The sequence below is a fragment of the Weizmannia acidilactici genome, assembly GCF_008974185.1.
Classification (GTDB): Bacteria; Bacillota; Bacilli; order Bacillales; family Bacillaceae_C; genus Weizmannia; species Weizmannia acidilactici.
The window spans coordinates 1-45,770 of record NZ_BKZP01000028.1 but is presented as its reverse complement, the minus strand read 5'-3'; the positions used below and the strand labels follow the sequence as shown (position 1 = coordinate 45,770).

The following is a 45,770-nucleotide window of genomic DNA, read 5'->3' as shown; positions in this document are numbered from 1 at the left end:
TCCTGCCATTTATGAAATCGGCGGAACGGATTAAACTTTCAGCGGAGCGAATTAAAAAGATGGCGAATGGAATCATACCCATGATGAAACAGGGGCCTACTTTCCGGGTAATCAGCGGGAAATGTATAAAAATCAGCAATACACTCATTCAACTCAAGTATCATTTCTTGTCGGTTAAATTGTGAATTGCATCCAGAAAATTGGTATGATGTTTTATATCAAACTTTCAAGGGGGCAGAACCAATTGGAATACCGTAAAGCAAATCTGAATGATATCGAGAAACTAATCGAATTAAGAAAGCAGCAGCTGGTTGATGAAGGAATCGAGCCGAATATAGATATCGATGCTGAGCTGCGCGTTTTCTTTCAAAATAAATTGGGCGAAGGATCACTCATTCAGTGGCTCGCAGAAGATCAAGGGGAAATTGTGGCAAGCGGTGCTGTCATTTTCTATGAATTCCCCCCAAGTTATACAAATAAAAGCGGCAAAAAGGCTTATATAACCAATATGTTTACGAATGAAAACCACCGCGGGCAAGGTATCGAAACGAAATTGCTCGGAAAATTAGTGGAGGAGGCAAAATCTGCTGGTATTTCAATAATATGGCTTGGAGCTTCTAAAATGGGCAGGCCTGTATATGAAAAATTCGGATTCAAAGAAGTAGATGAATGGATGGAACTGCATTTGTAATCCCCTATGTTTAAATTTTTGAAGTTTCACAGGAATCGGTCTATACTTGAAAAGGTAAGGGAGGAATACAATATGTACGAAATAGCGATTATCGGAGCCGGACCGGCCGGTGCAAGTGCAGCGATTTTTACGGCAAAAGCGGGGAAAAGCACGGTTTTATTTGACGCCGGCACAAGTGCCACAAAGCGGGCGCTGCTGAAAAACCATTACGGCGTCAAGGAAATCACCGGCCCTGAACTGGTGGAAACCGGAAAAAAACAAGCGGAACAATTCGGAGCAAAACTTGTTGATGAAAAAGTTACCTCGGTCGAAAAAACGGAAAACGGTTTTACGATCCAAACAGAACAAGGTTCATACGAAAGCAAATATGTAATCTTTGCAACCGGTTTAATTGCTGATCTGGGGGAAAAACTCGGCGTTGAAACGAAACCGGCGACAGAACCGCGGGTGAAAACGGTATTTGCTGTCGACGAGCAGGGAAAAACGAACGTTCCGAACGTATGGGCATGTGGCACTGTTGCAGGCGTCTCCATGCATACGATTATCACGGCAGGGGACGGCGCAAAAGTGGCCATCAACCTGATCAGCGAAATAAACGGCAAACGCTTGGTTGACCATGATGTTTTAGGAAATTAATTGATAAAGACCGGGCTGAAACATTTCGCCCGGTTTAAATTTGCCTTCATTTATAACCGGTTATGTGCTGGCAATTTAAGGCCCGTGCTGCAGCTATTGCCATTATAAAAAGCCTTGCTCTTGCCCATCTTAATTTTTAATTTTGGCCTTTCATTGGGATACACGATCACGATGACAAGGAGGTTTTTTCATGCAAACCAATTTTAATGCAGCCATCAGTTGAACCAATGCCGCCAAATTGCGCAAACGCTCATTCGACAAACGAAACAGGGCAATGCACAATACGAGCAAATGATGCAGAAGGAGCAGCAGAATGCCGGAATGTTGCAGCATTCCTTATTTGGCAGGCAATACCTATTTATTTTCTATAAAATTTATTGTAAAATAATCTGTTAGCAATTGAAAGGAGGAGAATGCGTTGGCGAAGAAATCAATGATTGCCAAACAAAGACGCACACCGAAATATAAAGTTCGGGCTTATACACGCTGTGAACGCTGCGGACGGCCGCATTCGGTTATTCGCAAATTCAAACTTTGCCGTATTTGCTTCCGGGAACTTGCTTATAAAGGCCAAATTCCTGGCGTGAAAAAATCCAGCTGGTAAGCCCTCCTGCCCTCATTATGGGGGTATATATATCTTTCATTCTTCATTATTACTCCGGAAATTCCTCACTTATTCGCAAATTCTTTAAGCCGTTTTAATAGAAATTTAACAAACCGGTTGTACCATAAAATCAGTGGGGATGGCATAAGTGGCCATCATCGGTATTCCGCGTAGGCGGAGCGGATACCATTGATTTCCAGTACAGCCGGCATGTTTACTTGGAAATTCTACAATTTCGAAACATCCAGCACAATTTTTCCTGTGCTCTTTCTGCTTTCCATCCATTCATGGGTTTTCGCGGCTTCTTCGAGCGGATAGTGCCTGCTGATCTTCATATGAAGGCGCCTTTCAGCTAAATATTATAGCACATGCGCTGCGGTGTCCGGCAGCAGTTCCGGCCGGTTTTTGGCTGTTGTCCCGATGCTGAAACCGGGGACGGACCGGTATGAACCGTGTAAATCGGATGACTGGAAGCGGCCCGGTCTTCCGCCGGCATACCCGAATACAACAAGGCGGCCCGTAAATGTAAGGCATTCGCGGCTTTTTCCGACATTTCTGCAGCGATGAAATCCAAAATGACATCTGCGCCTTTGCCGTTTGTCCGTTCATTGACAATTTTTGCAATGTCTTACATACGGTAATTGACGGCAGAATCTGTCCCTGCTTCCAATGCAGCCTCTTTCTTTTCGTCGCTTCAGACCGTTCCGATCACCTGTCCCACGCCTAAAATTTTTGCAAATTGGATTGTGGTAGTTCTGATTCCTCCGGCAGTAGCATGGTATTATGGGTATCATGATTCACACCCCGGTTTTTACCCCCAACTAATTGTAATCGGATACAATAACTTTTTGGCGGCAAACGTTTTTTCCGGACAGGGGATATTGTCAAAATGGATGAAGAAGGCTGCTTTTTCATCGTAGACCGCCTAAAGCAGATGATCAATGAAAGTATGGCCGGCAGAAGTGGAGTCGATATTGTACAAACATCCTGCTATCAAGCAGGCGTATGTCGTCGGTGTCCCGGATCCGAAACGGGGTGAAACGGTCAAGGCTTTTGTCATCCTGAAAGCAGGGTACAAAGGCAAAGTGGCTGAAAAAGAAATCATCAAATGGTCCAAAGGGGAAATGGCTGCTTATAAATACCCGAGAATTGTAGAATTCATCGGCCAGTTCCTGATGACGAGCAGCGGAAAAATTATGGCAGGTGCTGCAGGAGCAAGCAAAAGCGGGGGTAAAAATACAGGGGGACAGGGGAAACGGCGTTCTGTTCCCTTTTTTACGTTCTTTCAGCTATGGTAAGATAGAAGCAAAGCATGTTGGAACGGGGCCATTGCAATGAATACGAAACAAGATTTTTTTACCCGCAAAAAAGAAGAGCTCGCTGTTGTGTTGAATGATGTGCAGCTTGCGGCTGTACGCCATACGGAGGGCCCGCTGCTGTTGCTTGCCTCTCCGGGTTCGGGAAAAACGACGACAGTCATTATGCGGATCGCTTATTTAATAGAAGAAAAAGGCGTGGCGCCTTCACGGATCAAAGCAATCACGTTCAGCCGTGCCGCTGCCAATGATATGAAGGACCGGTTCCGGAAATTTTTTCCTTATCTTCAGCCGGTTGATTTCTCCACGATCCACAGCCTTGCCTTCGAACTTGTCCGCGCATATTTCAGGAAGGTGAATATGCCTTTTCGGCTCATTGAAGGCGATGCGGACATGCAGTTCCATAAGAAAACGATTTTGCGGAATTTGTACAAATCCACAAGCGGCGTGAATATCACCGAAGACCAGCTGGAAGAATTGATGACGTACATCAGCTACATTAAAAATAAAATGGTTCCCTCGGAAAAATGGGCGTCTGTTGCAACTGAAGTACCTGGAGCCGAACGGATTTTAATGCAGTACGAAGCGTTTAAGCGGACCGGCACCGGGCAGCTGCTTCTTGATTTTGACGATATGCTCACGAAGGCAAACGAGATTTTGCAAAAAGATGCGGATCTCCGCCGCATGTACCAAGAACGCTATGATTATGTGCTGACGGACGAAAGCCAGGATACTTCAATGGTGCAGCACGTAATCGTTGAAAAGCTTGTCCAGGTGCACCAAAACTTGTGCGTCGTGGCCGATGACGACCAGTCGATCTACAGCTGGCGTGGCGCCGAGTCGGCTTATTTGCTGAACTTTAAAAAGGTGTATCCGGATGCCAAGATATTATATATGGAGCAAAACTACCGCTCGTCACAGGAGATCGTCACGGCAGCCAACCAGTTTATCAAGCGCAACAAACATCGCTATGATAAAAACATGTTTACCGAAAACCCTGCCGCCGGGCCGATCCGGTTTGTCCGGCTGCCGGATTACAAATACCAGGCAAAGTATTTGGCGCAAAACATCGGGCTGCTGGAGAACTTTTTCGAAACGGCGGTTTTATACCGGAACAACACATCATCGATTGCCTTGATTAACGAGTTTGACCGGGCCGGAATCCCTTTTTACATGAAAGATGCCGATAACCGGTTTTTCTCCCACTGGGTTGTGCAGGATATTTTAAATATGATGCGCCTCACGTTCACGGACAAACGGGCAGACATTCTCGAACAGGTCCATTCGAAACTGAACGGCTACATCACAAAGCAGCAGTTGGAAGCGGTGAAAAGAATCCGCAACAACAAATCTGTTTTTGATAATTTAATTCAATATGCGCCGCTCAAAGCGTATCAGAAGAAACAAATTTTGGAAGTCAAAGAGACGCTCCGGCAGATGAACGGCATGCCGCCGCTTGATGCGATCAAAGTGATCCGGGGCAGGCTCGGATATGAAAAGGCGTTGGGAAATTTATGTAAGAAGTTTGGTTTCAGGAAAGATTACTTGATCGGCATTTTAAACACGCTCGAAGAAATCGCCGATACGCTTTCGACGATGGAGGAATTTGCCGCCCGCCTCAAGCATTTGGAACAGGTTTTAAAAATGGCTAAATTGAAAAAGGGGAAAAATGCCGTCACGCTCTCGACATTTCACAACTCAAAAGGCCTTGAATTTGAAAACGTGTATATGATTGATCTTGTAGAGGGGATCATCCCGGGTTCTGATGAGAAAGAGGACGAGCTTTTAATGGAAGAATCCGTCCGTCTTTTTTATGTTGCCATGACGCGCGCGAAAAAATCACTGGAAATGGTCAGTTATGAAAAGCGAAACGGGAATCAGATGATGGATTCGCGCTTCGTGTCGGCGATAAAAAAGATTGTGAGCGGCCGGAAAAAAACGACGAGAACCGGCAGCGTGGAGCGCAAGGTAAAAATGGTCGGGCTCGGCAAAGACACGGCCGAAATTCCTTACAATCCGAATGCGATCAAAGATGTATCGGCGTTTACGGTTGGCAAAAAAGTTAAGCACCGCGTCTTCGGCCACGGCGAAATACTCAGCGTGGATGGCGATACTTTGGAAATCCGGTTTGAAAAAAGAGTCGTAAAGCTATCCGCGGTGACATGTTTGAAGATGGGGCTGTTGGAGGAGGTTGATAAACTTTAACTAGGCGCCGGGACGCGAAAAAGTGGGAAAGGGAATTACGCTGAATACGGCGGAACTGAAGGTACTGCGGGATTTGCTGAATAAGATGAATTTGTAATTAATTTAAAGGTTGTTCCTAAAAGGGACGGCCTTTTTTCTATTCATGATGGGGTATTGGTATTTGCTTCATTTTGGAATAGAAATCAGCGGAAATCGGCGATATATCAGCGAAAAAGAGAAATATACCCGTGGACGGGGTTTTACATCCATATGGGAGTATGATCGATCGGTACCGCGAAATCAGCCCCTCTATTGCGTCAATTTCTACAGGCCGGCATGATATAATAAAAATCAGTTAACAGTGCAAGAGGTGAAACCCGTGTCCAAATCAAAAATTGTGATTGCTGCGGACTCCTTTAAAGGCAGCGCATCCTCTATGGAAGTGGAAAATTTTATCGAAAAAGGGATTAGAAGAGTGGCCGTGAATGTTGAGATTGTCAAAATTCCCATTGCCGATGGCGGGGAGGGGACCGTTGACAGCCTGGTGTCCGCCTGCAAAGGGAAATACGTATACGAAAAAGTAACCGGGCCGCTTGGAAACAAGGTAAAAGCAAAATATGGGATGCTCTATGGCAATACCGCGATTATCGAAATGGCGGAAGCTTCCGGATTACAGTATGTCGACAAAACAACGATGAATCCATTTAAAACGACCACTTACGGAACAGGAGAATTGATCCGGTCGGCGCTCGGCCGTGGCGCAAAGACAATTTATGTGGGGCTCGGCGGCAGTGCGACCAATGACGGCGGGGCCGGTATGGCGGAGGCGCTCGGCGTATCATTCAAAGACAAGAAAGGCCGCGAAATCCGGCTCGGAGCTGAAGGAGTTAACGAAATCGAGACAATTGATGTTTCTCATTTGGATCCGCGTTTTGCGGATGTTGAAATCATCGGGCTCACGGATGTCACCAATCCGCTTTGCGGCAAAAATGGCGCTTCTTTTATTTACGGGCCGCAAAAAGGTGCGAAGGCAGAAGATTTGCCAATGTTGGACGGTATTCTTTTCCGCTATGCCGAAAAAATAAAAGAACAGCTGGGCATGGACGTTGCCGATGCAAAGGGGGCCGGCGCGGCGGGCGGTCTCGGTGCCGGCTTGCTCGCTTTTTGCGGGGCGAAACTGGAACGCGGCATTGCAAAAGTGCTTGAATTGGTGAATCTGGAACAGCATGTAAAAGATGCTGATCTTGTCATAACGGGAGAGGGAAAAATAGATAACCAGTCGGTGAACGGAAAAGCGCCAATCGGAGTCGCGCAGCTTGCCAAAAAATACGGTATACCGGTCATTGCTGTTGCAGGCAGCGCCGACGATGATCTGCAGGCGGTTTACGAACACGGTATAGATCTGGTCATTGATGCTGTGCCAAAACCGATAGCATTGAACGAAGCAATTGCAAATGCTGAAAAACTGATTACGAACGCCGGAGAAACGGCGTACCGGGCGTTTTGTTTGGCAAAACGTGCAGAAAAATAGTCCATGCCTGCTTCGACTTGCAGCCGTTCCGAAAAGAAGCAATGCCGTTTTTGAACTAAAAAAGCCATCAGGATATTACGCTGATGATGGCAAAGGATCAAAATGGGGACCGTAAAGCACATTTTACTTTTTGTGGGATATCTTTCGGGCAGGATCGTATCCCATCGATTTTTTAAATGCGGCAACGGCTTCCTCCATCTCCGGTGGTTTATTTTTAGTGGAAATCAAGCGTGCGGCCTGTCCCCCGCTTCCTCAAGTCATGGTTTGCCATTTTTTCAAGTGCTTTAATCGGTACCTTTTCGATCGTACAATCCTCTCCATCAAATTAAGTTTCTTTATTGTGGGGAATTCTTTTTGAATTGAAAATAAGAAAAATCGGACAAATTTTTGCAACCTGTCCGATTCTATCCGCTCTATTCTGCAACTTCTACACCAGGCACGGCCCGTTTATGTTTTCTTGCTGTATAGAAAATCAGGATTCCCCAAATCACAACAATTGCCGTATAGATGATGGTGTACCAGCTGCTGTCCGCATTGGCCAGTTTCAACAAAGTTTGGACATTACTGAACACAATCATGCCGCTTACAATCACGGCAAGCAAATGAGCCGGCATGATTTTGACAAGATAAGCTGCGATCGGCGCTGCGATCAGCCCACCCAACATCAGGGCAATCGTCCAGAGCCAGTTGATCTGCATGGCACCGAGGGATAAAAGAAAGCCGATGCTGGAAGCAAGAGAAACGGCAAATTCACTTGTATCCACCGAACCGATAACTTTCCGGGGTTCAATGTCATTCCTTGACAGCAATGCCGGCGTTGCAATCGGCCCCCATCCGCCGCCTCCGGTTGCATCGAAAAACCCTGCAACAAAACCAAGCGGAATAAAAAATGCATTGGATCGCGATTTCTTTCTGATTTTCAGAGTTCCGTGCGCATTGATTAAAAACCGGACGAGAATATAGATGCCCAGTGCAATAAGGAAAATGGAGATATAAGGTTTTAACGTACTTGCCGGAAGATGGCTGAGTACAGTCGCCCCAAGAAAAGCACCAACAGCCCCCGGAACAACCAATTTCCATATAATACCTTTATCGACATTTCCAAACTTCATATGGGAGACGCCGGATGCCGCCGTTGTAAAAACCTCCGCCAAATGTACGGAAGCCGACGCAACAGCCGGCGCAATCCCGAATGCCAGCAGCAGTGATGTCGAAGTGACCCCATAACCCATCCCGAGGGATCCGTCCACCAGCTGTGCGGCAAGACCTACAAGTGCTAAAACAATTAACTTTTGCATTGTCAATTTCCCCGCTTTCTTGACCGTATAATATTTGGTAATTCTGCCTGTTTAATAATTTCCAGCGTCAGCCTTTCGATAAAATCAGCCCCTTTCGATCAAGTGAAGTATTGCGCATAGGAGGGGCGGAAATTGGAAGAAAGAAAATTTGTACGCCAATTTACAAAAAAATCTTTCCGCCATTACGGAAAGACAGCGTTTTATGTATTTCGCTTATCTTCCAAAATGGTCCCCATTTTGCTGGACTTGGCACCTTACCGTGTGCTGGCAGGTTGTCGGACTTCATTGGGCCAGGTCCCTCCGTCACTCTTGATAAGTCTGTTGTTATGTCAATTTTATCAGAAAGTTGGTAAAAGTCAATGGAATTATTGTAAGTTTTTTTATCGGATTTATATGAAAGGTGAAGTTTGCTTACTTTTCCCCTATATAAGAACAGAAAAAAGCCCCATAAGATTGCAATCTATCTTATGGGGAAAGTTTATTTTGTATACCGGTTCGCATAGCACGAGGCCACAAATGCATCCGGCTTGATTTTCGGCTCCACGCCCATGGATTCCATGCGCGCGACCATTTCATTTACGAAATTGCTCGTTTTGTTCCGCCTGCCTGCGCCGATATCGATATGGCCTTCCATTGTAAAAGAGGCGCCTTCGTACAAATAAGGCAGAATAATATCGATCAGTTCGTTCTTTTTTTCTTCCGTAAACAGAGCGACAATTTCCTCGGTTAAAGATAATTCCAGCGAAATCCGTTCGTGCAAATGGTCCATTATTCTCGGTACAACCGTTTTCCGGATGCAGGCCCATACACCGTGCCGTTCCTGCTGAATGACAATGCCGGTAATGAATAATGTGTACGTTCTGTGCACTTGTGAATCCGTCCCGACCATTAGGCGGTAATTGCCTTTCGGGTCGAGTTTCATAAAAGCGGCAATATGGAAAAATACTTCTTCGAATGACATATTTTTTTCCTGGAGGTTTTGAAACGACAACTTCATCTCTGCACCACCCATGGCCTTTTCCTTTATTATATGAAAGGCTTTTGTGATGTTGCAGCAAAAAGCTTTATTCAGCCGTTTCTTTTACCCGGAGAGACAAGGCAATCAGCACGGCTAAAATGATCAGGCATACGGTTGTTCCGATTTTACTGCTTCCGCCCAATAAAAATGCCAGAAAAATCCCCGCCAATGCCAAAAACGCAATCCAAGTTACAAACGGATATCCTTTTACGTGGAATGCCGGCCGCTTTTTATATGATTTCCGGAGTTTTAGCTGCGCCCCGCAAATAGCCATCCAGACAAGCAGCACGGTAAAGCCCGGGATCGCCATCAGATAGCTGATTACTTGGTCTGGTGTGAGATATGCCAAAACAATGCCGGCCAGGATAAACAGGGCGGTCAACAAAATACCGCTGTGCGGGATGCCTTTTTTGGAAATTTTTAGAAAAGCCCGCGGCGCTTCGCCGGACTGCGCCATGTTAAACAATGTCCTTGATGTGGCATAGATGCCGGAATTGGCTGCAGAAAGAACGGCAGTCAGCAGCACAAAATTCATAACATGTGCGGCAGCCGGAATGCCGGTGCTGCTAAAAACCTGTACAAATGGGCTTTCTGCGGATGAAACCTGATTCCACGGGATAATGCCGCAAATGATCAAAATCGGCAAAATGTAAAACAGCATCACACGCACCACGGTTTGCTTAATCACCTGCGGCAGCACTTTTTCACTGTTTTTTGTTTCCGAAACGGTCACGCCGATCAGTTCAGCCCCGCCGTAGGAAAACATGACGACAAGAAAGGCGCTGAACGTCCCGCCAAAGCCGTGCGGGAAAAAACCGCCGTGCGCGGTATAGTTGGACAAAGTGGAAGATGTCCCGGGGAATAAACCGAATAAAATAAGCCCGCCGAGCAAAATAAACGCGATCAGCGTAATGATTTTAATGCCGGCAATCCAAAATTCAAACTCGCCGTAATATTTGACTTCGATTAGATTGATCCCGATAATGAACGCGGCGCAAATAAAACTGAGCTGCCAAAGCGGCACGCCCGGGAACCAGTATTTCAAAAAACTGCCGGCCGCAATCAGTTCAACCACCGTGACAATAACCCAGTTAATCCAGTAAAGCCAGCCGATAATAAAGGAAATCCGGCTGCCGAACGCTTTATGGATCAGGTTTTGAACGTTCAGGCCCGGGTACACAAGCGCCATTTCCCCCAGCGCCAACATCACGATAAACAGAAGCACACCCCCGATGAAGTAGGCGAGGGCGACACTCGGACCTGCCAGGCTGACTGTATCCGAACTTCCTTTAAAAATGCCTGTCCCAATCATTCCGGCCAATGCGATAAATTGGACATGCCTTGGTGACAGGCCTTTTTGCAAATGCTGTTGATTTTTTTCCATATCTATCAATCTCACTTTTCACTTTTTTCATTGAACGCTTTTAAGTGTTAAAGCATCGTATTCTATTTTAACAGAAAAAAAGTAATTTTAATATACTCTTCATATGGTAAAAAAACCTGCGCATTCCCCTTTGCGCAGGTGCGATGCTTATTTTTTGTCAAACCCCTGGCTTTGTACATAATTTTTCATATAAGCGCGGGCCGGTTCTTTGAAGAACTGCGCCATTTGGCCTGTCCAAGTGTCGCTCCGTTTGCCGTTTGTACGCTCGGTGTAATATTGCGAGATTGTTTCGTTATATTGCTGCAGCTGTTTTTTCAGCAAATTTTCGTCGTTTGGGTATTCTTCTTCAAAATAAATGTTTTCAACCGGCATGCGCGGTTTTTTCCCGGATGGGTTGGCCGGATAGCCGATTGTCATCGCAAATAACGGAAGAACATATTTTGGGATACGGAGCAGCTCCGAAACTTCCGGCAAGCGGTTGCGTAACCCCCCGACATAGCAGATGCCAAGCCCCATTGATTCTGCAGCGAGCGCGGCATTTTGCGCGGCCAATGCGGTGTCGATGAGCCCGACCATAAACTTCTCCGTTGTTTGTAGCGCCTCCGATACATCTACACCTTCCATTTCGGCAGATAGCTCGTGTTTATGGAAATCAGCACAGAAAATGAGAAGATGCCCGCATGTTTCCACATGCCGGTTCCCGGTCAATTCAGCAAGTTTTTTCTTCCGCTCCGGATCTTTTATGCCGAGGATCGTATAGGCTTGGACAAAATGCGATGTCGCCGCCGCCTGCGCGCTCTGGACGATCAGGCGGATTTGATCATCCGAAAGCGGCCGGTCTTCATATTGGCGGATTGAACGGTGGTTGAGGATCGTTTCAATGACTGAATTCATATTCGAACACTCCTGTCTAGAATGGGCTTAAATTTTACTATAGCACAGGAAAAAACTTCCCGCATGAAAGGTGCTTATGTCCATTTATAGGATGGTCATGCTGCGCCAAAAATAAAATAATTTTCTTTCGGTTTGAAAGCGTTATAATAAAAGAAAAGGTTTCAAGAAATGCAGCTTCGGGCAAAGTAGAAATGGAGCCTGCCCGCAGTGCATAGCGATATGGAGGGACGCGCCATGAAAAAAATCTTGAATGATCCGAAAAATGTGGTGGACGAAATGCTCAACGGCTTTGTGTATGCCAATGAAGGGAAAGTGGAACGGATTGAAGGGACGGGTGTGATTTACCGCACTTTCCAGGATGAAGGAAAAGTAGGGCTGGTCAGCGGCGGCGGAAGCGGGCATGAACCGAGCCATGCCGGTTTTGTCGGGGAAGGGATGTTGTCTGCGGCCGTCTGCGGTGAAGTGTTTACCTCGCCGACGCCGGATCAGATTTTAGAGGCGATCAAAAAAGCCGACCAGGGCGCCGGTGTGTTTTTGATTGTGAAAAATTATACTGGGGATGTGATGAATTTTGACATGGCGCAGGAATTGGCCGACATGGAGGACATCAAAGTAGAGAAAGTCATTGTCGACGATGACATCGCCGTTGAAGACAGCACGTACACGGCAGGGAGGCGCGGCGTTGCCGGCACTGTCCTTGTCCATAAAATTTTGGGTGCGGCCGCGGCGGAAGGCAAAACGCTTGAAGAAATCAAAGCATTGGCTGACCGGTTAGTGCCGAATATCAAAACGATCGGTGTTGCGGTTTCGCCGGCAACCGTTCCGGAAGTCGGAAAACCTGGCTTCCAGCTGGAAGAAGGTGAAATGGAGTACGGCATCGGGATTCACGGGGAACCGGGTTACCGGCGCGAAAAAATCAAAACGTCGAAAGAAATTGCGGAGGAGCTTGTTGCCCAGCTGAAAAAAGCGTTCAACTGGAAGCGAGGGGACCGGTATGCGGTGCTCGTCAACGGGCTCGGCGCCACCCCGCTGATGGAGCAATATATTTTTACGAATGATGTCCATGCGCTTCTCGACCGGGAAGGACTTGCCGTTGATTTTAAAAAGGTCGACAATTTGATGACATCAATTGATATGGCCGGAATTTCCCTCACACTTTTAAAGTTGGAAGATGAGGGTTGGCTTGCATTTTTAAAACAGCCGGTTTCAGTCCCAGCATGGGCATAAAGGAGGCGGCAGCATGTTAACAGCGGAAACAGCAGCAGCCTGGCTGCATGCATTTGCGGAAAAAATTAATGAAAATAAAGCTTATTTGAGCGAATTGGACAGCGCGATCGGGGACGGCGACCACGGCTCAAACTTGGCGCGCGGCGTGCAGGCGATGGAGGAGAAACTGCAGGCCGGCGGATTGGAAACCGTGCAGGATGTGTTGAAAACGGCCGCGATGGCGCTCATCGGCAAGGTCGGAGGCGCATCCGGCCCGCTGTACGGCTCCGCGCTGATTGCCATGGCAAAACAGGCCGGGGAGGATGAAAAAGATGTGGCCTCCATCGTGAAAGCCGGCCTTGATGGGATCCAAAAGCGCGGGAAAGCGGAAAAAGGCGAAAAAACAATGGTCGATGTCTGGGTTCCAGTATGTGAAGCGCTCAAATCCGGTGCCTTAACAAAAGAGGTGATCCAAAACGCAGTGGACGGGACGAAAGAAATGAAAGCGACAAAAGGGCGTGCGTCGTATCTCGGGGAACGTTCAGTCGGGCACCTTGACCCGGGTGCGGTGTCAAGCGGGTACTTGTTTGAAGCACTTTTGGAAGGCGGGATTTTGGATGAGTAAAAAAGCGGTCGGCATTTTGATTGTTTCCCATATTCCTGAAATAGCGGAAGGCGTGGCAGAACTGCTAAAGGAAGCCGCCAAAGACGTTTCCATTACATACGCGGGCGGAACGGACGACGGCGGCGTTGGCACAAGCTTTGAAAAAATCAATACGGCTATTGCCAAAAACGAAGCCGATGATGTTTTTGCCTTCTACGATCTCGGGAGTGCAAAAATGAATTTGGAAATGGCGATGGAAATGTCTGATAAATATATCCGACTGATGGACACTGCCCTCGTCGAAAGCGCATATACCGCCGCAGCCCTCATCCAGGCCGATGCGGAACTCGACAACATCCTCAAGCAGCTTGAACAGTTAAAGGTGAAATAATAACACCCCCGGTCCGGTGCGTGCCGGGGGATTAACGTTTCAAGCTGATCCCGTATAGGCGCAGCTTTTTATAAACAGTGGTTCTTGATATGCCTAAGATTCTAGATACTTTGCTTACGTTAAATCCGTTATTTTCCAACAATACTAAAAGCTGTTTTTTTCCGGATATTCTTCCGTTTTTTCACTTTCAATGTTCCCAACCTGCTGTATGATTTCATTTCTGCTTCGTAAATATGGGTCTAAAAATTCAGGCCCAATAAGATGGTTAAATCCTGATAAATAATAGCACCGCTCGATGATGTTTTCCATTTCTCTAATATTGCCGGGCCATTCATATTGTTTAAAAATATGAATGGTATCGGTTGTGAATGCTTTATGGGTATGATTTTTCCGATTAAGCTGCATTAAAAAATACTGCGCTAATTCAGGAATATCGTTCGGTCTTTTTCTTAAAGGCGGGAGTTCAATCTGAAACACATTAAGGCGGTAATACAAGTCGCTCCTGAAAGATCCGTTATAGGCAATTTCGTCCCGGAGGTTTTTATTTGTCGCGGCGATAATTCTTACATCGACCGGGATAGGCTTGTGGTCACCGATTCTTGTAATCTCTCTTTCCTGGAGGACTCTCAGCAGCGTAACCTGCAAATCAAGCGGCATTTCTCCAATTTCATCGAGAAAAACTGTTCCTCCATTTGCCTCTTCAAATAATCCTTTTTTTCCTCCTTTTTTTGAACCGGTAAAAGCCCCTTCTGTATAACCGAAAAGTTCGGAGTGAATCAATTCTTTTGGAATGGCGCCGCAATTGATGGCAATGAATGGCTGATTTTTCCGCAAACTTTCATTATGGATAGCATTGGCAAATAACTCTTTCCCTGTTCCGCTTTCTCCGATAATCAAAACGTTTGCGTCTGTTTTAGCGGCAGTTTCCGCAATATGTACGGCTTCGAGAAAAGAGGGGTCTGCCCCAATAATGTGCTGGAAGGAGGATTTGGTGGCCGGCTGGCTATTTTCAGTTTCTTTATGTCCTTCTTTTACAAAAATAAAGTAAAAATCTTCCCAGCGTTTCATGCGGATTTCATATGCTTCATCGCCAATTCGCTTGCGCAAATGCTTCTCTGCTGCAGAACGATTGCTTAATTCTGCCAAATCCGAAGATAGGGCATCAATTAATAGAGGCTGGCTGTTGACGAAGTGTTCCGCCAGATTGTTGGCAAATACAATACTATTCCGGTATAAAATAATCAATCCTTCAAGCTGGTTGAGGTTCGTTCCATTTACGATATGTTCAAGCAGCATGGCTTTTTTTCTTTCGGTTATCAGCTTGGAAAAAATATCTGCATACAATCCGATATGTTTGATGGCTTGCCCCAGTTCTTCCTCCCCGCCGTCATTTGTGATTATACCGAGGACACCGGCTGTTTCATGAAATATTTTTATTGGAATGCCTATCGTCGTTAGGTTTTTTAACAAGGGATGCTGATGGTGGCAGCCCGTTACAATGCTGCATGCTTCCCGTTTTATGGCTCTGCCGAATCCGTTTTCTCCGATATCTTCAAGTTTCCATTTTGAACCTATTGGGAAATCAATGTTTGTATAGTTAGAAAACTTTTCAATTAAATAACCATCCTGATTGATGAGAAGAAAATCATAAGGAAATTTTTGCGCAAAGTCTTCAAAAAAATAAAAGTGCTCCGACCATTTCTCTTGCTCGAGATGTAACTGTCCCTGTTTTAAAAACATCATATCAGGCTGGATCGTGTTTGGATTTTTAAATAATGGATTTGGGTGGGTATTTAATAAAAAAGGTGCCGGTTCAATTGGTATATCAGATTGCCATACAATATCAAAACCGCCGCTTTTATTCACTTTTCCGATTCTGGAAAACTGCCATAAATGGTGGTTGTTTTCATCAAATCGTATATCTCCTTGGGGTGCTTCAAAAGAAGACCGTGCCAATGCCTTTCTTAATGAATCGGTTGAAAGTGAATCTGTATGATGTAGAGCATCATCAAGAAGGTAAATGCTGTTATAGGCATTTTCCATCACTGAACTGATGACATTTGAATGATAAACCGCTTGAAAATGCTTAACGAATGCTTCATTCTTTTTCGTTTGGACGGAGCTGAAATAAGGAAAAGATGAGTACAGATTAAGATGATAATTTGGACCCAGTGCATGTATTTCAGTTTCAGCCGTAATCGGGCTGCAAATTGGATGTGTAAACCCGGAATCATAATATTGCTTATAAAAGGCAACGACACTATCACCAACCAATGTGGAAAATATAATATCAGGCTCGATACGTTCAATTTCATGCAATGCCGCTTCAAAATATTGGTTGCCAAGCGGATGGTAAGATTCCCCTATGATTTCCCCATGATATTCACTTACTAGCCTTTTAATATGTTTATTTGTTTCCCTCGGAAAAATATAGTCAGAACTGATTAGATAAAATGTTCTCCCAAGTTGTGTAATGATCCATGGCACAAAGAACTGGAGCTGCTGATTTGGCAGCGCACCAGTGTAAAATACCCACCGGTTTTCTTCGCTTCCTTCATATAAAGTGGGATAAATTAAAAGAATATCTTCGTCCTCCAGCACCGGAAGCAGGGCTTTTCTGCATGCTGAAGTATACGTTCCGACTAATATATCGACTTTATCTTCTTTTATGAGCTTTCTCGCCCTTTCAACTGTTATTAAAGGATCAGAAACAATATCCCCAAAAAAAGAGATAACGGGACGTCCATTTATTCCCCCTTTTTCATTTATTTCGTTTATCGCAAGAGACGCAGCCTGATACTGCTCGGTTTCCGTAACTGCTGTAGGTCCGGTCAATGAAAATAAAAGCCCGATGCGTATACTTTCATTTCCCATATTATGACACCTTTCATTACAAATTAAGGAGTATATATTCATTATAGACAAAAAATACATATTATCAAGAATTTTTACAAAAAAATGAACAAGATGTTCATCAACATTAACAATTATTTGTACATATTGTTAACACGTTATGTTAGAAAAAATAACAAAATATTAAAAAACTGTTTCTCATACTGTTTAAAAAATTGGCACACTTCTTGCATTTATATAAAGTGTAAAAAATGATAGGAGGTATTCACATGCCAGTAGGAACGATTTCTTCTTCTCAAGATACTGTAGGAATTGCTGTTGTCAATTATCAGGTGCCGGTTTTGGAAAGTCAAGAAGAGGTGTTGGAAAATTGCCGGAACATTGCATCCTTTGTAGAAGGAACAAAAATGGGTTATCCCGGATTAGACATCATTGTGTTCCCTGAATATTCCACCCAAGGGTTCCATCCGACGAAATGGAATGAACTGTGTACGACGATACCTGGGCCGGAAACGGATATTTTTGCGGAAGCATGCAGGAAAAATAAAGTATGGGGCGTGTTTTCAATCACGGGAGAAATCAACCCGAAAGGCAATCCATATAACTGTTTTGTATTGATTGATGATCAAGGAGAAATTAGGATGAATTACCATAAAATTAACCCTTGGGTGCCGAAAGAACCTTGGTATCCGGGTTCGGAAACGATGGTCGTGGAAGGTCCGAAGGGATTGAAAATCGGAGCTAATATTTGCTATGACTCCAATATGCCTGAGATTGTCCGGGATACAGTCATGAAAGGCGCAGAACTGGTGATCCGCATACAAGGTTATATGTATCCGTCAAAAGAACAACAAATTAAACTGGCAAGCATCCGTGCCTGGGAAAATTTAACTTATTTTGCGGTTGCCAATATGGCCGGTCGGGATAAAGTATATTCTTACTTTGGACACTCCAATATTGTAAATTTTGATGGCGCAATATTGGCTGAATGCGGGAGTTCTCCGGATGAGGTTACATATGCGGAACTATCTATTTCCGCAATCCGGAATGCACGAAAAAATTGGACGGCTGAAAATCATCTGTTCAATTTGACGCATCGTGGATATTCAGCCGTTGAGAATGGCGTTGCAGATTGCCCTTATTCTTTTTACAAAACATGGACAGAGGATCCGAAAAAGGCAAAGGAAATTTGTGAAAATCTGACTAGAACGACGCCGGAACAAGTGGAGGAACGTGAAAAAGAAACGGTATAAAGTGATTCATCTGCTTTACGCACCAAAAATTACAAGGGGGAATTGAAATGGAACATGACAGCACATATTCCATTCCAACAACAGCTCCAAAATCGAAAGCAAAGCCAAAAAGGAAATTCAATTCCTGGGTCAATAACCCTGTCTTGGAAGATTATGCATTGCGGTATGCACCAAAATCTTTCCGAAAATGGTCTGAATTTTCAGTATCAAGTTCGGCTCTCGGAGGCATCGCGTTTTTAGCTGACTTTGCAATCGGCGCTTCAATCTCCGTCTCTTATGGCTTTACGAATGCGTTCTGGGGAATTGTTGCTGCGGCAGTTATCATTTTTTTAACAGGCATTCCAATTGGCTATTATTCAGCGAAATATAATGTTGACATGGATTTGTTGACAAGGGGTGCCGGATTCGGGTATCTGGGGTCAACATTAACCTCATTAGTTTACGCAACTTTTACGTTTATTTACTTTTCCACAGAAGGGGCCATTATGGCGCAGGCTTTGGAGGTGTATTTCCATCTCCCGTTAGCGATTGGATATTTAATCAGCACCATAATTGTCATTCCGCTCGTTTTATTCGGTATGACGGCCTTATCAAAATTGCAAGTATGGACGCAGCCGATATGGCTTGTTTTGATGATAGCGCCAATCTTTGCGATTCTAGCAAAAGATCCGCAGACGTTTAGCGCATGGTTGCATTTTGGAGGTAACTCACCGAGCGGAACAGCGTTTAATCCGCTGTTTTTTGCAATGGCATCAGGTGTTGTATTATCATTGATCACTCAAATCGGGGAACAAGCAGACTATTTGCGCTTTATGCCGGATCAAACGGCCAAAAATCGCAAAAAATGGCTGTGGGCCGTCATCTTATCGGGTCCTGGTTGGATCATTCTTGGAGCGTTCAAGCAATTGAGCGGTTCATTTCTTGCTTCCTATATTGCCCCCAGTGTCGGGCTTGAGAAAGCAAATGAACCAATTCAAATGTTCGTAAAAGCATTTGGCGAATTTATTCCGAGCACATTTGTTGTTCTGACCATAGCTACCTTTTTTGTATTGCTGTCCCAAATCAAAATTAACGTTACAAATGCTTATTCCGGTTCTTTATCATGGTCAAACTTCTTTTCGCGGATTTTGCACTTCCATCCGGGCCGCGTCGTATGGCTAATGTTGCAGGTTGCCATTGCGATTACTTTGATGGAAGCCGGGCTGTTCAATTTCCTCAATACTGTATTAGGCTTTTATTCGAATGTGGCTGTTGCCTGGATTGGTGCCATTGTCGCCGATTTGGTCATAAACAAGAAATTGTTGAAAATCAGCCCGCCTTATATTGAGTTTAAAAGGGCCCATTTATATAACTTTAATCCCGTTGGCTTCGGTTCTATGATCATTGCTTCGGTTGTTTCGATATTGGCTTACTTTGGCGTATTCGGTGCAGTGCTGCAGGCATTTTCGCCTTTCCTATCTCTTGTACTTGCGTTTATCCTCGCTCCAATCATTGCGATTGCGACAAAAGGAAAATACTATATTGCGCGGAAAAACCCGTTGATGCAAACCGAACTGGAGATGGCTGCCAGCTTAATGTTGGAAGATAAAATAGAAGCACTTACTGAAAGCCGCCATGAACATCACCATTACCATGTTAACGGCAATAGTGAAGTGACCTGTTTGGTGTGCGGATTTGACTATGAACCAATGGACAGCACATACTGCCCGTTCCATCAGGGAATGATTTGTTCTCTTTGCTGCAGCTTGGAAAAAGACTGCCATGATATGTGCAAAAAAACAAAATTGTGATTCTGTTTATCTATCAAAAATATTTTTCATGTAAGAGGAGGAATTGTACATGGGAAGCATTGGCAGTATGACAAAACCGACAGAAGGGTTTTTGGCGGCATTGATTCAGTATCCTGTGCCGGTAGTAGATTCACGAAGCAATATTGATAAGCAAATCCAGCAAATTGTAAAAATGATCCATTCTACAAAAGCTGGCTATCCTGGAGTGGAGTTAATTGTATTCCCTGAATACAGTACGCAAGGGTTAAATACGAAGAAATGGACAACGGATGAATTTCTTTGCTCAGTACCCGGTCCGGAAACGGATATTTTCGGGGAAGCTTGCAGGGAAGCGGGTGTCTATGGTGTGTTTTCGCTTATGGAAAAAGATCCGGGTGGGGATGCGCCTTTTAATACGGCGGTGATTATTGACCCGAAAGGTGAAATTATTTTGAAATACAGAAAGCTGAACCCGTGGGTACCGATTGAACCGTGGCAGGCAGGTAATCTTGGAATGCCAGTATGTGACGGACCGGGTGGAAGCAAACTTGCAGTGTGCATTTGCCATGACGGCATGTTTCCGGAAATCGCAAGGGAAGCTGCTTACAAAGGTGCAAATGTGCTCATCCGGATTTCGGGTTACAGCACGCAAGTAAACGACCAGTGGATTTTAACGAACCGGTCTAATGCTTGGCATAATTTGATGTACACTTTGTCTGTCAATCTTGCAGGTTATGACGGCATTTTCTATTATTTTGGCGAGGGCCAGGTATGTAATTTTGATGGAACAACATTGGTACAGGGCCACCGTAATCCATATGAAATTGTTACTGCTGAAATTTATCCAAAATTAGCAGATCAGGCAAGATTGGATTGGGGGCTTGAAAATAATATTTATAACCTTGGAACGAGAGGTTATGTGGCTACGCCGGGCGGGGTGAAAGAAAATCCGTATACTTATATAAGGGATCTGGCCGAGAACCGGTATAAACTTCCTTGGGAAGATGACATCAAAATCAAAGACGGTTCTATATATGGCTATCCGGCTAAAAATCCTGTAAAAAGTTAATGACAAAGTACGCAAGGGAAAACCTTGCGTACTTTTGTCTGTAATTCTGAAAATTTAATGTTGAAGAAAATATATTAATATTGTATGATTATGTTAATAAATATAACATAAGTTGAAAGAAAACCTTACATATTCAATTTTGCTTGTTCATAGGAGGAGATATTTTGAAACTAACCCCCAGAGAAACTGAAAAGCTCCTGATTGTGGTGGCGGCGGACCTTGCCAGAAGGCGGCAGAAACGCGGCTTGAAGTTGAACTATCCGGAAGCTGTCGCGATTATTACATATGAAGTGCTGGAAGGGGCAAGGGACGGCAAAACAGTGGCGGAGCTGATGCAGTACGGTGCCACGATTTTAAAAAGAGAAGATGTTATGGAAGGTGTGCCGGAAATGATTCCCGATATTCAAGTGGAAGCGACATTTCCGGACGGCACAAAACTGGTGACAGTCCACAATCCGATCCGGTAAAGGAGGCAGGGGGATTTGATTCCTGGCGAGTACATATTAAAAAATGAACCGATTGTGTGCAATGCAGGCAGGAAAACGGTAAGGCTTTCGGTTATGAACCGCGGCGACAGGCCGGTGCAGGTCGGTTCGCATTTTCATTTTTTTGAAGTTAATCAAGCCCTTGAAATGGACCGCTCCAAGGCGTATGGGATGCACCTGAATATTCCGGCGGGAACGGCTGTCCGGTTTGAACCGGGGGATGAAAAAGAGGTTGAACTGGTGGCGTTTGCCGGGAAAAGGGAAGTTTATGGCTTAAACAATAAAACAAACGGTCCGCTTAAAAAGGAGGGGAAAACATGAGTTTTTACATGCCGCGCAGGCAATATGTGGATATCTTTGGCCCGACAACCGGTGATGCGGTCAGGCTGGCAGATACAGAGCTTTTTATCGAGATCGAAAAAGATTATACCGTTTACGGTGATGAAGTGAAATTCGGCGGTGGCAAGGTGATCCGCGACGGGATGGGACAGCATCCGCATGCCGCAAGCGATGAATGCCCGGATCTTGTCCTGACGAATGCGATTATCCTCGATTATACAGGCGTTTATAAAGCGGATATCGGCATTAAAGACGGGATCATATCCGCAATCGGCAAAGCTGGCAACCCGCTTTTAATGGACGGGGTGGATATCACAATCGGCGCATCGACGGAGGTCATTGCGGCGGAAGGGATGATTGTGACAGCCGGTGGAATTGATGCGCATATTCATTTTATCAGTCCACAACAAATTGAAACGGCGCTTGCTTCTGGGATTACGACCATGATCGGGGGCGGGACGGGGCCGGCAACCGGGACGAATGCCACAACTTGTACGCCGGGGTCCTGGAATATCCACCGCATGCTCGAGTCTGCCGAAGCTTTTCCGATGAATCTCGGCTTTCTCGGCAAAGGCAACTGTTCTGCCGAAGCGCCTTTAAATGAACAAATTGAAGCAGGGGCGATCGGTTTGAAACTGCATGAAGACTGGGGGTCAACGGCTTCTGCGATTGATACTTGCCTGAAAGTTGCCGACTCTTATGATGTTCAGGTTGCCATTCATACGGATACGCTGAATGAAGGTGGTTTTGTTGAGGATACGTTAGCGGCGATCGGGGGTCGTGTCATCCATACATACCATACGGAAGGCGCGGGCGGCGGGCATGCGCCGGATATCATCAGGGCGGCAAGTTACCCGAATATTTTGCCGTCCTCGACCAACCCGACCCGACCTTTTACCGTCAATACGCTGGAAGAACATTTGGATATGCTGATGGTCTGCCACCATCTGGATGCCAATATTCCGGAAGATATCGCTTTTGCCGACTCCCGGATCCGCAAAGAAACGATTGCGGCGGAAGATATTCTTCATGATATGGGCGTTTTCAGCATGATTTCTTCCGATTCACAGGCAATGGGCCGGGTCGGAGAAGTGATCATGCGCACATGGCAGACAGCCGACAAAATGAAAAAACAGCGCGGCAAGCTTCCGGAAGATAAAGGTGTCGGGGATAATTTCCGGGTGAAACGTTATGTCGCCAAATACACGATCAACCCGGCAATTGTCCACGGAATTTCCGAATATGTCGGTTCCATTGAAGTCGGTAAGTTTGCCGATCTGGTTGTGTGGCATCCTGCGTTTTTCGGCGTCAAGCCGGAACTCATTTTAAAAGGCGGTATGATTACCTATAGTACAATGGGTGATCCGAATGCCAGCATCCCGACGCCGCAGCCGGTCTTGTACCGGAATATGTTCGGCGCTTTTGGAAAAGCGAAGCATGAAACATGCCTTACGTTTGTATCAAAGGCTGCTTATGAAAAAGGCATCCACCGTGAACTTGGGCTGAAGAAGCTGGTAAAACCGGTCCAAAACATCCGCAAACTGTCGAAAAAAGATCTGCCATTTAATGACAAGACGCCGAAAATTGAAGTGGACTCACAAACGTATGAAGTCAAAGTGGACGGGGAACTGGTGACGTGCGAGCCGACTGAATCAGTCCCGATGGCGCAGCGCTATTTTTTATTTTGAGGTGAGAGGAAATGATCGTTGAAAAAGTGGTTGGCAATATAGAGGGAATAGAAAATACGGATCTGCACATTGAACGTGTTTATATGGCTAGCGATGACCTGCTGAAAAGAGTAAAGCGCGTCGTGACGGACCGTGGCAGGGAAATAGGCATCCGCTTAAAAGAAAACTGGGAATTGCGGGACGGCGATATTTTGTATATGGACAGCCGAAATATGATCGTGATCTCGGTATTGGAAGACGATGTGCTGACGATCATGCCGGAATCGATGCGGCAGATGGGGAAAATTGCCCACCAACTCGGGAACCGGCACTTGCCGGCCCAGTTCGAAGGAAATGACATGATTGTCCAATACGATTATCTGGTGGAAGAACTGCTTCAGCAGCTTGGTATCCCGTACCGGCGCGAGAATCGGAAAATGAAGCAGGCATTCCGCCATATTGGGCACCGCCATGATGCATAACTGGTATCCGCTTTTCCAGCTCTGCGATTCGAATTTTCCGTCAGGGGCTTTTTCACACTCGCTTGGTTTTGAAACTTATTTCCAAAAGCACCAGCTGCAGGACAGGGAAAGTTTGGAAAAAGCCATTTCCCTCTACATCCGCAGACAGCTTATTTTTACTGATGGTCTGGCCTGCAAGCTGGCGTATGAAGCTGCGGAAAAAGAGGACAATCATGCCTTGGCTGAAATTGACCGGCTTTTAATTGCTTCTTGCTTGGCGAGGGAATCGCGGGAAGCCGGCTGCAGAATGGGGAAGCGGATGGCAAAAGTGTGCGCAGAGCTGTATCCTTCACCGCTGCTTAGTGGTTATTTAAAAGGGGTGCAAGAAAAAAAGCTGCACGGCCATCCGGCAATTGTATTTGCGCTTGTCGGATGCCAAATGCGTGTGCCGAAAGAAACGGTTATCGGCGTTTACTTGTTTTCGGCGGTTTCCGCACTTGTGCAAAATGCGGTGCGCGGCATTCCGATCGGGCAGACGGACGGACAGCGCATTTTAACGAACATTCAGCCTGAAATGAACGAAGCGGTTGCCGTGATTTCACAATTTTCGACTGAAGATTTGGGAGTTTCCTGCCCTGGGCTTGAGATTGCCCAGATGCAACATGAAAGGCTGCATGTACGTTTGTTTATGTCTTAATTTTCAAGAAAAGGGGTTGGTACGATGGAACCGGTTCGGATTGGAATCGGTGGTCCGGTTGGTGCTGGCAAAACGATGCTTGTTGAAAAATTAACGCGGGCAATGTATGAAGAGTTCAGTATGGCCGTTGTTACGAATGATATATATACAAAAGAAGACGCTTTGTTTTTGGAAAAACACAGCGTGCTGCCGAAAGATCGGATTATTGGTGTTGAAACGGGAGGCTGCCCGCACACGGCGATCCGGGAAGATGCCAGCATGAATTTCACAGCCATTGATGAGTTGAAAGAAAGGCACCCGGATTTGGATTTGATTTTTATTGAAAGCGGCGGGGATAATCTTGCGGCGACTTTCAGCCCTGAACTGGCCGATTTTTCCATTTATATCATCGACGTTGCCCAAGGGGAAAAAATTCCGAGAAAAAACGGGCAGGGGATGATTAAATCGGATTTGTTTATCATTAATAAGATCGATCTCGCCCCGTATGTCGGAGCAGATCTTGAAGTCATGAAACGGGATACAATTGCGGCAAGAGGGGATAAGCCGAATATTTTTACCAATTTAAAAGAAGAAATCGGGCTTGCGGAAGTAGTGGACTGGATTAAGCAAAACGCGCTGCTGCATGGTTTGGAATCATGAGCTATACCGGAAAAATTGAACTTGAGGTTGTGAAAAAACAGCAGAAAACGGTTCTTTCCTCGTGCTACCAGGAAGGGGCTTTTAGAGCGAGCCGCCCGATTTATACGGATGAAGAGATGCCGCTAGTGTATTTGGTCCATGTCGGCGGCGGTTATGTCGACGGAGACAGTTATTATACGGTGTTAAAGCTGGAGGAAAGCGCGGCACTAACAGTGGCAACGCAGTCTTCCACGAAGGTTTATAAAACCCCTGTGCGGCCGGTTTCACAAAAAACGGCCATCCATTTAAAAAGCGGGAGTGTCCTCGAATATGTGCAGGATCCTTTAATTGCTTATGAAGCCGCTCGGTTTGTACAGGAAACATCTGTATACATGGAAGGCGGGGCAAGCCTTTTTTACAGTGATATCATTACCCCCGGATGGGCACATGACGGCAGCCTTTTTGCTTACGGGTGGATCCGTTCAAAGCTGAAGGTATGGATAGATGGGGAACTCATTTTATTTGATCATTTGCGTCTGGAGCCGGATCACGATATTGGCGGTATACTGCAGATGGATGGGTTTACGCACTTAGGCACATTTACGGCTGTTCATCCTTTGGCCGGACGAGAATTTCTGGATGCGCTTTATGAAAGGCTGGAGGGAATGGATGCCGGTCTGCGGTTCGGACTTTCCATCCTGCCGCCGGGATACGGAATGGTGCTGAGAGTGCTGGGGAATCGCACCGGGTCCGTTGAACGGTTGATCGAAGCGGCCCGCACGTTTGCAAGAGAAACTTTGTTGCATAAAGACAGTCTGTTTCTACGGAAATATTAAAATAGAGGAGAAGAAGATGGATGCAATCGATTTGTTTTCAGTGTTGGCATTGGGATTTTTGCTTGGGATGAAGCATGCTTTGGAGCCTGACCATCTGATTGCCGTTTCAACGATTGTCTGCCGCAGCAAAAAATGGTGGAAATCATCGCTGGCCGGTGTCTTTTGGGGGATCGGGCATACATCGATGCTGCTTCTTGTTGGCCTCGCGCTTATGCTGTTAAAAACGGAAATGGCCGAAAAATGGTCGTTGTCATTCGAGTGTCTCGTCGGCCTGGTGATTATTTATTTCGGTGCATCTGCCTTCTTGTCGGCAAAACGATTGCACGAAGCCGGCCATGTCCATCCGCATGCATCCGAAAAACTTTCTTATTTTAAAACATTATTGATCGGTTTAATTCATGGCCTTGCCGGAAGCGGGGCAATGGTGCTGCTGACGATGAGCACCGTGGACGGGCTGTGGCAGGGGATGCTTTATATCCTGTTTTTTGGAGCGGGGACAGTACTCGGGATGCTTTGCTTTACAACACTGATCGGCATTCCGTTTACCTTCAGTTCAGGCCGGCTCTCCTTAAATAAACGGCTCGTGCAGGCAACCGGGGTGATCAGCGTCCTTTTTGGCCTGCATTATATTTACAAGCTTATGGTTACAGACGGATTATTAGAGCTGTGGAGTCGATGACGAGAAACTCCTAACCTATTGGAAAAATAGGCGGGAGTTTTTTATTTTTGGTTATGTTGGTGATCCGGACAGCCTCAGGATTATGCCCTCGACCATCAACAGTAAAGCAGATTATGATTTTTTGACAAATGGCACCACGGCATTTAAGATGGGGGTATCGGAGTTGCTTGGCAGGCATCCGGACGTTTTGAAGGAGAGACAAAAATGGAAATCACCATCCCGATAGATTTTGAACAGATGAAAGAAGTTAAAGTGGAACTGACGCGGTTTATAATGTCATATAAGTTCGCGCTCCATGAAGTGATGACGAAGATTAATATTTTAAAAGAGGAGTTCCAATACATTCACGACTATAATCCGATTGAACATGTAAAATCGCGGTTAAAGTCGCCGGAAAGCATTTTAAATAAAGTGTACAGAAAAGGGTATGAATTATCCCTTGATTCGATCCGGGAAAATATCCGTGATATTGCCGGTGTCCGGATTACGTGTTCATTTGTTTCCGACATTTATGAAATCAGCAGAATGATCCAAAACCAAAAAGATGTGAAACTGATAGAATGCAAGGACTACATTAAAAATCCGAAGCCGAATGGCTATCAGAGCCTCCATTTGATTATCCAGATCCCGATTTTTATGTCGGACAGGGAAGAGCAGATGTATGTTGAAATCCAAATCCGCACGATTGCCATGGACTTTTGGGCAAGCCTGGAGCATAAAATTTATTATAAATATGACCAGGATGTGCCGCGCCATTTGAAGCAGGAACTGAAGGAAGCGGCACTGCAGGCGGCACAGCTTGATTTGAAAATGGAAAAGATCCAAAAAGAGATGAAAGAAATTAAAAGGCGGAACAGCGAAAAAAGCGCGCATCAGCTGGTGATAGATTCAGAAATGCTGCAAATTCCAGAAGAGCTTTTTAAAGCGGCTTTAAACGATACGAATAGGAAGGGATCGATTTGATCATCAATTTGAACGATATGCCAAGGTTCATTCGGTTTGAAATGGAAAAATTAGGCGAAATGATTGCGCCAAAACTAAAAAAAGCTAACCAATATGCGTTTTGGTCAAAACCGCTCATTTTTGTTGCGGCGCTCAATTTATTTTTATTGCTGATTGTATTGCCAAAGCAGAACCAGTCAATTCCGCTTTTGGTTTTTTGTGCGTCAGCCGGGGCCTTTGGCGTGGCATTGCTGCAGGAGTCGCGGATATTAAGGAAAGAGATTATGAAGTTCAGCTTTTCCTATATGATGAAACGGATTGAAAAAAGCGATATCGTTCCCGAAACGGTGAAAAAACGTTACACTGCGTTGATTCAAAATGAACCTGTCAATATTTTTCTTCATTTCATCCATTTTTTAGAAGAAGAGCACGGCAGTGGAAAGGATGCTTATTAAAATAAAAAATCCGTACAGCCATTGAAGGCGTGCGGATTTTTTACACGGCTTATACGAGCAGGTTTAAGATCACTTCATTTGTCAGGTTCGGGACGATTTCCAACGAATAATGCATTTCCATCCGTTCGAGTTTTTTATGGGCGTCCATTCCGTATGGCCCGATGTTGATGACCGGCACATTTAAGGCTCGGATTTTTTCATAGTCGACGCAGAGTTTCGTTCCCCAGGCAGGGTTATTTTTCGCCATTGCATCAATTTCTTCCGCACTGTCGCTGATGGCAACGAAACTCATATCAGAAATATACGGGAAAAAGTTTCGCGTCACGATCGGATGAGGGTAGTGCGGCTGTACGGCGGCCACGGCTTCATCCAATGCCTTAAGCAACGCCCGTTCTTTTTCATTTTTTCCGGGAAGTTCCACGCGCGGCGAGTAAAGCGACGAATAAAACACGATGATGGCGGGGCTTTTGTCTGCCATCCATTTCCACGCTTCTTCCACGGCTTTTGCTGCAAACATGCGCGTATCCAGTTCCTTGTTTCGCAAAAGCCATCCTTTAAAATCTTCCATATGTCTTGTAAAAGCAGAACCGTGTTCGGCAATCAAAATATTCTCCATCTCTTCGTATAACAGCACCCTCGGTTTCCATGAGGTCTTCCCGAAACACTCCCCACTCATCTCCGCAAACCGGCGTTTTCTGTTTTCAAATGTTGCAAGTGCCGCTTCAAACGCTTCGGCAGCAACTTTCTTTAATTTTTCCAGTACTTCTTTCGGCGACCAAGAGTAACTGAAAAAATTATAGTAAACATAAGAGGCGAGCGCCGTTTGTACCGTGTAGGACGGCTTCAGATCGGTTTGTTTTAATGACACCGGCGGCATCGTTGTTTCCCCAAAGGCACGGTTGCAAAGCTCCGGGTTGTAATCGATCCGTTTGGTGAGCTCGGCTGCAATCAAATTCGGATCCAGGCCTTCAAAACAAGCCCCTACATGCGTTTCCGCGCCGGTAATATAAAAAGAAGGAAGCAGTTTGCCGATTGTCCCTTTGTAAATGTAGCGGTTTTCGTCGCCTTCAAAGCGCGGGGCGACAAAATCAGCATTGATGGCCGCAATGTACGCAAGTCCGTGTTCTTCTTTCAATTTTTGGAATGTATCCAACGCGCTTAACACCCCGTGTGATCCGTCTTCTTCATCGCACTCCGCCAATAACAGTAAATTTCCGGCCAGTTCTTTCGGATGCTCTGCGTAATATTGAATGAGGAAAAGATGGGAGGCAAGCCCGCTTTTCATATCCAGAATGCCCCTGCCGAACAGCCAACCCCCGGATTGCAAATGGTTTTTAGCCTGATCCAGAAGCGGCTCCTCCTGCAAAGCTTCCATCAGTTTCTCGGGGTCGCACGCATAAGACTTCAGCCTGTTAAAATCATCGGTTCCGACCGTATCGGTATGCCCCATCAGAATGACAGTCCGGCCGCTTTTTCTCTTTTTCCCTTTTACAAGAGCAAAAACATTGTACCTTTCCAGGTTATCATCGGTTGTCCGCTGCAATATAAGATGCGTCGGGTGCTTTTTGTAATATGGCAAATCCGACAGCCACCCGAAGATTTTTCGGGCAATTATCTTTTCCCCTTCTGTATTGACAATGCTTTCGATCTGCATGAGCCGGTTTGTCCAGGCAAGCACTTTTTCACGGCAAGGCAGCATTTTAAAAGACCCCTTCCTTATGTAAAAAATTCGTTATCTTCTTCCATTGTAACGCCGAAGCGTCTTCTTGTCGTGATGAAAAAGGCGGGGAGGGAGCATAATAAACACAACAACCTTACGAAGGGGAATTGTGATGAAGCGGTTTTGCTGGATTCTATTTATACTGTTAATCATTTTATCAAGCGTCCATCCGGCTAAAGCTGCGCGGAAAACAAGAAATGATTTCGAAAAAACGGGCCATGCTTTCTGGAATTTGAAAACGGATGAAAAAATGGTGGCGATCACGTTTGATGACGGCCCGGATCCCGTATATACGCCGCAAATCCTGGATACGCTTGAAAAATACCATGCGAAGGCCACTTTTTTTGTGATCGGTGCCCATGCCGAGGAAAACCCGCATATCATTCAGCGCGAGGTGGAGGAAGGACATGAGGTGGCAAACCATACGTATCACCACTTCTCCCGGTTTGCCGGCAAAAAGGTATTGGCAAAAGAACTGGCGCAAACGAGCGACACGATCCAAAGCATCTCAGGGTACCGCCCTTCGCTGTTCCGCCCTGTTGGGGGGTATTACAATGACACGATCATCCAAACAGCGATTAAAGGGAATTATGAAGTGATTTTATGGTCGTGGCACCAGGATACGGAGGATTGGAAAAGGCCTGGAGCTGATAAGATTGCCCGGCATGTTATTTCGTCAGTCCGGCCGGGGGATATTATTCTGCTTCATGATGCAGGGGGAGACCGGAGCCAGACGGTAAAAGCTTTGGATACGATTTTAAAATTTTTAACAAAAGAAGGATATGAATGTGTTACGGTTTCGGAAATGCTGTACCGCGCCAAATCGATTATTCCAAAGTTCCAGCTGTTTCCGTCCGATTAAAAATAAAGCTGCAGCTTGCCCGTGCAGGATCTGCAGCTTTCCGGCTTATTCGAAATTGAGCCGGTAATCTTCTGACTTAATCATTTTTAGTTTTCTTGAAAAAACATAGATCAGCCCGAGATTCAGCACGACCGGTAGAATAAAGAAAGTGCTGAGCATAATGGCAATATTTTTGGCAGTCCAGCCACCTTCAGCCAAATGAATGAAATTGAGCGGGCCGACTAAGCCGGACAGTCCGAAACCTGCGCTGTACGGTGTGCCCTGGATATGGAACACCCCGGCCAGCGCGCCGAGAATGGCAGCCGTAATCAGCATTGGAAAAGCAATTTTCGGTTTCATAAAGAAATTCCGCATTTGGATTTTCGGCGAGCCGAGCACATGGGCAAGGGCGGTGTCGAGCGAGTTGGCTTTATAGCTGGCGATTGCAAGACCGACTCCCGCGGCGCAAATGCCGAGATTCGCAGCGCCCGACCCGACGCCGGAAAGCATGATGACCGTCGCTACTCCGACCGTTGAGATCGGCGATAAAATGATCAGGCAGAAAACGACGGCAATAATGGCGCCCATCACAATTGGCTGCATGCTTGTTACATTCGCCACCCCGACGCCGACAAGGCCTGTAGCCGCTTTAATATACGGCAAGATGGCAAGCCCGATCATGCCCGGTATCAATATGCTCAAAGTCGGCATCAACAGAATCGAATAAGCCTTCAGCCGTGTGCCGATCCATTTCACGAATAATACGGCCAAAGCGGCGGTAATTCCGGTGTTAATTACAATGCCGATCCCGTTTAAGGCGAATATTCCGTCTGCTGTTTTTTGGATCGCGCCGCTTCCAACCACCGCGGCAATGCCGATGCTTGCGGTTTGGATCGGTGTCAAGTTAAAGGTGATGCCCACCATCACGCCGATTAATACAGGCAGCATGCTCATGATGATGACGGTCGCATCCAGCACATGCTGTAAATAAGGCGCATGCGGAATGATCAGCTTTAAAATTTCCCCGAGTAAAGCATTTGGGATCAGAGAGACGACAATTCCGATGCTCATTCCGTTTAACAATTTGCTGAAGAAATCTTTCATTGTAAGATAGCCCCCATTTTGCTTTCGCTGCTGGTGCTGCGGAGTTTGCGTCAACGCATGTCTATTTGCGATTGATTATACAAAACATTCAGACTAGAGTCAACGATTTTTTTAATGCTTTACCGCATGTTTGTATATATGCATAAAAGCGTTAAAAATTAAACATATTTTGATGCAAGAAAAAAAGAAAACCTGCGGGAAAGCAGGTTTTGCTGATAACGCTTTAAAAATGCTGTAAATTAATCTTCAACAGGCTGTTGGTCGATTGTAATGACGCGTGTGGAAACATTGATGGTTTGTTTAACATCATATCTGCAGCTGGAGACCCGGACGGATGAATCGTTGACCGAAAAAGCGATGACGGTCTCCAAATCTTCATCAAGCACGGCAAACGCATACTGGTCTTCCTGATTCGTGTACAAGTGGTACGTTTCATGAATGACAACTGTCCAGCGGTATGGCAGGAATAATGTTTTTGTTTCCATAACCTTTCTCTCCCTAAAAATTTTGTTCACTGAAACATATTCTGCTTATTGCGGCAAATTTTCTGCTTTTGATGGAGCTTGGATTCTACAGGTATTTTGCAACATATACCTGTGGAAATTAGGGGCAAATTCGATTACAATAGGAATTATGCGCAAAACTCCAGAAAAGAGGGTTAGAATGGAAAAGAAATCCATTTTCGGATTGACGATAGAACAACTGACTGAATGGATGCTGGAACACGGCCAGAAAAAATTTCGCGCCCAGCAGGTATGGGAGTGGCTGTACCAAAAAAGGGTCAATCGTTTTGCAGAAATGACGAACGTGAATAAAGATTGCCTCCGCCTGTTGGAGGAGCATTTCAGCATCCATACGTTGAAGCAGGTTGTGAAACAGGAATCAAAGGACGGCACGGTGAAATTCCTGTTCCAGCTTAGGGACGGAAACTTAATTGAAACGGTTTTGATGCGCCAGCATTACGGGCTGTCGGTATGTGTCACGACGCAGGTCGGCTGCAACATCGGATGCTCTTTCTGCGCAAGCGGTCTGTTGCGGAAAAACCGCGACTTGGAAAGCGGCGAAATTGTTGAGCAGATTATGTACGTACAGAAACATTTTGATGAAGCAGGCAAAGGCGAACGCGTCAGCCATGTGGTTGTCATGGGGATTGGCGAGCCGCTCGATAATTTTGAGAACGTGGTGAACTTCCTGCATATCATTAACTCGCAAAAAGGGCTTGCGATCGGGGCACGCCACATCACGGTATCGACGAGCGGCCTGGCGCCAAAAATTTACGAGTTTGCGGCCCTCGACCTGCAGGTGAATTTGGCGATCTCCCTGCATGCGCCGAATAATGAGCTGAGGACGCGCATTATGAAGATCAACCGCGCTTATCCGTTAGAAAAATTAATGCCGGCCATTGATTATTATTTAAAGAAAACTAACCGCAGAATTACGTTTGAATATATTTTGCTGAAAGATGTGAACGACCATAAAGAAGAGGCGCTCCAACTCGCAAATTTGCTGCAGGACAAGCGCCATTTGTCCTATGTCAACCTGATCCCGTACAATCCTGTCAATGAGCACGGGTACCAAAGAAGTGATAAAGAATCGATTATGGCGTTTTACGACACGCTTAAGAAAAACGGCATCAATTGCGTCGTGCGCCAGGAACACGGTGCCGATATTGATGCCGCATGCGGCCAGCTCCGCAGCAAACAAATTAAAAAAACAAGCAAACCGGCTTGAAAAAAGGCCCGTGCCGCTTTTCAGACTTGTGAACCGAAAGCGGTGTGGGCTTTTTTCTTTCTCCTGAAGCGGGCGTACGTTTAAAACTCAAAACAAATGGGATAGTAAGCGGATACCTGTATTTATATACTGCAAATTTAAAAACGGTTGCATATTGCACGAATCCAATTAAGGCGCAAGAACCGTCCATAGTCTTCACCATAGCGGCGTTGAATGGTAAAAAATTTTTCGGAAAGGTCTCGACAGCGGGCTCTTTTTTGCGCGGTAAAGCATACTATAAAATAAGAAAGTAACTCCAGAAACGTGTAAAGTTTCCTTACGTCAAACAAGACAAGAAAGCAAAATAGGTGTATAATGGGAATGAAAATACAGATTTTACAGAATAAATTTCAGGTAAGGAGGTGCCCTCATGATGCGAAACTGGTTTAAAAGAAAAAATTCAAAAATTGTTACCCTTGTCTCGCCGATTGCCGGCAATATGATCCCATGCAAAGATACGGGCCAAGCATGCAAAGGAGGCATTGCCATCCAGCCGCTTGAAGGAAGAGTGCACTCGCCTGCAGCAGGCAGAATCACCCATATTTCTCCAGAAAACAATGCCATCAGTTTAATGACGGAACAAGGTTTGGAAATCACCATCCGCCTGAATTCGGAAGATGCCGCAATGGAAAGCGAAGAGTTTGTCATCCTGGTGAAGGAAGGCGATCACATTACCGTTGGAGCTCCGCTTATGGAATTTTCCTTCCAATTGACAGATGCGAAAGCAGAAAACATTTATTCCTCCATTTCAGTTTCCAATATGGACCAAGTAGAAAGCATGGAAGTACCACCGGCTCAAACGATCGGGCTCGATGATTGGGTTATGCGCATCAAAATGAAACCGGGCAATCGCGGATAAAAAATGTTAAAGGAGAGTGGCTCCCATTTTTCACGTTGGCCGGGGAGAAACCTAAAAATGCCGTAAAGATGCATCGTCTTTACGGCATTTTTAGTTCGGAAATTGTACGGAAAATGTTAAATTCGATTGAAGCATCGCATGGTATGGTGAACATGAAAGGTTTTTGGAAAAGAGGTTGAAAGCCATGCCAAAAAGGGAACTGAATAACGGACCGGTTATCCAAAAAGAAAAGGAAACCGTATCCCAAATGATTGCGATTTACTGCAGGAAAAAACACCACCGCAAAGAGCTGTGCGAGGAATGCCTCGATTTAAAAAACTATGCGTTAAAAAGGCTCTCGCTCTGCCGGTTCGGCGAAGAAAAGAGCGCCTGCTCCAACTGCAAGGTCCACTGCTATCGGAAAGACTACCGTGAAAAAATCAGAAAGGTCATGCGCTTCTCCGGCCCGTGGATGCTCCTCTATCACCCCGTATTTTCTGTTAAGCATCTGTTAAAAAAATAGATTTTCTACGTTCAAAAAATGAAGCGGGCGGAAAACTTTTTTAACAAGTAGTCCGTTTCTGTTTGATGCCATCTATGCCGCGGGCGGCCGGAGGACAAGCCCTGCATTTGAGAAAGAAGCAGCCTTATTTACTTCGGCAGCTTTATGCAATGTAAACCGATCGGTGTGTGCACGGCGGTACGGTATTTTTTGAAAGAAGCGAATCGACTGAACCAGCCGTGTGTGGTAACAGGCGGTGATATGGAACAATTTTCACGGCAGTTTATTGAAGCGATTGCGGCCACCGCCATTGGCACTTGAATATTGTATAAGGATCCCATGCAGGGGGCAGGGATGTTCCCTGCATTTTTGCTCCAGTTATTTGTGAAATCTATTACAAAAATAGATTTATTCGGCTTAATATATTATCATGAAAGCATGTGAAAAATTTTTCGGATGCAAGGAGCAGAAAAATATGTATAAATTGATTGCGATTGACATGGACGGAACGCTTTTAAATGACCAGCATGAAGTAACGCATGAAGTGCGGGAGGCTTTACATAACGCGAAAAAACAAGGGGTGAAAATTGTGCTTTGCACCGGGCGGCCGATCGGGGGTGTCCGCCGTTTTCTTGAAGATTTAACGCTGAATGAAGAAGATGATTATGTCATCGCCTACAACGGTGCACTTGTGCAAAACACCCATACGAACGAGGTTGTTGCGGAGCAGTCGATCGGTTATGAAGATTTGGTGCGGCTGTATGCGCTCAGCCTGGAATTGAAAACGCCGATGCATTTCTTCGATCCCGAGTATTTATATACACCAAACCGCGATATCAGCCCATATACGGTTGTGGAATCCTATTTGACCCAGGTGCCGCTGCACTACCGGACATTGGATGAATTTCCGCATGACATTGTGATTCCAAAAGTCATGTTTATTGATGAGCCGGAAAAACTGAGCCGTACGATTGAAGCGATCCCGGGCTGGGTGCGCGATCAGTACACAATGGTGAGGAGCATGCCATTTTATTATGAAATCCTCCATAAAGAAGTGAGCAAAGGCAATGCCGTCAAACTACTTGCCGAACACCTTGGCATCCGCCGCGAAGAAGTGATCTGCATCGGCGACAATGAAAATGACTTAACGATGATTGAATACGCGGGCTGTGGCGTTGCGATGGGCAATGCGGTTCCAAAAGTGAAAGCCATCGCTGATTTTGAGACCCGCACAAACAACGAAAACGGCGTTGCCTACGCGATCGAAAAATTGGTACTGTCGTGATGGAAGGGTGATGCTCTTAAAAGCCTGTCACTAACTTTGGGAACCCCTTGTTTTAAGGGAAAACCCTGAGCAAATGGTCTTTAAATCAATTATATATGCAAGATTTTAAATAAGCTTTTTCTTTTATAACTGAGACAAATCTTTTTCCTTCTCTTATCCCTTCAATATAACGATATATTTTTATTGTGGATGATAACTGAGGTCCGGTTCAAAAAGTTTAGACAAAACGGGCAAATGCTAAACCAGCAAAATCCATTTGCATATTACCGAGTGGCGAAAAAAAGCAAATTTCGGAACTATGATCTGAATCACACCATATTCCTTTTTCTTTGAGTAAAATAAAAAGAAATCTTGAGGAAAGAGGGAATTGAAAATGGAAATGCCGCATTGCGCAATGATGCATGGCGAGGCAGATATCGAATGGTGTGCAGGCCTCAAACAGCTAAAAAATGAGCATGTACATTTAAGCGAATTAAAACGCGCGTTGAATGAAGCAGCGGGGCAGATCCACAACGGTGAAGTTGAAAATATAACGGAAGCATTGTCGCAGTTTCGAAAAGATACAGAAGCTTTTTCCGCACGGTTGAAACATCATTCCGAAAGGGAAGAAAATGTTTTGTTTACGATGATGGCGCGCTATATCGGCAGGGACAGCGGGCCGATCGCTGTGATGGAATATGAGCATGATGAAGCGGAAAAATACATCGAAATTTTCTTGAACAGCACAAAAACGATCGACGAAGAGCAGGCTGACGTGCTCGCTTCCTATATCCAGCAAATGTACGAAATGCTCACAAGCCACTTCTTTAAAGAAGAAAACGTTCTGTTCCCGATGGCGGAAAACTTGCTTTCGCCTGCAGAGAAGAAAGAGTTGGAAGAAAAGATTTGCGCAACTGCAATTTGATCAAAAGCAGAAGGCAGCCCCGCCTTCTGCTTTTGATTTTAATCAACCCAATTTTTCTTTATAATACCGCCCGACTGAATCGGCCGTGACAATAGCAGCGTAGACAAGCTCAGGGGTGATTTCAAACGGCATATTGTAAATGGTTCCCCCTTCCGCGCAGGAAAGTTCAGCCGCTTTCCGCAGTTTTTCTTCATTGATTTCCTTAACGCCCAAATCGGCGAGCGTAACCGGAAGACCGATGCTCAGGCAGAAAGAAACGACCACTTCAATTTCTTCTTCCGGGGCATCTTCCAAAATCAGCTGGACGAGGGTGCCGAATGCGACTTTTTCGCCATGGTACATATGATGCGTTTCTTCCAATACGGTCAACCCGTTATGGATGGCGTATGCCGCAGCCAGGCCGCCGCTTTCAAAACCGATCCCGCTCAAATAGGTATTCGCTTCAATAATTTTTTCCACCGATTCGGTAACGAGGTGGTTTTTGGCCGCTAGTTTTGCTTTCAGTCCTTCTGCAATGAGTGTGTCGTAGCAAAGTTTCGCAAGGGCAACGGCGGCTTCCGTGACATGCCCGCCGGCCATCGCCGTTTTGTTTGCCCGTTTTGTCGCGCGCGCTTCAAAGTAGGTTGCAAGCGCGTCGCCCATGCCGGAAACAATTAGGCGGGCAGGTGCCGAAGTAATGATTTTCGTATCCGTGATGACAAAAGTTGGGTTGAACGGCAGCATGAGATATTCGTCAAACTCGCCGTTTTCTTTATAAATGACGGAAAGTGCGCTTGTCGGGGCATCGGTTGAAGCAATGGTCGGTGCGACAATAACAGGGATTTCGTTAAAGTATCCGATTGCTTTTGCGGTATCCAGCGTTTTCCCTCCGCCGATTCCGACAACCACATCGGCTTCTGCGGCTTTGCAGGCGGTACGCAGCCTTTCAATTTCCTGTTTAGAACATTCGCCGTCGAATTTTTCCATCGTATAGCTTGTTTCTTTGCCGGCATAGCTGTCTTCGATTGTTTTGCCAACAAGGCCTGTTACAAATTCATCTGCTATGATAAATGCGTGTTTTCCGAGCCGGCCGGAGTATTCCGAAAGCTTGGACAGTTCGCCGGGTCCTTGAATATACTTGCTTGGCGAGATAATCGTTTTCGTCATGGCCATTCCTCCTTATGTATGTGAAAAACTTAACAAATATAACTCTATCTTACCGCATATTTACCAAAAGAAAACGTTTTTTGGAAACGCTCACAAATTATTCGTAAATATGCTTGAATGATTCAAAAACGTTCAAAAAAAGAAGAAGAGCGGTTAAAATAAGGTTGATTCGATTAAATGTGACAAAATTTTGATCGGTTTTGATGAAAAATGATATTTTTTGATTGAAAACGGTTGATTATGAAATCGTTTGTGATAAAATATCATCAGACGGAGGAATAAAACATGTTAGCAGAAGAGCGGCATCAAATCATTTTGCGGTATTTGCAAAAAAAGCATATTGTAAAAGTCCAGGATTTGGTGAACCTGTTGAATGCTTCAGAATCAACTGTCAGGCGCGATTTGCAGGATCTTGAAGCAATGAATTTGCTCAGGCGCGTCCATGGCGGCGCTTCCCTTTTGCAACGTCGGAGTGAGGAACCGGATATGGATACAAAAACGCTCAAAAACGTTCAACAAAAAAGGATCATTGCCCAATTGGCAGCAAAAATGGTCAAAGACAATGACTGCATTTATCTGGACGCCGGAACGACTACGCTAGAGATGATCTCTTATATAGAGGCAAGGAATGTAATCGTTGTCACCAACGGACTTCCGCATGTAGAAGCGCTTGTGGAGAAAGGAATACTGTCGTATCTCCTCGGCGGGATGATGAAGCGAACGACAAGGGCGGTTATCGGTAGTGTCGCGATGCAGACATTGAATGGCTTCCGGTTTGATAAAGCGTTTTTGGGTGCAAATGGCGTGGATCCCGAAATGGGCTTTACGACGCCGGATCCGGAAGAAGCGCTGATTAAGCGGCGCGCAAAAGAACTTTCCGAACAATCTTTTGTGCTTGCAGACAGCAGCAAATTCCAAGAGGTGGCCTTTTGCAAAATGTTTGATATTTCAGAAGCCGCTATCATTACTGAAGAACTGCCGGATGCGGTAAAATCAACCATTTTAAACAAAACGAAGGTGATCACCCGCGAAGACAGCGAATGAATGCAAAGCAGCTATTTTCCCCCGGAAATGAAAAAGACTGTGCATGAAGAAAAGTAACAATATCCATCTTAAACATAGATCACAAGTATTCCACTTCATCGTTTGTTTGGCCACTATGGGAAGAGGTATTGTTGTTGTATTTGAAAGAAAAGGAGTGAGTGGGATGAAAATAACTGATTTGATGGTTCAAGAGACCATGGTTATGGATATGCAAGCGACAACGAAAGAGGAAGCCATTGATGAACTGATCGAGAGTCTGTCAAAGAGCGGCCGCATCAATGACCCGGTTCTTTTTAAAGAAATGATTTTAAAACGCGAACAGGAGTCGAGCACAGGGATCGGCGACGGGATCGCCATGCCGCATGCCAAAACAAAAGCGGTCAACAAAGCGACAGTCGTATTCGGGCGCAGCAAAAAGGGCGTTGATTACGAAGCTTTGGACGGCCAGCCGTCATACTTGTTCTTCATGATTGCGGCCCCGGCAGATGCTGCGGATACGCACTTGCAAACCCTGGCGGCATTATCGAGGTTGCTCATTGACCAGGAGTTTGTCAACCAGTTGAAACAGGCGGAAACTCCTGCTGAAGTGGCGAAACTGTTTGACGACAAACAGGCTGAAAAAGAAGCAAAAGAAGCGCAGGAAGAAGCGCCGGCAGCCGGTACAAGCGCCGGATCCGATGAGAAATTCATTGTTGCGGTTACTGCCTGCCCGACCGGGATTGCCCATACGTATATGGCGGAAGATTCCCTGAAGAAAAAAGCGGAAGAAATGGGGATTCCGATCCGTGTTGAAACGAACGGTTCGGAAGGTGTAAAGCACGGCCTCACAAAAGATGAAATCGAACGCGCAGTCGGCGTTATAGTTGCTGCCGACAAGAAAGTTGAGATGGCGCGCTTTGACGGTAAACGCGTGCTGCAAACGCCGGTCAGTGATGCGATCCGGAAGCCGGAAGATTTGATCAATAAGGTATTGAAGCAGCGTGCACCTGTCTATCATGCGGACAGCTCGGCCAGCAGCAATGATGATGAGCCAGCGGAAAAAACATCCGTTTGGGGAAAAATTTACAAAGATTTGATGAACGGGATTTCGCACATGCTGCCATTTGTTGTCGGCGGCGGGATTTTGCTCGCGATTTCGTTCCTGTTTGAAAGAACGGCCGGCGCAAACAGCTCGATTTTTAAAATGCTGAGTGCGATTGCAGGTGGCGATACAGGGGCATTCCACTTCCTGATTGCGATCTTGGCCGGATTTATCGCTTCGAGCATCGGCGACCGCCCTGCATTAATGCCTGGTATGGTCGGCGGTTACCTCGCAGCAAGTTCAAATGCCGGTTTCCTTGGCGGCCTGGCAGCCGGTTTCCTTGCAGGGTATGTCATTGTATTTTTGAAAAAGGCTTTTGCCGGCCTTCCTCAAACGCTTAACGGCTTAAAACCGATTTTGATTTTCCCGGTTTTCGGCTTATTGATTACCGGTGGATTGATGTACTATATTTTTGACCCGATCATTAAATGGATCAACACAGGCTTAATTGGCGGATTGAACCACTTAGGCACAGGTAATGCGGTGCTTTTGGGACTTGTTCTCGGCGGCATGATGGCGATCGACATGGGCGGCCCGTTCAACAAAGCGGCCTATACGTTTGCAATTGGTGTATTCACGTCAAGCGGAAACACGAACGGCCTTATGATGGCTGCGGTTATGGCCGGCGGTATGGTTCCTCCGCTTGCAATCGCCCTTGCGACTACGTTCTTTAAAAATAAGTTTACCGAACAGGAAAAAGAAGCAGGCCTTACAAACTATGTGCTCGGTCTTTCCTTTATCACTGAAGGCGCAATTCCGTTTGCGGCATCCGACCCGTTGCGCGTCATCGGTTCGAGTATCATCGGGTCTGCGGTTGCCGGCGGTTTGACACAATTCTGGCATATTAACGTGCCTGCTCCGCACGGCGGCATCTTCGTTGTTTTCCTTGCCAACCATGCACTGTTGTTCCTTGTTTCGATTATCATCGGTGCAGTGGTTGCCGGCTTGATTCTCGGCATTTGGAAACGGCCGGTTGCACAAAAAAATATGTAATATTGACGATAGGGGGGCTGTCCCGTAAGCCGGCAATACGGCTTTGGGCGGCCTTCTTTTTTACGGATTAAACTACGGCTGGTACTTTTGCCGCCATTGTGAAGGGATTTGTCTTTCACCGGTGCCATGAAGGACAAAATGAGCCGGGCAGATTGTGGTTTTTGTCTTTCATCGGCACCATGAAGGACAAAACGGGACGGATCGATCTTTGTTTTGCCTTTCCTCCCGTCCGATGTATTTTGAACCTCAATCCGTTTACCCTGCCTCCTGCATTCCCTTTTTCCGAGTTTGGCGCGAAAAGCATTGAAGCACCGGCGGATTCGCGATAACATAAATACATCATAATTTTTTCAACAATCTCTAAAAATTGATCGTTTGGCGGTCCTTTGCTTCATTAATCCAACCGAGATTTGGGTATAGTTTTATTAGCTGTCTTGATACAGAGAAATAAGGAGAAATTTTCCAAATGGACATGTTTCTAATTTTGCTGATTTTGCTATTGCTGGTTGGAATTTCCGATATACTGAACCACTTTATGCCCTTTATTCCGGTGCCGTTAATTCAAATTGTGCTGGGGCTCGCTTTTGCCGCCGTTCCTGTCGGGGCCCATATTCCGCTGGAGCCGGATTTGTTTTTCGTTTTGTTTATTGCCCCGCTGCTTTTTTACGACGGCAGAAACGTATCGCGAGAAGCAATGTGGAAACTGCGGTGGCCGATTTTGCTGCTTGCGCTCGGGCTTGTATTTGTGACCGTATTTGTGGTCGGTTACGTGACGCACCTGCTGATTCCTTCCATTCCATTGGCGGCAGCTTTTGCTTTGGCAGCGATTTTATCTCCTACCGATGTTGTAGCGGTCAGCGCCATTTCTGAACGTGTAAAAGTCCCCCGCGTCATCATGCATCTGCTGCAGGGCGAAGGGCTCCTGAACGATGCATCCAGCCTTGTTGCATTTAAATTTGCGGTCGCCGCCGCGGTCACCGGGTCGTTTTCACTTGCCGAGGCAAGCGGCAGTTTTTTGCTTATCTCAATAGGCGGCTTTTTCGGCGGCTCAGTTTTGGCTTATCTCATTATCCGGTTCAGGGTTTTGATCCGCCGACTAGGGATGGAAGATGTCACGGTCCATATGCTGATCCAAATTTTAACTCCGTTTTTTATTTATCTGGCGGCGGAACATATGCAAGTCTCCGGCATTTTGGCTGTTGTTGCCTGCGGAATGGTGCATGCGATTGAACGGAAAAGGGAACAATCCCCGAACTTTTCGTACCAAGTTGTGTCGCGCAGCACCTGGACGGTTTTGACCTATATTTTAAACGGGCTTGTTTTTGTACTCCTGGGCCAGCAAATGCCGGGCGTTTTGAGTGAAATTTGGAAAAATCCGGAGTTTGATAACGGCAAAGTGATTTCGTATATCATCGTGGTGACGGCAGCCCTTTTGCTGCTCCGGTTTCTCTGGGTGTATGGTTCGTGGTGGCTCGGCTGGAAGTCCAAAAAGCAGCGTTTGACGAAGCCGTCGGTAAAGCATACAATGATTACCACTGTATCCGGGGTGAGGGGGGCGGTTACGCTTGCCGGTGCATTTTCCATTCCATACTATCTTGTAAACGGGGAACCGTTTCCGGAACGTTCGTTGCTAATTTTTATTGCCGCCGGCGTCATTTTGCTGACGCTGTTGATCGCAAGCGTTCTTTTGCCGGTTTTGGCGAGGCGGGAGAGTGAAAAAACGGACCAGTCGGAGAGGAAAGCGGAAAAAAATGCATCGATTTTTATCAAAGAAGCGGCCATCCAGTCTGTGCGCAAGCAAATCAATGATGAGAACCGGGAAGCGGCGGCCGCGGTCATTGCCGACTATCAAAGTATTCTCCATCAACTGAAAATCGAGGAAAACGAAATGGATTTGCCCAAATTTAAGCGGATTGAAACGGACATAAGGATGAAGGCGCTCGATGCGGAAACGCATTATATTGAATCCCAGATCGAGTCCAAACGCATCGACCGGGAAATGGCTTTTTTATTCCTTGAATATATCCGGCGCATGGAGATTGCCGTTACCAATCGAATGAAGTTCCGGCTCTTGAATATTTGGGTGACCTTCCAAAAAGGTTTCATACGGTTGCTTTACATGCTTTACCCCAACAAGAAAAAACTCCGTAAACAGCGCAAAAACCGTTATTTAAAAATGAAAAAAATCAAAATTGAAATGGCGGAAGCGGCCATCCAGTCAATTAAATCCGGCGTGACAGAAGAGAACAGGGAAATTTCTTTTCTTGTCATCAGCGAATACCGGAAGTTTATCCGTAATTTAAACATGCCGAAAAACATGGAAGCATCACTAAAGTTTACCCGGCAGGAAAGGGAACTGCAGGAAAAAGCCTTCCAAGCCGAGCGCAATGCTGTCCAGTCCCTTTTTGAAAGGGGAAAAATCTCAAGGGACACCGCGCGTAAACTCCGACGGCAAATCAATATCCGGGAAGTGTATTGGATGGAAGAACATCACCTCCATGCGTGATATAATGAACATAGATATTGTTAGGTATGCCGTGCGTATGGGGAAAATTAATGAATCGAGGTGCCTGCGATGTATTTAACCGTTCAGGAAACAGCGGAATATTTGTCTTTGCCGGAATCAACGATTGAAAAATTAATTCTGCAAAGGCGGATACGCGCCGTGCATGACGGGGAGCAGTATTTAATTAACCGTGACCAGTTTAATATGTATTTGCAGCAGCTCGAAAAATACAGGCAACTTGTGGAAGAATGGCTGAACGAGCCGGTACCGGAAGATTTGGACATAAAAGATGAGGACTAGGCTTGCGATTGGAGGACTTTGGATGTTTGACAACGTAAAAGGAAAGCTGATCGTATCCTGCCAAGCTTTGGAGGATGAACCGCTTCACAGCCCGTTCATCATGTCCAAAATGGCACTCGCTGCAAAAGAGGGCGGAGCGGCCGGCATCCGGGCAAATGGCGCCGAAGATATCCGGGCCATTAAGGCGGAAACCGGGTTGCCCGTAATTGGCATTGTAAAAAGGGATTATGAAGGCTCTGAAGTTTATATTACACCGACGAAAAAAGAGATCGACGAACTGCTCGGCGTAAAGCCGGATATGATTGCGCTTGATGCGACCGGCCGCGTACGCCCGAACGGCGAACAGCTTTCCGGATTGATCGGGTATGTCCATGAAAAAGGCCTGCCCGTCATGGCCGATATTTCCACATATGAAGAAGGTTTGCACGCGGCTGAACTGGGCGCAGATTGCCTTTCGACGACTTTATCCGGCTACACCCCATATTCTCCAAAACAGGAAGGGCCTGATTTTGAACTGCTCCGGAAGCTTTCAGAAACGCTCACAATTCCTGTGTTTGCGGAAGGCCGTATCAATACGCCGATGGACGCGCAAAAAGCGTTTGGGCTCGGGGCATTTGCAGTAGTCGTCGGTTCAGCAATCACGCGCCCGCAGCTGATCACGAGAAAATTCGTGGACGCCATTATGGTGCAGAAATAAAGAGACAGCTGTTTTTCTTCCTTTCATTCCCGGCTTTTGGTAAAATGAGAAAACTGAAACTGCCCTGCATAAGCAGGTGTACGTCACGAGAAAAGCGGGAAGGTGAAGAAAATGGCAGATTCATCCATATCCAAGCGGAAAGCGGAACATATCCGTGTGGTGCTTGAAGAAAATGTAGCCGGGAAAGAAACGACAACTGGCTTTGAGAAATACCGCTTTGAACATCAGGCGCTGCCTGAACTTGATTTTTCCGAGATATCCACGGAAACGGCTTTTCTCGGCAAGCAGCTTAAGGCGCCGTTTTTGATCAGTTCAATGACCGGCGGTACGGCCCAGGCGCGCAGTATTAACCGCAATTTGGCCGCCGCGGCGGAGGAAAGAGGCTGGGTGTTTGCTTTAGGGTCGACCCGGGCAGCGTTGGAAAGCCCGGAACAGGCGTATACTTTCCAAGTCCGAGATGTGGCGCCGAATATTCCGGTGCTTGCCAATCTCGGTGCCGTCCAGCTGAATTACGGATACGGCGTGGACGAATGCCGGCGAATCATTGAATTGACAGGGGCCGACGCGCTTATTTTGCATTTCAACAGCCTGCAGGAAGTGTTCCAGCAGGGCGGGAACACGAATTTTAAAGACTTGCTTGTAAAAATTGGAGAAATTTGCAGCAAGCTTGAAGTTCCGGTCGGCGCCAAAGAAGTCGGCTGGGGCATTAACGGCCGGCTCGCAGATAAACTTTTTTCCATTGGCGTTTCCTTTGTCGATGTCGCCGGTGCGGGCGGCACATCATGGAGTCAGGTTGAAAAATATTTGACGTCGGATCCACTGAAGAAGGCGGCAGCAGAAGCCTTCGCCGATTGGGGAATTCCGACGGCGGAATGCATCACCGGCGCGCGCAGCCTCGGTGTGGAGGGTACTTTGGTGGCAAGCGGCGGCATGAAAAACGGCGTGGATGCAGCCAAAGCGATTGCACTCGGGGCCGACCTTGCGGGATTTGGTAGAAAACTATTGCACGATGCGGTCAATTCGGTTGATGCTTTGCTCCGGACTTTTGAGCAGACGGAACTTGAGCTGAAGATCGCGATGTTCGGGATTGGGGCGAAGGACTTAAATGCTTTGAAGCACACGTCGTTTTTGAGAAAAACCGATTGATGATTGGCAAAAA

Annotated in this window: 45 protein-coding genes, 2 pseudogenes and 1 riboswitch; of the genes and pseudogenes, 36 read left to right on the top strand and 11 right to left on the bottom strand. The window is 46.0% G+C overall.

What is annotated here, in order from left to right; genetic code table 11:
* The 5 genes from BpJC4_RS16395 to BpJC4_RS12075 form a co-directional block, all read left to right on the top strand.
* On the top strand, positions 1-185 hold a 185-nt coding region (locus BpJC4_RS16395), incomplete at its 5' end, for a hypothetical protein (RefSeq protein WP_216643732.1).
* A gap of 59 nt (positions 186-244) precedes the next feature.
* Entirely contained in the window at positions 245-691 is a 447-nt protein-coding gene (locus BpJC4_RS12085) for a GNAT family N-acetyltransferase (RefSeq protein WP_151697959.1), read from the top strand.
* A 72-nt stretch (positions 692-763) separates the two neighbouring features.
* Entirely contained in the window at positions 764-1,327 is a 564-nt protein-coding gene (locus BpJC4_RS12080) for an FAD-dependent oxidoreductase (RefSeq protein ID WP_151680804.1), read from the top strand.
* Between the two features lie 219 nt (positions 1,328-1,546).
* Positions 1,547-1,723, top strand: a complete 177-nt coding sequence (locus BpJC4_RS17325; RefSeq protein WP_503827274.1) for a hypothetical protein — start codon at positions 1,547-1,549, stop codon at positions 1,721-1,723.
* 22 nt (positions 1,724-1,745) lie between these two features.
* Positions 1,746-1,931 (top strand): type Z 30S ribosomal protein S14, encoded by a 186-nt coding sequence (locus tag BpJC4_RS12075; RefSeq protein WP_151680805.1) that lies wholly within the window; start codon positions 1,746-1,748, stop codon positions 1,929-1,931.
* 227 nt (positions 1,932-2,158) lie between these two features.
* Here BpJC4_RS12075 and BpJC4_RS12070 read toward each other — a convergent pair.
* Positions 2,159-2,275, bottom strand: a pseudogene (locus tag BpJC4_RS12070) (zinc-binding dehydrogenase); the annotation flags it as partial.
* A 509-nt stretch (positions 2,276-2,784) separates the two neighbouring features.
* Between BpJC4_RS12070 and BpJC4_RS12060 the strand changes: the two are divergent.
* The 3 genes and pseudogenes from BpJC4_RS12060 to BpJC4_RS12050 all read left to right on the top strand — a co-directional run.
* Positions 2,785-3,161, top strand: a pseudogene (locus BpJC4_RS12060) (AMP-binding enzyme); the annotation flags it as partial.
* Positions 3,162-3,265: 104 nt separating this feature from the next.
* Positions 3,266-5,452 (top strand): ATP-dependent helicase, encoded by a 2,187-nt coding sequence (locus tag BpJC4_RS12055; protein ID WP_151697958.1) that lies wholly within the window; start codon positions 3,266-3,268, stop codon positions 5,450-5,452.
* A 358-nt stretch (positions 5,453-5,810) separates the two neighbouring features.
* Positions 5,811-6,962 carry a glycerate kinase gene (locus BpJC4_RS12050; RefSeq protein ID WP_151697957.1) on the top strand — a complete coding sequence of 384 codons (1,152 nt, stop codon included), beginning with the start codon at positions 5,811-5,813 and terminating at the stop codon, positions 6,960-6,962.
* Positions 6,963-7,375: 413 nt separating this feature from the next.
* On the opposite strand, the gene BpJC4_RS12045 is transcribed toward BpJC4_RS12050, so the two are convergent.
* The 4 genes from BpJC4_RS12045 to nfsA form a co-directional block, all read right to left on the bottom strand.
* Positions 7,376-8,260, bottom strand: a complete 885-nt coding sequence (locus tag BpJC4_RS12045; RefSeq protein WP_253693687.1) for a sulfite exporter TauE/SafE family protein — start codon at positions 8,258-8,260, stop codon at positions 7,376-7,378.
* A 210-nt stretch (positions 8,261-8,470) separates the two neighbouring features.
* Positions 8,471-8,579, bottom strand: a riboswitch (SAM riboswitch).
* A gap of 159 nt (positions 8,580-8,738) precedes the next feature.
* Positions 8,739-9,257, bottom strand: a complete 519-nt coding sequence (locus tag BpJC4_RS12040) for a ribonuclease H-like YkuK family protein (protein ID WP_151697956.1) — start codon at positions 9,255-9,257, stop codon at positions 8,739-8,741.
* Between the two features lie 67 nt (positions 9,258-9,324).
* Complete coding sequence (locus tag BpJC4_RS12035; RefSeq protein ID WP_151680811.1) at positions 9,325-10,662, bottom strand: amino acid permease; 1,338 nt, start codon at positions 10,660-10,662, stop codon at positions 9,325-9,327.
* Between the two features lie 147 nt (positions 10,663-10,809).
* Positions 10,810-11,556, bottom strand: coding sequence for an oxygen-insensitive NADPH nitroreductase (gene nfsA, locus BpJC4_RS12030; protein WP_151680812.1), 747 nt, complete (start codon positions 11,554-11,556; stop codon positions 10,810-10,812).
* Positions 11,557-11,790: 234 nt separating this feature from the next.
* Between nfsA and dhaK the strand changes: the two genes are divergently transcribed.
* From dhaK to dhaM, 3 genes are read left to right on the top strand one after another with little or no spacing between them, the layout of a single operon-like run.
* A complete protein-coding gene (dhaK, locus tag BpJC4_RS12025; RefSeq protein ID WP_151697955.1) occupies positions 11,791-12,783 on the top strand; it encodes a dihydroxyacetone kinase subunit DhaK in 993 nt (330 codons plus the stop codon).
* Positions 12,784-12,796: 13 nt separating this feature from the next.
* Positions 12,797-13,387 carry a dihydroxyacetone kinase subunit DhaL gene (dhaL, locus tag BpJC4_RS12020; RefSeq protein ID WP_151680814.1) on the top strand — a complete coding sequence of 197 codons (591 nt, stop codon included), beginning with the start codon at positions 12,797-12,799 and terminating at the stop codon, positions 13,385-13,387.
* Positions 13,380-13,757 carry a dihydroxyacetone kinase phosphoryl donor subunit DhaM gene (gene dhaM / locus BpJC4_RS12015; RefSeq protein WP_151680815.1) on the top strand — a complete coding sequence of 126 codons (378 nt, stop codon included), beginning with the start codon at positions 13,380-13,382 and terminating at the stop codon, positions 13,755-13,757. The genes dhaL and dhaM overlap by 8 nt, the downstream gene beginning before the upstream one ends.
* Before the next feature lie 31 nt (positions 13,758-13,788).
* Here the strand turns inward: dhaM and BpJC4_RS16630 are convergent, their stop codons facing one another.
* Positions 13,789-13,896, bottom strand: coding sequence for a helix-turn-helix domain-containing protein (locus tag BpJC4_RS16630; RefSeq protein ID WP_253724318.1), 108 nt, complete (start codon positions 13,894-13,896; stop codon positions 13,789-13,791).
* 5 nt (positions 13,897-13,901) lie between these two features.
* Positions 13,902-16,631: a transporter substrate-binding protein gene (locus BpJC4_RS12010; RefSeq protein WP_253724317.1), complete on the bottom strand. Its 2,730-nt coding sequence runs from the start codon at positions 16,629-16,631 to the stop codon at positions 13,902-13,904.
* A gap of 248 nt (positions 16,632-16,879) precedes the next feature.
* On the opposite strand from BpJC4_RS12010, the gene BpJC4_RS12005 reads away from it, so the two are divergent.
* The 13 genes from BpJC4_RS12005 (at position 16,880) to BpJC4_RS11945 (ending at position 27,880) form a co-directional block, all read left to right on the top strand.
* The gene (locus BpJC4_RS12005; RefSeq protein ID WP_151697954.1) at positions 16,880-17,863 is read left to right on the top strand and encodes an aliphatic amidase; all 984 of its coding nucleotides are present in this window, start codon (positions 16,880-16,882) and stop codon (positions 17,861-17,863) included.
* 47 nt (positions 17,864-17,910) lie between these two features.
* Positions 17,911-19,653, top strand: coding sequence for a purine-cytosine permease family protein (locus BpJC4_RS12000; RefSeq protein ID WP_151680817.1), 1,743 nt, complete (start codon positions 17,911-17,913; stop codon positions 19,651-19,653).
* Positions 19,654-19,702: 49 nt separating this feature from the next.
* Positions 19,703-20,701 (top strand): formamidase, encoded by a 999-nt coding sequence (locus BpJC4_RS11995; protein ID WP_151697953.1) that lies wholly within the window; start codon positions 19,703-19,705, stop codon positions 20,699-20,701.
* A gap of 164 nt (positions 20,702-20,865) precedes the next feature.
* Positions 20,866-21,168: an urease subunit gamma gene (locus tag BpJC4_RS11990; RefSeq protein WP_151680819.1), complete on the top strand. Its 303-nt coding sequence runs from the start codon at positions 20,866-20,868 to the stop codon at positions 21,166-21,168.
* A gap of 15 nt (positions 21,169-21,183) precedes the next feature.
* Positions 21,184-21,507: an urease subunit beta gene (locus BpJC4_RS11985; RefSeq protein ID WP_151680820.1), complete on the top strand. Its 324-nt coding sequence runs from the start codon at positions 21,184-21,186 to the stop codon at positions 21,505-21,507.
* Entirely contained in the window at positions 21,504-23,213 is a 1,710-nt protein-coding gene (ureC, locus tag BpJC4_RS11980; protein WP_151680821.1) for an urease subunit alpha, read from the top strand. The genes BpJC4_RS11985 and ureC overlap by 4 nt, the downstream gene beginning before the upstream one ends.
* 11 nt (positions 23,214-23,224) lie before the next feature.
* Positions 23,225-23,674, top strand: coding sequence for an urease accessory protein UreE (ureE, locus tag BpJC4_RS11975; RefSeq protein ID WP_151680822.1), 450 nt, complete (start codon positions 23,225-23,227; stop codon positions 23,672-23,674).
* Positions 23,664-24,350: an urease accessory protein UreF gene (locus BpJC4_RS11970; protein WP_151680823.1), complete on the top strand. Its 687-nt coding sequence runs from the start codon at positions 23,664-23,666 to the stop codon at positions 24,348-24,350. Before ureE ends, BpJC4_RS11970 begins: the two co-directional genes overlap by 11 nt.
* Positions 24,351-24,374: 24 nt before the next feature.
* On the top strand, positions 24,375-24,989 hold the full coding sequence (ureG, locus tag BpJC4_RS11965; protein WP_151680824.1) for an urease accessory protein UreG: 615 nt from the start codon (positions 24,375-24,377) through the stop codon (positions 24,987-24,989).
* On the top strand, positions 24,986-25,804 hold the full coding sequence (locus BpJC4_RS11960; protein ID WP_151680825.1) for an urease accessory protein UreD: 819 nt from the start codon (positions 24,986-24,988) through the stop codon (positions 25,802-25,804). Before ureG ends, BpJC4_RS11960 begins: the two co-directional genes overlap by 4 nt.
* Positions 25,805-25,820: 16 nt before the next feature.
* Positions 25,821-26,483 carry an urease accessory protein UreH domain-containing protein gene (locus tag BpJC4_RS11955; RefSeq protein ID WP_151680826.1) on the top strand — a complete coding sequence of 221 codons (663 nt, stop codon included), beginning with the start codon at positions 25,821-25,823 and terminating at the stop codon, positions 26,481-26,483.
* Positions 26,484-26,687: 204 nt separating this feature from the next.
* Positions 26,688-27,446, top strand: coding sequence for a GTP pyrophosphokinase (locus BpJC4_RS11950; RefSeq protein ID WP_151697952.1), 759 nt, complete (start codon positions 26,688-26,690; stop codon positions 27,444-27,446).
* Positions 27,443-27,880, top strand: coding sequence for a DUF5392 family protein (locus BpJC4_RS11945; protein ID WP_151680828.1), 438 nt, complete (start codon positions 27,443-27,445; stop codon positions 27,878-27,880). Before BpJC4_RS11950 ends, BpJC4_RS11945 begins: the two co-directional genes overlap by 4 nt.
* 49 nt (positions 27,881-27,929) lie before the next feature.
* Here BpJC4_RS11945 and BpJC4_RS11940 read toward each other — a convergent pair whose 3' ends face one another.
* A complete protein-coding gene (locus BpJC4_RS11940) occupies positions 27,930-29,579 on the bottom strand; it encodes a M20/M25/M40 family metallo-hydrolase (RefSeq protein WP_151680829.1) in 1,650 nt (549 codons plus the stop codon).
* A gap of 133 nt (positions 29,580-29,712) precedes the next feature.
* Here BpJC4_RS11940 and BpJC4_RS11935 point away from each other — a divergent pair, with 133 nt between their 5' ends.
* Positions 29,713-30,462 (top strand): polysaccharide deacetylase family protein, encoded by a 750-nt coding sequence (locus BpJC4_RS11935; protein ID WP_151697951.1) that lies wholly within the window; start codon positions 29,713-29,715, stop codon positions 30,460-30,462.
* Positions 30,463-30,507: 45 nt separating this feature from the next.
* On the opposite strand, the gene BpJC4_RS11930 is transcribed toward BpJC4_RS11935, so the two are convergent.
* Positions 30,508-31,545: a PTS sugar transporter subunit IIC gene (locus BpJC4_RS11930; RefSeq protein ID WP_151697950.1), complete on the bottom strand. Its 1,038-nt coding sequence runs from the start codon at positions 31,543-31,545 to the stop codon at positions 30,508-30,510.
* A gap of 239 nt (positions 31,546-31,784) precedes the next feature.
* The gene (locus BpJC4_RS11925; RefSeq protein ID WP_151680832.1) at positions 31,785-32,030 is read right to left on the bottom strand and encodes a hypothetical protein; all 246 of its coding nucleotides are present in this window, start codon (positions 32,028-32,030) and stop codon (positions 31,785-31,787) included.
* A gap of 178 nt (positions 32,031-32,208) precedes the next feature.
* On the opposite strand from BpJC4_RS11925, the gene rlmN reads away from it, so the two are divergent.
* The 5 genes from rlmN (at position 32,209) to BpJC4_RS11900 (ending at position 36,844) form a co-directional block, all read left to right on the top strand.
* The gene (gene rlmN, locus BpJC4_RS11920; protein WP_151680833.1) at positions 32,209-33,276 is read left to right on the top strand and encodes a dual-specificity RNA methyltransferase RlmN; all 1,068 of its coding nucleotides are present in this window, start codon (positions 32,209-32,211) and stop codon (positions 33,274-33,276) included.
* Between the two features lie 409 nt (positions 33,277-33,685).
* The gene (locus BpJC4_RS11915) at positions 33,686-34,174 is read left to right on the top strand and encodes a PTS sugar transporter subunit IIA (protein ID WP_253693690.1); all 489 of its coding nucleotides are present in this window, start codon (positions 33,686-33,688) and stop codon (positions 34,172-34,174) included.
* A gap of 184 nt (positions 34,175-34,358) precedes the next feature.
* Positions 34,359-34,676 (top strand): nitrous oxide-stimulated promoter family protein, encoded by a 318-nt coding sequence (locus BpJC4_RS11910; RefSeq protein WP_151680834.1) that lies wholly within the window; start codon positions 34,359-34,361, stop codon positions 34,674-34,676.
* Between the two features lie 454 nt (positions 34,677-35,130).
* Positions 35,131-35,940, top strand: coding sequence for a sugar-phosphatase (gene yidA, locus BpJC4_RS11905; protein WP_151680835.1), 810 nt, complete (start codon positions 35,131-35,133; stop codon positions 35,938-35,940).
* Positions 35,941-36,313: 373 nt separating this feature from the next.
* The gene (locus BpJC4_RS11900) at positions 36,314-36,844 is read left to right on the top strand and encodes a hemerythrin domain-containing protein (RefSeq protein WP_151680836.1); all 531 of its coding nucleotides are present in this window, start codon (positions 36,314-36,316) and stop codon (positions 36,842-36,844) included.
* 42 nt (positions 36,845-36,886) lie between these two features.
* Here the strand turns inward: BpJC4_RS11900 and BpJC4_RS11895 are convergent, their stop codons facing one another.
* Positions 36,887-37,990 carry a glycerol dehydrogenase gene (locus BpJC4_RS11895; RefSeq protein WP_151697949.1) on the bottom strand — a complete coding sequence of 368 codons (1,104 nt, stop codon included), beginning with the start codon at positions 37,988-37,990 and terminating at the stop codon, positions 36,887-36,889.
* 285 nt (positions 37,991-38,275) lie between these two features.
* On the opposite strand from BpJC4_RS11895, the gene BpJC4_RS11890 reads away from it, so the two are divergent.
* The 6 genes from BpJC4_RS11890 to fni all read left to right on the top strand — a co-directional run bounded on the left by BpJC4_RS11890 (position 38,276) and on the right by fni (position 45,757).
* The gene (locus BpJC4_RS11890; protein WP_151680838.1) at positions 38,276-39,034 is read left to right on the top strand and encodes a DeoR/GlpR family DNA-binding transcription regulator; all 759 of its coding nucleotides are present in this window, start codon (positions 38,276-38,278) and stop codon (positions 39,032-39,034) included.
* Positions 39,035-39,197: 163 nt separating this feature from the next.
* The gene (locus tag BpJC4_RS11885; protein WP_151697948.1) at positions 39,198-41,108 is read left to right on the top strand and encodes a PTS fructose transporter subunit IIABC; all 1,911 of its coding nucleotides are present in this window, start codon (positions 39,198-39,200) and stop codon (positions 41,106-41,108) included.
* A 466-nt stretch (positions 41,109-41,574) separates the two neighbouring features.
* On the top strand, positions 41,575-43,614 hold the full coding sequence (locus tag BpJC4_RS11880; RefSeq protein ID WP_151697947.1) for a Na+/H+ antiporter: 2,040 nt from the start codon (positions 41,575-41,577) through the stop codon (positions 43,612-43,614).
* A gap of 69 nt (positions 43,615-43,683) precedes the next feature.
* Complete coding sequence (locus BpJC4_RS11875; RefSeq protein WP_151680841.1) at positions 43,684-43,914, top strand: excisionase family DNA-binding protein; 231 nt, start codon at positions 43,684-43,686, stop codon at positions 43,912-43,914.
* Positions 43,915-43,936: 22 nt separating this feature from the next.
* Entirely contained in the window at positions 43,937-44,611 is a 675-nt protein-coding gene (locus BpJC4_RS11870) for an N-acetylmannosamine-6-phosphate 2-epimerase (RefSeq protein WP_151680842.1), read from the top strand.
* A 111-nt stretch (positions 44,612-44,722) separates the two neighbouring features.
* On the top strand, positions 44,723-45,757 hold the full coding sequence (gene fni / locus BpJC4_RS11865) for a type 2 isopentenyl-diphosphate Delta-isomerase (RefSeq protein WP_151680843.1): 1,035 nt from the start codon (positions 44,723-44,725) through the stop codon (positions 45,755-45,757).
* The last annotated feature ends 13 nt before the right edge of the window (positions 45,758-45,770 follow it).

Bases quoted from the DNA above. Each gene is read 5' to 3' on its own strand.
- BpJC4_RS11995 (WP_151697953.1), top strand. From the start codon at position 19,703: ATGGGAAGCATTGGCAGTATGACAAAACCGACAGAAGGGTTTTTGGCG.
- BpJC4_RS12080 (WP_151680804.1), top strand. From the start codon at position 764: ATGTACGAAATAGCGATTATCGGAGCCGGACCGGCCGGTGCAAGTGCA.
- BpJC4_RS11915 (WP_253693690.1), top strand. From the start codon at position 33,686: ATGATGCGAAACTGGTTTAAAAGAAAAAATTCAAAAATTGTTACCCTT.
- BpJC4_RS11910 (WP_151680834.1), top strand. From the start codon at position 34,359: ATGCCAAAAAGGGAACTGAATAACGGACCGGTTATCCAAAAAGAAAAG.
- dhaM (WP_151680815.1), top strand. From the start codon at position 13,380: ATGAGTAAAAAAGCGGTCGGCATTTTGATTGTTTCCCATATTCCTGAA.
- BpJC4_RS11935 (WP_151697951.1), top strand. From the start codon at position 29,713: ATGAAGCGGTTTTGCTGGATTCTATTTATACTGTTAATCATTTTATCA.
- BpJC4_RS11890 (WP_151680838.1), top strand. From the start codon at position 38,276: ATGTTAGCAGAAGAGCGGCATCAAATCATTTTGCGGTATTTGCAAAAA.
- BpJC4_RS11970 (WP_151680823.1), top strand. From the start codon at position 23,664: ATGATGCATAACTGGTATCCGCTTTTCCAGCTCTGCGATTCGAATTTT.
- BpJC4_RS11960 (WP_151680825.1), top strand. From the start codon at position 24,986: ATGAGCTATACCGGAAAAATTGAACTTGAGGTTGTGAAAAAACAGCAG.
- BpJC4_RS11930 (WP_151697950.1), bottom strand. From the start codon at position 31,545: ATGAAAGATTTCTTCAGCAAATTGTTAAACGGAATGAGCATCGGAATT.
- BpJC4_RS12040 (WP_151697956.1), bottom strand. From the start codon at position 9,257: ATGAAGTTGTCGTTTCAAAACCTCCAGGAAAAAAATATGTCATTCGAA.
- BpJC4_RS11870 (WP_151680842.1), top strand. From the start codon at position 43,937: ATGTTTGACAACGTAAAAGGAAAGCTGATCGTATCCTGCCAAGCTTTG.
- BpJC4_RS11885 (WP_151697948.1), top strand. From the start codon at position 39,198: ATGAAAATAACTGATTTGATGGTTCAAGAGACCATGGTTATGGATATG.
- ureC (WP_151680821.1), top strand. From the start codon at position 21,504: ATGAGTTTTTACATGCCGCGCAGGCAATATGTGGATATCTTTGGCCCG.
- nfsA (WP_151680812.1), bottom strand. From the start codon at position 11,556: ATGAATTCAGTCATTGAAACGATCCTCAACCACCGTTCAATCCGCCAA.
- BpJC4_RS11950 (WP_151697952.1), top strand. From the start codon at position 26,688: ATGGAAATCACCATCCCGATAGATTTTGAACAGATGAAAGAAGTTAAA.
- fni (WP_151680843.1), top strand. From the start codon at position 44,723: ATGGCAGATTCATCCATATCCAAGCGGAAAGCGGAACATATCCGTGTG.
- BpJC4_RS11895 (WP_151697949.1), bottom strand. From the start codon at position 37,990: ATGACGAAAACGATTATCTCGCCAAGCAAGTATATTCAAGGACCCGGC.
- BpJC4_RS12035 (WP_151680811.1), bottom strand. From the start codon at position 10,662: ATGGAAAAAAATCAACAGCATTTGCAAAAAGGCCTGTCACCAAGGCAT.
- BpJC4_RS11900 (WP_151680836.1), top strand. From the start codon at position 36,314: ATGGAAATGCCGCATTGCGCAATGATGCATGGCGAGGCAGATATCGAA.
- BpJC4_RS12005 (WP_151697954.1), top strand. From the start codon at position 16,880: ATGCCAGTAGGAACGATTTCTTCTTCTCAAGATACTGTAGGAATTGCT.
- ureE (WP_151680822.1), top strand. From the start codon at position 23,225: ATGATCGTTGAAAAAGTGGTTGGCAATATAGAGGGAATAGAAAATACG.
- BpJC4_RS11880 (WP_151697947.1), top strand. From the start codon at position 41,575: ATGGACATGTTTCTAATTTTGCTGATTTTGCTATTGCTGGTTGGAATT.
- BpJC4_RS12045 (WP_253693687.1), bottom strand. From the start codon at position 8,260: ATGCAAAAGTTAATTGTTTTAGCACTTGTAGGTCTTGCCGCACAGCTG.
- ureG (WP_151680824.1), top strand. From the start codon at position 24,375: ATGGAACCGGTTCGGATTGGAATCGGTGGTCCGGTTGGTGCTGGCAAA.
- BpJC4_RS11940 (WP_151680829.1), bottom strand. From the start codon at position 29,579: ATGCTGCCTTGCCGTGAAAAAGTGCTTGCCTGGACAAACCGGCTCATG.
- BpJC4_RS11925 (WP_151680832.1), bottom strand. From the start codon at position 32,030: ATGGAAACAAAAACATTATTCCTGCCATACCGCTGGACAGTTGTCATT.
- BpJC4_RS11875 (WP_151680841.1), top strand. From the start codon at position 43,684: ATGTATTTAACCGTTCAGGAAACAGCGGAATATTTGTCTTTGCCGGAA.
- dhaL (WP_151680814.1), top strand. From the start codon at position 12,797: ATGTTAACAGCGGAAACAGCAGCAGCCTGGCTGCATGCATTTGCGGAA.
- yidA (WP_151680835.1), top strand. From the start codon at position 35,131: ATGTATAAATTGATTGCGATTGACATGGACGGAACGCTTTTAAATGAC.
- BpJC4_RS11955 (WP_151680826.1), top strand. From the start codon at position 25,821: ATGGATGCAATCGATTTGTTTTCAGTGTTGGCATTGGGATTTTTGCTT.
- BpJC4_RS12055 (WP_151697958.1), top strand. From the start codon at position 3,266: ATGAATACGAAACAAGATTTTTTTACCCGCAAAAAAGAAGAGCTCGCT.
- dhaK (WP_151697955.1), top strand. From the start codon at position 11,791: ATGAAAAAAATCTTGAATGATCCGAAAAATGTGGTGGACGAAATGCTC.
- rlmN (WP_151680833.1), top strand. From the start codon at position 32,209: ATGGAAAAGAAATCCATTTTCGGATTGACGATAGAACAACTGACTGAA.
- BpJC4_RS12010 (WP_253724317.1), bottom strand. From the start codon at position 16,631: ATGGGAAATGAAAGTATACGCATCGGGCTTTTATTTTCATTGACCGGA.
- BpJC4_RS12000 (WP_151680817.1), top strand. From the start codon at position 17,911: ATGGAACATGACAGCACATATTCCATTCCAACAACAGCTCCAAAATCG.